Origin of the sequence: Rhodococcus sp. SB1D (assembly GCF_048573875.1) — a bacterium.
GTDB lineage: Bacteria > Actinomycetota > Actinomycetes > Mycobacteriales > Mycobacteriaceae > Rhodococcus_F > Rhodococcus_F qingshengii.
In genome coordinates, this window is the sequence record NZ_JBMAIQ010000021.1 from 1 (window position 1) to 56,001 (window position 56,001).

Genomic DNA, 56,001 nt, shown 5'->3' on the forward strand with positions numbered 1-56,001 from the left:
TTCAGGCGCCGTCGCGTAATTCCTGCTCTCGGGCCCGCTTGCGTTCGATTCGCTTACGTTCGTCGTGATCGCGCATACGCTGCGGATATCCCGTCTTGCGGACGTCGTAGACCGGGATCTTCAGGTCCTGTCCCAATTTGCGGGCACCACGTTCGCCGCCGACACGACGACGAGTCCACTCCCCGTCCTTCGCAACCAGGACGACGGTCACCTCGGTCACCGTCGTCTGCGGTTCCACATAGGCCTCGACGCCTTCGTGCGAGTGCGCCCAATTCGCCAGATGATCCGCATCACTTTGCGCTGCGGCCTGAGCCGCACTTGGCGGACGCTTGAAACGATCGAACAGTCCCACGGTCGTACCCTCCTCGGTACCGACGCCGCGGATGCACCCCGGCGATATGTCAAGTTTGCCAGGCGATGTCCGTTGTGCCTGCGCACGACATACCGTTTGGTCCGCTTACGCCGTTACAGCCGGACCCCCGACGCATACCTACTCGCCAGTAGCCGACACACCCGAAACGGACGGCATCCCCCTCATCGGACACGCCCGGCGTATCAATGGAAAGATGAACGACGGTGACGCCGCGCCCGCGCGTCGACATCGGCAAAATAGCTACAAGTAGCCGCACGTCGCGCGCCACTCGAGCACAATGCATTACGACCACAAGTCGACAAAATTCAACAACCCGAACACAACTGTCGAGGAGTCAAAAGACATGGCCTTCTCCGTCCAGATGCCAGCCCTAGGTGAGAGCGTCACCGAGGGAACTGTCACACGGTGGCTCAAGCAGGAAGGAGACACGGTCGAAGTCGACGAACCCTTGCTCGAAGTCTCCACGGACAAGGTCGACACCGAGATTCCGTCTCCCGTCGCCGGCGTCCTGACCAAGATCGTCGCGCAGGAAGACGACACCGTGGAAATCGGTGGCGAGCTCGCCCAGATCGGTGAAGCCGGCGAAGCCGCAGCACCCGCGGCAGAGGCACCCGCCCCCGCCGCCGAGGAAGCTCCCGCCGAGGAAGCGCCGGCTGCCGAAGCTCCCGCTGAAGAAGCTCCCGCTGCCGAGGTACCCGCTGCTTCCGGCGGTTCCGCTGAAGGTACCGCCGTGACGATGCCCGCCCTCGGCGAGTCCGTCACCGAAGGCACCGTCACCCGTTGGCTCAAGGCTGTCGGCGACGAGGTTGCCGTCGACGAGGCGCTGCTCGAAGTCTCGACCGACAAGGTCGACACAGAGATCCCGTCCCCCGTCGCAGGAATCCTGCTCGAGATCAATGCGCAGGAAGACGACACCGTCGAGATCGGTGGCCAGCTGGCCGTCGTCGGCTCCGGCGCACCCGCCGCGGCTCCGGCACCCAAGGCCGCTCCCGCAGCACCGGCAGCACCCCCTGCCCCCAAGGCCGAAGCTCCGAAGGCCGAAGCACCCAAGGCTGAAGCTCCCAAGCCTGCCGCCGCACCGGCCGCACCCGCTCCGAAGCCTGCTGCGGCTCCCGCACCGGCGGCTGCCCCCGCAGCTTCCGGTGACAGCAGCCCGTACGTCACCCCGCTCGTGCGCAAGCTCGCCACGGACAACGGCGTCGACCTCGCGACCGTCACCGGCACCGGCGTCGGCGGCCGCATCCGCAAGCAGGATGTGCTCGCCGCTGCGGAGGCCAAGAAGGCTCCCGCCGCCGCTCCTGCTGCTGCAGCACCCGCGGCCGCACCGGCCGCCACCGCAGCCGCAGGCGTCCGACCCGAACTGGCACACCTGCGTGGAACCACGCAGAAGGCCAACCGTATTCGGCAGATCACGGCCACCAAGACACGTGAGTCGCTGCAGAACACCGCTCAGCTCACGCAGACCTTCGAGGTGGACGTCACCAAGATCGTCGCCCTGCGGGCCCGTGCCAAGGCCGGCTTCATCGAGCGCGAAGGCGTCAACCTGACGTTCCTTCCGTTCTTCGCCAAGGCAGTCGTCGAGGCGCTGAAGTCGCACCCGAACATCAACGCCAGCTACGACGAGGCTGCCAAGCAGATCACCTACTACGACGCTGAGCACCTCGGCATCGCAGTGGACACCGATCAGGGCTTGCTCTCCCCCGTCATCCACAACGCCGGCGATCTCGGCCTGGCCGGCTTGGCCCGCGCCATCGCCGACATCGCCAAGCGTGCACGCTCGGGTGGCCTGAAGCCGGACGAGCTCTCGGGTGGCACCTTCACCATCACCAACATCGGCAGCCAGGGCGCGCTGTTCGACACCCCGATCCTGGTACCGCCGCAGGCGGCCATGCTCGGAACCGGCGCGATCGTCAAGCGCCCGATGGTGGTCACCGACGAGAACGGCAACGAGTCCATCGGCGTTCGCTCGATGATCTACTTGCCGCTGACCTACGATCACCGTCTGGTCGACGGCGCCGACGCCGGCCGATTCCTCACCACTGTGAAGCAGCGGTTGGAAGAAGCCTCGTTCGAAGCTGATCTGGGCCTGTAAGCAACTGCTCGGCCGGCCGGGGCGTCATCTCCATCAGGAGGTGGCGCCCCGGCTTTTTCAGTACGGTCGGAGATATACGTTCGGATATCGAAGCACGCTGAATCGAAGGAGGCTTTCCGAATGCGAGTAGTCATCGCCGGCTCGTCCGGTTTGATCGGAACGGCCTTGGTGTCATCGTTGCGCTCCGACAACCACGACGTGGTGCGTCTGGTGCGACGCTCGACCGCCGGCCCCGACGAATCGCGTTGGGACCCGGACCACGACCGTCTGGACCTCTCCGTCCTGCAGGGCGCCGACGCCGTCGTGAACCTCTGCGGCGTCGGCATCGGCGACAAACGGTGGTCGGGTTCCTACAAGCAAGCGATCCGTGACAGCCGCATCGTCGCGACCGACGTCTTGGCCGAAGCGGTCGCGAGTCAGAAGGTTCCCGTCCTCGCCAACGCGAGCGCCGTCGGCTATTACGGCGACACCGGCGACAAGATCGTCGACGAGGATTCGCCGGCAGGCACAGACTTTCTCGCCACGACGTGTCGCGATTGGGAACTTGCCACCGAACCGGCGCGTGCGGCGGGTGCCCGCGTCGTCAATCTGCGGTCCGGCGTCGTGATTTCACCTCATGGGGGCATGCTCGGTCGGCTTCGGCGCCTTTATTCGTTCGGCCTCGGCGGGCGACTGGGCAACGGTCGCCAGTACTTTCCGTGGATCTCACTCGAGGACGAGTGCGACGCGATCAAGTTCGCGCTCACGAATTCCGAACTCTCCGGTCCCGTCAACCTGACCGGTCCGGCCCCTGTCACCAATGCCCAGTTCAATGACGCCATGTCCCGTGCGGTCCACCGCCCGGCTCCCTGGATCGTTCCCGGGTTCGCACTCGAAGCGTTGATCGGAGAATTCGCCAAGAGCGGCATCCTCGGTGGCCAGCGCGCCATTCCCGCAGCTTTGGAAAAGGCGGGATTCTCTTTCCGCCACAACACGATCGGCGAAGCGCTGGCGGCCGCACTCGGTTGATTCCGAAGTCGGGCGTAATCTCTACGTCCATGAGCAGCGCTGCCGTTTCCGCCCGGTTCTCGAAACTGCCGATCGCCGTCGAGCAACTCGGTTCGATCGACTACAACGCCGCGTGGGACCGCCAGCGTGAGCTCGCGGCTGCGCGGGCGGACGACATCGGACCGGACACGCTACTGCTCCTCGAACACCCGCCGGTGTACACGGCAGGACGACGCACGGAACCCGAAGATCGTCCCGTCGACGGCACGCCTGTCATCGACGTCGACCGCGGCGGGAAGATCACCTGGCACGGCCCCGGCCAGCTGGTGGGATATCCGATCGTGAAACTGGCCGAGCCCATCGACGTGGTGCGGTATGTCCGACGCATCGAGGAAGCACTGATCACGGTGTGCACGGACCTCGGCCTGAACTGCGGGCGCATCGACGGCCGCTCCGGCGTCTGGCTGCCCGCCGAACTCGCAAACGGGCAATGGAAGCCCGAGCGCAAGGTTTCTGCCATCGGCGTGCGCGTCCAACGGGGCGTGGCACTGCACGGCTTCTCCCTGAACTGCAATTCGGTCCTGACCGGATTCGACAACATCATTCCCTGCGGCATCCGTGACGCCGGGGTCACGACGCTGTCGCATGAACTCGGTCGCGACGTCACCGTGGACGAAGTCACTCCCGCTGTGACCGAGGCAGTGATCGCTGCTCTCGACGGAACCATGCCCGTCACCGAACGGAACGTCGAGCGCGTCACCTTCGAAAGCGCCTCGCCTACTCCGACTTTTACTACCGTTCAGTACAGCTGACGGGCTCGCCCGAACCCCGTTGCAGTAATCACCGGGCGTAGGATCACTGTCGTGACTATCGCCCCAGAAGGACGTAAGCTGCTCCGTCTCGAGATCCGAAACGCGGAGACGCCCATCGAACGCAAACCCAACTGGATCAAGACCCGAGCAAAGATGGGCCCCGAGTACACGGAGCTCAAGGGCCTGGTCAAGCGTGAAGGTTTGCACACCGTCTGCGAGGAAGCGGGCTGCCCCAACATCTACGAGTGCTGGGAAGACCGCGAAGCCACGTTCCTGATCGGCGGCGAGCAGTGCACACGCCGCTGCGACTTCTGCCAGATCGACACCGGCAAGCCCGAAGCCCTCGACCGCGACGAGCCCCGTCGCGTCGCGGAAAGCGTTCAGGCCATGGGCCTTCGGTACTCCACGATCACCGGCGTCGCCCGCGACGACCTCCCCGACGGCGGCGCCTGGCTCTACGCCGAGACCGTCCGCAAGATCCACGAACTCAACCCGGGCACCGGCGTCGAGAACCTGGTTCCGGACTTCAACGGCAAGCCCGAACTGCTCGACGAGGTCTTCGCCTCACGCCCCGAGGTACTCGCACACAACCTCGAGACCGTCCCCCGCATCTTCAAGCGGATCCGTCCGGCATTCCGGTACCAGCGCAGCCTCGACGTCATCACCGCAGCACGCGACTACGGACTGGTCACCAAGTCCAACCTGATCCTCGGCATGGGCGAAACCCCTGAAGAGGTCACCGAGGCGATGGCAGATCTCCACGCCGCCGGTTGCGACATCCTCACCATCACCCAGTACCTGCGCCCCTCGCCCCGGCACCACCCCGTCGAGCGGTGGGTCAAGCCCGAGGAGTTCGTCGCACACTCGAAGGCTGCAGAAGAGATGGGCTTCGCCGGCGTCATGGCCGGTCCGTTGGTTCGCTCGTCGTACCGCGCCGGCCGCCTGTATGCGCAGGCCATGGCACATCACGGCCGCGAACTTCCCGAGGCGCAGCGTCATCTGACCGAGGGCGGCGACGCTTCCCAGGAAGCCAGCTCACTCATGGCGCGCCTGAATCGCTGATCCACTTTTTGCTGTGCGCCTTTATTAACCGCGGGCGGTTAGTAAAGGCGCACAGCAATGGACGTATCCTGGGTACATGGCGAACGGCAGCAAATCCGGTAAGGGCAAACCCACCAAAGAGGCAAAGGCTGCAGCGAAGGCTGCCCGCAAGCAGGCTTCCAAGGAACGTAGAACTCAGCTCTGGCAGGCATTCCAGATGCAGCGCAAGGACGACAAGCTCCTCCTGCCGCTGATGATCGGCACCCTCGTCGGTGCGGCTCTGGTCTTCTTCCTGGTCGGCCTCATCTGGGGCCTTCAGTGGTTCCTACTGCCGATCGGCATCGTTCTCGGTCTCCTCGGCGCCTTCATCATCTTCGGTCGTCGCGTCCAGAAATCGGTGTACAAGAAGGCTGAAGGTCAGGCCGGTGCCGCTGCGTGGGCGCTCGACAACATGCAGGGTGCGTGGCGCGTTACGAATGCCGTCGCCGGCACTACCCAACTCGATGCCGTTCACCGCGTCGTCGGACGGCCGGGTGTCATCCTCGTCGCCGAAGGTTCGCCGCAACGCGTCAAGGGCCTCCTCGCGCAGGAGAAGAAGAAGACCGCCCGCCTCATCGGCGACACCCCGATCTACGACATCATCATCGGCAACGACGAGGGCCAGGTTCCGCTCTCGCAGCTCCAGCGCTACTTGAACAAGTTGCCCCGCAACATCGACACCAAGCGCATGGACAACATCGAAGGTCGCCTCGCTGCACTGAGCGCACGCGGCGGCGGAGCAGCGCTTCCCAAGGGCCCGATGCCCGGAGGCGCGAAGATGAAGGGAATGCAGCGGACCATTCGTCGTCGCTGACACTCCCCCACAGCAAAACGAAAGACCCGGGCCCACACGGACCCGGGTCTTTCTTTACTTCGAGAAATTTGTGTCAGCGCGATTTCACGAGCAAAGTGCCGGTCGCGCGGTCCTGCATACCGCGACCGTCGATGTCGGTGATGGTCGCGGGAATCACGAACACAAGCAGTGCCTGACGTCCGAGCGCGCGCACGAAGCCCACTCGGATCGGGCCTTCGATACGCGCAACCTGAAGTCCGAGGACGAACTGCCCCGGGGTGAAGTTGAACAGAGCCACGGTGACGACACCGACGGCGAACCACACCATCAGCGTGACAGTCGAGGTCATACCGTCGAAGAAGTCGCCGGTGATGAGCGAGGCCACTCCCACAGCCATCACCCAATCCACCAACAGTGCCGCGATACGACGGCCCGAACCGACCAGCGAACCCGGACCCTCCTGAGGGAAACCGAGGAGCTCGCCACGGTACGACTGCTCACGGCCGTCCGCGCTCTTCGGCAAAGCTGCTTGCGGCCCAGAGAGCCAAGTTCCGGTGATACGTGCCATGCTGTCCAGGATAGGCGTCGCAGCACCGTAGTCCAGATTTGCCGGGTTTTAACTGTGTGGCCGGTCACATGGACTTCGGAAATCCCCAGGATGCTGCGACGCGTAACACTGCCGAAACAAAGGGTTGACGAGCGGGCAACACCAGCTCCCTACCGTCTGCCTCGACGGATTCAACCGACATCACTTGGCTGAAGCGACTTAAGGAGCACAAGCGTGGCGTTCACCACGGCCGAAGAGGTCATCAAGTACATCGCGGACGAGAACATCGAGTACGTCGACATTCGGTTCAGCGACCTGCCCGGCGTCCAGCAGCACTTCTCGATCCCGGCGTCTGCTTTCAACCAGGACGTGTTCGAGGACGGCCTCGCATTCGACGGATCTTCGGTCCGCGGATTCCAGTCGATCCACGAGTCCGACATGATGTTGCTTCCCGACGTCACCACGGCGCAGATCGACCCCTTCCGCAAGGCGAAGACCCTCAACATCAACTTCTTCGTGCACGACCCGTTCACCCGTGAGTCCTACAGCCGCGACCCGCGCAACGTTGCCCGCAAGGCCGAGGAGTACTTGGTCAGCACCGGCATCGCGGACACCGCATTCTTCGGCGCCGAGGCCGAGTTCTACATCTTCGACTCGGTTCGCTACGACTCCGGCATGAACTCCGCTTTCTACGAATTGGATTCCATCTCCGGTTCCTGGAACACCGGCGCAGAGACCAACGCCGACGGCTCCCCGAACCTCGGCTACAAGGTTCGCGCCAAGGGTGGCTACTTCCCCGTCGCTCCGTACGACCACTACGTGGACCTGCGCGACGAAATCTCCACCAACCTGACCAACGCAGGCTTCGAGCTCGAGCGCGGCCACCACGAGGTCGGCACCGGCGGACAGCAGGAGATCAACTACAAGTTCAACACGCTGCTCGCAGCTGCTGACGACCTGCAGCTGTTCAAGTACATCGTCAAGAACACCTGCTGGCAGCACGGCAAGTCAGCAACCTTCATGCCGAAGCCGCTCTTCGGTGACAACGGCTCGGGCATGCACGTCCACCAGTCCCTGTGGAAGGACGGCAAGCCCCTCTTCCACGACGAGTCCGGCTACGCAGGCCTCTCGGACATGGCGCGCCACTACATCGGCGGCATCCTGCACCACGCTCCGTCGCTGTTGGCCTTCACCAACCCGACGATCAACTCGTACCACCGTCTGGTGCCCGGCTACGAAGCCCCCATCAACCTCGTGTACAGCCAGCGCAACCGCTCGGCAGCTGTCCGTATCCCGATCACGGGCAACAACCCGAAGGCAAAGCGTCTCGAGTTCCGCGCACCCGACTCCTCGGGTAACCCGTACCTCAACTTCGCTGCACAGATGATGGCCGGCCTGGACGGCATCAAGAACAAGATCGAGCCGATGGCTCCGGTCGACAAGGACCTCTACGAGCTTCCCCCGGAGGAGGCTCGCAACATCCCGCAGGCTCCGACCAGCCTCGAGACGGTCATCAACCGCCTCGAAGCCGATCACGAGTACCTGACTGAGGGTGGCGTCTTCACCACCGACCTGATCGAGACCTGGATCTCGCTCAAGCGCGAGCAGGAAATCGCTCCGGTCAACCTGCGTCCGCACCCGTACGAGTTCGAGCTCTACTACGACGTGTGATCCGCATCCTGACGTAAGTCAGACCTGGAGTACCGAGTCCACCCGTCCCGCTGCTGCGGGGCGGGTGGACTTGTTTCGGTCCGAGGGAAACCCCTCGGACAGATGATGACCGGCCTTCATACCGGACGCGGTCGAATCGCGGATCAGCCGCGGGCACGTTGACCGGTGGCCGCATTGTTGACGATATGGGCGATTCGACCTGCCCGTGTTGCGTCTCGAGCGGCACTGACGATCCACCACAGCATCTGTTTGCGGGCGCTGGGCGGAAAACTGTCCCAGTTGCTTCGCGCTTGCGTGTCCAGGTCCAGCGCCGCCTGCAAGTCAGATGGTTCCTCGAGGTCTTCGACTTGGTCGAGAATCGTCCACCAACCAGTGGATTTCGCGGCAGCAATGGCACCACGACCAGCAGCGGTCATGAGGCCACGCGCCTCCATATCAGCTGCGCGTTCGCGGTTGAGTCGGGTCCAGGAACTCTTGCGTCTCCGCGGTGTGAACAGTTGCAAATTGCGCTCTTCGTCGAAGACGGTGTTGGTGGAATCGATCCACCCAAAGCAGATCGCTTCCTCAACGGCCTGAGGGTAGGGGCAGCGTGGTCGGCTGGTGGTGGTGCGCCAGGAGCACAACCACACTCCGCGGCCTGACGTGTGATTGTCCGTCAACCAAGTTCGCCACTGTTCGCGAGTCTCGGCGTGGATGATCGGGTAGTCGAACTTCCACGTCTGGGGGTGGACGGAAGCCGGCGGCGATGATTTCGAATCGGTCACTTACTCTCCAAGCCTAGAGGGAATCGGATACGTGTCTCGATAGACGAGGGGCCTGCGCAGGGAACACGTCCCCGCGGCAACTTGGACGTGAATGGTCTTGTCGCGCAATCCTCTTCTGACTGTCATGGTGGCGAGACCCCGAGGTGAAGGGCGAGCCGACTGACGGTGTCGGCAAGCTCGGTTGGTTCGATGACGACCACTGGGGCGGTGAGCGCAATGCGCGCAACCGTCATGGCGAGCCTGCCGAGATCTTCGCTGCGGATCTCGACAAGGCAGCGGTCCGCTGCCACCTCGATCGGTGTGTGGTCAATCCATCTGAGTACGCCCTCGAGGTCGGCGAACGTAGCTTCGATGGCGAGTTTTGCATCGTGGTGACGGGGTGGCGAGCCAACTGATCTCGCGACGAAGCCTGCCGCGTCACCGCCCGGGATCTCGCGTGGCGTGAAATGACTGCCTGCCAGCCAGGGCTCCGAGAGCCGGTCCAGTCGAAATGTTCGCCAATCCGAACGATGGTGGTCCCATGCTACGAGATACCAACGACGCCCCGCCGTGACAAGGCGGTGCGACTCGACGAGTCGTCTGCTGCTCTCGCCATCACCTCGCCGATAGTCGAAACGAACGTGCTCGTGGTCGCGACATGCCGCAGCGAGCACACTGAGTGCTTCGGGATCGACGATGTCGTCATTTGCCCGCCGCATGGAACTGACGCTCGAATGCAGTGCCGACACACGTCGGCGTAGTCGATGGGGCAGGAGTGTTTCGATCTTCGTCAGCGCGCGCAGCGCCGTTTCTTCGATGCCTCCGATGGCGGCCTCGGCGGCGTAGCGCAGTCCGACGGCTACCGCCACGGACTCGTCATCGTCGAGGATCAGGGGCGGCACGTGCGCCCCCGTTGCAAGTCGGTAGCCCCCGTATTTTCCGGACGTGGAATCGACCGGATAGCCGAGGTCGCGTAGGCGATCGATGTCGCGGCGCACCGTCCGCTGCGTGACATCGAGTCGTGCGGCAAGTTCGGCACAGTGCCAGAAGCGATGAGTCTGAAGGAGCGAGAGCAGTTGCAGTGCTCGGCCTGTGGGATCGTTCCGCATTTCTTCAGATTGCCAGCGATCTAGGACTTTATGTGTCCACGATGCTCCCTATCGTCGGAGCAACCGGTCGATCCAGACACGAGATCGGTACTCGACTCAAAGGAGCATCCGTGAATCCATCCGACTTACCCAGGCCCGTCCTCATCCCAGTGAACGGCGTGGAACTCGAAGTCTTCGAAGCAGGGCGACACAATGCCGGGAAACCCATCGTGTTGTGTCACGGATGGCCAGAGCACGCCTATTCCTGGCGATACCAGGTGCCCGCCCTTGTCGAGGCGGGCTACCACGTCATCGTCCCGAACCAACGCGGCTACGGCAATTCGTCACGTCCGACCGAAGTGACGGACTATGACATCGAACATTTGGCGGGTGATCTCATCGCACTTCTCGATCACTACGGCTACGACGATGCCACCTTTGTCGGTCACGATTGGGGTGCCTTTGTCGTGTGGGGCCTTACCCTGTTGCACCCGGACCGGGTAAACAAAGTGATCAACCTGAGCCTGCCCTACCAGGATCGCGGAGAGCAGCCGTGGATTGAGTTCATGGAAGCCGTGCTTGGCGGTGATTTCTACTTCGTCCATTTCAATCGACAGCCGGGCGTCGCGGACGCGGTGTTCGAAGACAACACCTTCCGGTTCCTCCGCAACCTGTACCGGAAGAACGAACCCCTCAGGGAACCTCAGCCGGGTATGGCGCTGATCGATCTCGCCAAAGCAGAGACACCACTCGGTGAGCCCCTGATGAGCGATAGAGAATTGGCCGTTTTCGTCTCCGCCTTCGAATCGACAGGATTCACGGGCAGTGTGAACTGGTACAGGAACCTTGACCGCAACTGGCATCTGCTGGCGGAGGTGGACCCGATCATCCAACAGCCCACACTCATGATCTACGGCGACCGTGACGCGATCGCGAGAGCTGAGAACCTGACAGAGTTCGTGCCCAATGTGGAAGTAGTCAATCTCGATTGCGGTCACTGGATCCAACAAGAAAGACCCGAAGAGACCAACCAAGCGATCTTGAACTGGCTGGAACGGCAGGATGCCACATAGTTTCAAGGCTAGGTGCGGTCTCAGTGAAAATGTCAGTCTCATTCAAGTCCAGTAGGGGGCTTGATCCGGACCGACCGTCTTCGAGATTTGGCGAGAGCGTCGGTAAACAAACCATGCACTCAACCCGACGATGGGCACAAGCCAAATCCCGACAGAGAAGGCGACAGCGCGCCACACACCGACTCGCCCGGACACAGAAACCACATCGGCCGTTCCGACAAGACACAGGGAAAGCCAAATCAAGGCGAGAATGAATCCGCCGCCGTACAGAAGAAAGAATGCTTCGAATCCGTCCATGCAGTCCATTCCACTGTCGGCGCAGTCCTGAAGCCCAGCCGCACCGAGTAGGGAAATGTTCACGGTGGCGATGCTACGGGCCAGGGCGTCCCGAACTGCCGAACAAGCGGGCGGATTCGGCGATGCGAACGCCGCTCAGCCCGAACAGAGTAGAAGCCCCACCCCCGTGGGGAGGGCGGGGCTTCCTCTGGTCCGGCGCTCACGCACAGTGGGAGGGTGGTGGACATGCCGGACCGACGACACGGCAGGGAGTCAAGCTGCCGCGCCCAAGCGCTGACCTGAAGGAATGCGCCTGAGATCGTGGTTACGAGAACCATCAAACCAGACAAACTGGACGCATGTTCAGGAATCGAGAGATTCGACCCCCGCACGTCAGAAAGATCTCACTGCACCCGATAGGTTTCACTGCGGACAGGATCCACCAACCGCCGCATGACCTCGTACGCGCGGTCCGGATCCGTGTACGGCGGAATCATCATCAAAACGAGTTGACGACCATAGATGTCGTCGAGATACATCAAATCGTGGGGCTGGCCAGGGTACGGACCCCGCACTTCCAGTCCGTCGACCTCGTCGATACGACGCTGCGCGCTGCTGATCGTGTTCCAGTCGAACGCAACCCGCGCGATCGGCCCCAACCTCAGCGAAAGTGCGGATATCAGATCGTGAAGCTCCGCCGTGACGTTCGTGGTCCACGGGAACCACGCGCCGTCAACCGATGCCTTGACGGCACCTTGCCCACGAAGCAGGAATCGCGGAGTCCGCGTCGGCGACGGGAAAGGTTGCCCGACATGGCGCTGCGGCACTTCCATCGCATAGTCGAGAGCGCTGATGTGCGCCATGACGAGGCTCCTTGACGGAGGATTCGTGGAACCGTCAGGCAGAGGTGCCCGGTCGTGGGTTCCATACCTTCAGACTACTCCGCTACGCAATCCCGACTACGCATCGACGGAAATGATCACGCCGGTGTCGCCGTACGGGAACGGACCATTACCGATGTGACCGAGGGTGTTGAAGAATTTCGAAATAGGCACCATCACACCGTATTTCGCTTTGACTTTGCTGCGGATCTCGTCGAATTCTGCTCCACCGCTCACCAACTGAGCGGTCCCGGTGACCGGCGACGCACCGTCGGCAACCTTTCCGCGGTGTTGCACGGCACTACGGTGACGCGTGGGTTGTTTCGCAGCCGCTTGGCCTTACCCGATTTCGAGGAAGTCCAGAAGCCGATACGTCCGTCAGGCAGAGGCACGACCCACGTCGGCGTGGCTACGCCGTCACCGCTCTTACGGAATGTGGTGACCGAGATCGTCTTCTCCTCGCCCAGGGACATGAAACGAGCGTATGCCTCCACAACCTCCACGACCATGCACGCGAATGAATTTTCTCTACCCCAGGAGTTTCAAAACGGACAATTATCCGGACGAAGGTGAACAACAGGTGCCGAGTGGTGGAAATGTCGCGGAACGACCACGTCTGAGGTCGATTTGAGGCCCGGAGGTGTTGGAACATGACTTCTCGTGAATGCGGAACTCATCGTTCTCCTCGTCGTCGTCGTAACCGCTCTGGGGTTCGACTTCACCAACGGTTTTCATGACACTGGCAACGCTATGGCCACGTCGATTGCAACCGGCGCCCTCAAGCCCAAGGTGGCAGTCGCTCTGTCTGCTTCCTTGAACCTGGTCGGAGCTTTCCTCTCGGTAGAGGTTGCTGCCACCGTGGCCAAGGGCGTGGTGAACCTCGGAAATGTGGGTGGCCAAGCGCTGCTCACCATCGTCTTCGCCGGCCTTGTCGGCGGCATCATCTGGAACCTGGCAACGTGGTTGCTCGGCATCCCCTCGAGTTCCTCACACGCACTGTTCGGCGGCCTGATCGGCGCCGCCATCGCGTCCCTCGGCATGAGCGGTGTCGCCTGGAGCGGCGTCCTCAGCAAGGTTGTCATCCCCGCAGTTCTCGCTCCCGTCGTGGCCGGCTTGGTTGCCGCGGCCGGCACCTGGCTCATCTACCGCATCACCTCCAACGTCGGAGAAGAAACCAAGGACAAAGGTTTCCGACTCGGCCAGATCGGTTCGGCTTCACTCGTTTCCCTCGCACACGGCACCAACGACGCTCAGAAGACCATGGGCGTCATCTTCCTCGCCCTGGTCGCCCACGGAACCATTTCCGCCGACGCGGACATGCCGTTCTGGGTCAAGCTCACCTGTGCGCTCGCGATCGCTGCCGGAACCTACCTCGGCGGTTGGCGAGTCATCCGCACTCTCGGCAAGGGACTTGTCGAGATTGCCGCACCACAAGGCATGGCAGCCGAAGCATCCTCTGCTGCAATCATTCTCACCTCCAGCCACCTCGGCCTTCCGCTCTCCACCACCCATGTGGCGACGGGTTCCATCATGGGAACCGGTCTGGGACGCAAGGGCGCCGAAGTTCGTTGGGGCGTAGCCGGACGTATGGCGGTCGCCTGGTTGATCACTCTTCCGTCCGCTGCAATCGTCGGCGCTCTGTGCTGGGGACTGGCCGACATCGTCGGCGGCCTGCCCGGTGTCCTGGTCGTCTTCGCCGTGCTCATCGCGTTGGCCGGCTGGATGTACCTGCGCTCCCGCAAGGAGCCCATCGATCCGAGCAACGTCAACGCCGAGTGGGACGGCGGCCTGGTGCCTGCAGAGGTCCCCGGTCCGGACGCCCGCGTCACCACCGACGCCAAAGCCTGAAAGAGGGAATCGACATGGATATCTTGAAAAACACCGTCGACTCGCTCTGGCAGGTCGTACTGGTCGGCCTCCTGCTGGGCGCCGGACTACCGGCGATCTTCGCAATCGGCCTGAAGTCGCTCGACGCCGGACAACGTGGCAGTGGCGGCGGGAGCACTGCCGTCGCGGCTCGCAGTCCGTTGGCCGTGGCAGGCGCAGTGGTGTGCTTCGCGGTCGTGCTCATCGCGATCGTCACCGGAATCCTCTTCATCATGCAGGGCTTCCTCAGCCACACATTCGGCATCGAGATCTTCTGATCCCGTGCGCCCTCACGAGCGGAAAGACATCACCGTGACTGCACCGACTCCATCCCTTCCTCAATCCATTCTTGACTGGCTTCGCGCCGGCTACCCCGAAGGCATACCGCCCAAGGACCGCATTCCGCTGGTCGCATTGCTACGACGCAAACTCTCGGACGCGCAAATTCGAGACATTGCCATCGGCGCTGCACTCGCAGAACTGAGCGACGTCAACAGCGACCAGGTGATCTCGAGCGACGAGATCAGCGCTCAGATCGCCGATCTGACGAGCCAGACTCCCTCGGACGAGGACATCGCGCGCGTTGCCTCCGTCCTTGCTGCCGCCGGGTGGCCCCTCGCTGATCTCGACAACCACTGAAGCTCGATTCGTTGAGTCTTCCACCACTTCTGGCTTCGATACTCGGCTGGCTGCGTGCCGGGTATCCGAACGGTGTGCCGGAGCAGGACTACGTCCCTTTGATGGCCCTGCTCCGGCGACAACTGTCCGACGACGAGATCGCCGTTCTTGCTGACGATCTCGTCGCCGGCTTTCCGCTTCCGGTCGATCCGATCGACTTTCCCGGTTCGGTCGATCCGATCGACATCGGCGTCCTCATCACCAAGGTCACCGACGATATTCCGCACGAATCGGACGTCGCTCGGGTACGTGAACACCTGATTCGTGGAGGTTGGCAAATCGTGGCACAACCTCCGGTCGACGACGCCTGACGGCATTACGGTAAATCGGACCAGTTTGATAACGAACCGGTAACGGTGCCGTCGAGGTCAATACAGACCACTTAGTGTCATAAGGAATTCCGCGCCTCGGGGGGCTCGGTCGGATTTCGGTGTGCAAGCACCTTTGGGGCGGGAGTGATACATGCACGAGGCTCACACAGATTTGGCGAAGAACCCAGATATTTCGAACCCGGATCTTTCGAGAAACCGTATTTCGAAACGAATCAAGCGTCGGATCCTGGGCCTCGCAGCGACAGCACTCGCACTCCCCCTGACCGCAGGCCTGATCAGCGGATCGGTAGCGACCGCAGCGCCCGCGCGTACCGCCCCGGCCGGTGGCTACGAGGAAGTGTTCGTAGACTCGTCGATGGGACCGATCAAGGTTCAGATCCAGTGGGCTTCGCGCGGCGGCAACGCGGCGCTCTATCTTCTCGATGGCCTACGAGCACGCGACGACCGAAACGCATGGAGTTTCGAGACCAACGCTCTCGAGCAGTATCGCGGCGACAACGTCACCCTGGTCATGCCGGTCGGCGGGCAGTCCAGCTTTTACTCCGACTGGTATGCGAACAGCAATTTGAATCGCCAGCCGGTCACGTACAAATGGGAAACCTTCCTCACCCAGGAACTTCCCGCCTATCTGGAATCGCGCGGCGTCTCCCGAACCAACAACGGCGTGCTCGGACTGTCCATGGGTGGCAGCGCGGCACTGACGCTAGCCGCCTACCACCGCGATCAGTTCAAGTTCGCCGGTTCGCTCTCGGGATACCTCAACATCTCAGCTCCAGGCATGCGTGAGGCGATCCGGGTGGCCATGGTCAGCGCCGGGTCCTTCAATGTCGATGCAATGTGGGGACCGCCGTGGAACCCCGCTTGGCTCCGCAACGATCCCTTCGTGTTTGCACCCGAACTGGCTGGGCTCTCGCTGTACATCTCCGCTGCGAGCGGCCTGCCCGGGCAGTTCGATCAACCGCGTCGGCCCGTCGACTTCGTGAATACCGGTAGTGCCATCGGGCTCGAGGCCCTTGCCTTGATGAACTCACGGGCATTCCAACTGCGCATGAACTCCCTGGGAATTCCGGCAACGTACAGCTTCCCGGCCAACGGCACTCATTCGTGGCCGTACTGGGGTGCAGAACTGTGGAAGGCCCGAGGCCAGATCCTCGACACCCTGAACGCTTGGTGAACTGACAACGACTCGATCACCGACAACCGCAGGCCCCGACCGATATTCGTTCGGGGCCTGCGTCGTTCGAATTCAGAGCGCGGCAAAGAGATCCACGGTATTGCCGTCGGGATCGAGAAGAACGGCGTAACGCTGCCCCCATACGGCGTCGAAGGGCGCCTTGTGCCCGGGGAAGTCGGCTGTCATGCGCTGATACGCCTCGTCTACTGCGGCGGGAGTCCCGAAATCGAAGGCCAAAGCGACGGGGTGTCGACCTTCCCCGACAGCGAAGTCCGGATCGAAGCTCGCGATGGTGGACAGCGCGTCCCAGGCCAGCCGAAGCCCACCGTCGAAAGTGAACTCCACATGCGGAGCGTCAGCGGGTGTTTCCGGAATGTCGAGCCCGAGGGTTCGGTAGAACGCGAGGGAACGCGCGAGATCGTTGGTGACGATTCCGACGAGATCGAGTCTCGGAGAGACGGACACGGTATTTCTCCTGTTTCGGGTCGAGAAGTGATCGGCGAGTGTGTGACGATGATCTGATGACCGGCACTGACACCCTCGCTCTCGACGGTAGTCGGACGGTAGCGTCGAGTCTTGAACAAAACGGCCACACCTATGTCGAGACTCGGATCACCGGTTCGGCCGGCCTCTTCAGTTGCACGTGGAAAAGCACCAGCGAAGCCCATACGCCCACGGAAGCAAAGCGGATTCTTCCCGATCTCTGCGCCGACTTCATCGTCGACAGCACCGGAAAGTCGTGGCTCGTCGGACCTGCCACCGGTGCCGATCTGGTTTCGGTCGCCGCCGGTACAACCATGTGGGGCATCCGGATCAATCCACCGGCTCTGCGGAGCCTGCTCGGCACAGCTGCCGACGCGGTGCAGGATTCGAAGATCGCCTTCGACGACATCCTCACTTCCAGACAAGCGCGGGTACTTGCCGACGCCCTGAGCCACGAGGCAGTCGACGCTCACCTACTGGGCCAGTTGTGGCGCGGACTGGAACCCGACCACGGAATCGAGCGTGGTTACTCCGCGCTCATCTCCTCCCCTTCCACGCCGATACGAGAGATTGCTGCAGACCTCGGTGTTTCCGAACGTCATTTCAGACGATCGATCACGTCAGCGGTCGGGCTGTCCCCCAAACTGATTCAGAAGGTGCAACGAATGCAGGACGTGTTGACTCTCAGCCGCGGCGCAAAACTCACGCTGTCGTCGCTGGCCGGTCGCGCCGGCTACGCCGACCAAGCCCACCTCGCACGCGATACGCGTGCACTGGCAGGTCTGACACCGACTCAGCTACTGCGTGAGCACCGGTAACGATGAGCGAAGAACTGTTCGCCGCCCTCGATCACCTGGCTGCCACGTCAGCTGTCGTGATCGATCGCCCCCGAGGGTCGGCACACCCGCGGTACCCCGATGCGATCTATCCGCTCGACTACGGCTATCTCGACGGCACGGTCAGCGCGGACGGCGACGGGATCGATCTGTTCCGAGGCTCGGCCGTCGGCAACGGTGTTGTCGCCGTGGCCGTTGTTGCCGACATCGTCAAGAAGGACGTGGAAGTCAAGATCCTTCTCGAATGTACTGCGCCTGAAATCGACACTGCCACACTATTTCTCCGTGACGTTCTAGGTCTCGGTGCCACTGTCTTGCGGCGCGCCGTCAGCTGAGTTCGTCGAATCGCGGAACAAGATGCTCCGCAACCCACTTCGCTTCCTCGATCAGCGGCCAACCTGCCAGGATCAGTGCAGTCAAACCGGTTCGGCTGCGAAGCGTGCGTACCGAGTCCGTGATCGAATCCGGATCGCCGACGTAATACACCGCCGATGACCCGGTGCCGAAGATGTCGAGGGGTGACCACGCCGTGATACCCGCGTACAGCCCGTCACCGACGTACAACTCCTCCGGTTCCGGAAGTCGGCCGGAGGCAATCTTGTCCGCCCAACCCTGCCGCTGAGCGTCGCGGGCGGTGAAGGTCTTGAGGTCTTGCTTCCCCTGAGTACGACGACGCACTGCGTTGTCCAAGACATGAGCGATCTGCTCGACGCCCGTCTTCTCGAACAACGAACGGAACCGGTCGTGCGCCTGCGCCTTGGTGGGGCGAACGATCACACCGGTGAGCGCACCGAAGTCGGTGAACTCGCGCCCGGCTGCCTCCGCCGCCGCCCGTGCGGCAGAGAATTTGTCTTCGATGAACGAAGTCTCGCGCAGCATCGCCAAGTAGGTGTCGAGCACCTTGCCTGAATTCGCCAGGCCTGCAGGCGAATCACCGGTACCCCACAGCGGAACCTGATGCCCAGCGGGCGCATCGATACGCAGTGGTGTGTTGGGAAAGTTCGACTCCGTGCCTTCGGCGTAGATGCGGCGGAAGTCCGCCCAGTACTGCTCCCCCAACTCGTAACGCTCGTCGTGGGGCACGTTCATGTCGTACTTGGTCAGGATGTTCTCGCGTCCGTTGACCGAGTTGATCAACAGTCGGCCGCCGCTGAAGGCGTCGAAAGTCAATGCCTTCTCCGCCAGCAGTCGCGCCGGCGTCATGTTCGCGTAGACGGCGACGAGGAACTTCATGCGCGTGGTGTGCGCTGCCGCCCACGTCGCCGAGATGAACGGATCGTTCGGCCAGGTGGCAACAAGCGCACCTTCGAATCCGCCGTCGTCGATGGTCTTCGCGAGCTCGATCTGCCTGGCCCCGTCCACGGGGAACAGCCCACCGGGGCTCCACGGGTAGTCCCCGTCTGCCTGGGTGAGATACCAGAATGTCTTGATGCCCATCAGTTCTGCACTCCAGCCGGCAGGTCGAACGATTCAATTCGGGCACGCGAACGGATGGTGTCCGCATTCACGCTGCAGAGCGCGTCGAGGTATGCGACCGCGAAAGAACCGGGGCCCGAGGCATTTTCCTCGGCGATCTCCGATGCCACGGCAACATGCGTGTGCGCGGCAACCAATCCGTCCAGCGCGGTCGACGTGACGGCGAGGTAGGCGGCGACAAGACCGCCCAGAGAGCAACCGGTACTGGTCACGCGCGGCAACAGCGCGCTGCCACCGGAGACTCGGATGCCCTGGGTGTCACCGCCCGCATCGCGGCCGACGATGTAGTCGACCGGTCCGGATGCCGACACGGCATCCGCATGCTTCAAGAGTGACAGAGCGGCGGGCACCGCGTCGGCGGAATCGGAGGCACTGTCGACGCCGCGGGTGTCACCGCCGAGTCCGGCCAGAGCGATGATCTCCGATGCGTTCCCGCGGATGGCGCTGGGGTGAAAGCGCAGCAGATCCACAGCGATACCGCTCCGCCAGGGTAGTCCGCCGACACCGACGGGATCCAAAACCCATGGCGTACCGGCAGTTCGGGCCGCTTCTGCTGCTATCAGGAAAGCTTCGGCTGTCCCGTCGTCCGGCGTTCCGAGGTTGACGAGCACTCCCCCGGCGACGGCAGCGAACCCACCCGCTTCGTGGACGTTGTCGATGTGAGCGTTGCTTGCGCCGGCGGCGAGCAGAACATTGGTCAAGAAGTTCGCAGAAACGATGTTGGTCAGCGACTGGACGAGCGGTACCTGATCGCGGAGTGCGTCGATCGCCGACGCGACGGTTTCGACAGAGACAGTGTCAGACATGAGAATTCCTTCAGAACGGGAGGTAATTGAGGACTGCGGCGATTCAGGACCGCGGACATCGAACATCCGCAAGCGCGCCGCCGGGCTCACCGCCGACAACCATCGGCAAAGTCGGATCTGCAGTCCATTCCTCCAACGAACCGTCGTAGACCTTGACGTCCTCATAGCCGCCGCGGATCAGTGCGAGTGCTGTCAGGCACGCCGAAACTCCACCGCCGCAATAGATCACGACAGGTTCAGCGACGGGTGGTAGAACGTCAGCAGATTTCGACCGAACATCGTCCGCCGGAAGCATCCGGGCATCGGCGTCGAGAAGACCCTTCGCAGACAGATTCACACTTGACGGAATATGTCCGCGTCGCGAATATCGCGTCTTCTCCGTCCCCTCGTACTGCTCAGGCGCCAGCGCGCACACCAGCGTTCCGGCTTCTTCTCCTGCGGACAGTGAGGCAACGCGAGGTAGATCGACCCACAGGCCAAGGTCCGTCACACTCCAACGCTTCGACGCCGACGTGTGGGTGACGTCGTCGCCGCTCGCGAGGGCGAAGCCGCATCGAGTCCATTCGGCGAGGCCACCGTCGAGGACCCTTGCTTCGATGCCGGCGTTGCGAAACACCCACCAGAGCCGTGATGCCCAAGTGGTCGAACCCTGGTCGTAGATCACGATTGTCGCACCCGGTTCGATACCACTGGATTGGAGATCGGACATCAACTGCTCCGTTGACGGGCGTGTGAAATGCAGCGCCGCTTCCCTTTCGGAAAAGACGTCCATGAGGTCGACGTGTCGGGAACCCGGGATGTGCGAGGAAACCCAGCCGTCGTACCCGGACTCCGGGCGATAGTCGCCGTCGAATCGCGCGGGAGGAAAATGAACCGTCGCGTCGAGCACAGCGACGCCTCCCTCGCGCAGCATCGCGTCGAGTTCAGCAGCACTCACCAGCGGCGACGCGGTCTCTCCAGCCACTTCGGACCCTCTCCCTCGGAAACGAACAAGCACGAACCTAAATGAGCACTAGCGTATACGCAAGTACTCACTCGTCGCCGATGGCATAATCGAACGCGCTCTACTTGCATGCACAGGAATGAGGACACATGGATCTCGACGCCGATACGAGCACCACCGATCTGCTGGTGCCGGAGGCTGCGCTGGGCCGGTCCGATCAGACCTCGCGGCAGTACCTGCGCCTGCGAGCCGACATCCTGGCCGGCAAGTTCCCCCAGGGCTCTCCGCTGCACGAGACTCAATTGTGCGAATCGTACGGCGCATCGCGTACCCCGATCCGCGAGGCACTCAACTGGCTCGCGCACGACGGTCTACTCGAACGAGCCGCCCGCGGTTTTCGTGTCCGTTCCGGCACACCCGAGGACGTCATCGAAATCTACGCAGCGCGGGTTGCCCTCGAATCGGAAGCCGCCGGCGCCGCCGCACTCCGCCACAGCGATCTCGACCTTGCCCGCCTGGACGGATTGCACGAGTTCTGCTGCACTGCAACAGAAGGCACCGAGGTTCGTGCCGGAAACTTCAAGTTTCACGAGGCCCTCTGGCAGGCCGCCCACAATTCCACGATCACCTCATTGCTGATCCGCCTCACCACCCAATTGCGAATCTACGACAGCGGCCCGCCGTCGAACTACGGCGAACCTGACCTGCTCAATTCGGAGCATCAAGAGATCCTGAACGCCATCCGCGCCCGGGACGAATCGTCCGCACGTGGTCACATGCGCAACCATCTCGAGCGCAGCCGCGACCAACGAATAAGGATGTTCGCCAGCCGCTGACTTCAGACAGCCCCGAGTTCTGCACACTGACGCCTGCGCCGCCGTCGCTCAGACGGGGAGCGTGCCGGTGTCGACGTCGTACACGCTCTCGGCCGGGCTCGACATCACTCGATCCGCCATCTCCTGCTTGAGCTCTGTCAGCCGTGACTCGTCTTCGGCCGTCCGGTCGGACTTACGGGACAGAGTAATGAACTCGTCGACGACGAACCCCTCCCGAACAGTCAGCGTGACGCTCGCGCCGCGATAGGTGATCCGAAATACATACAGCGCGAGCGTATTTCCACGTTCACGCCTGGCCAAGGAACTGTCAACGGTGTACCGCCCTTCGGTCACCGCGCGCGTGACCAACTCGAACGCATCGCGCACTCCTGGTCCGCCGTGTGCGGTGGTGACGACCAGCTCGCGACGCTCGACGGAGCCTTCCCCGCCGAGCACACCGAGAGCGCGCTCGAGAACCTTGTAGGCATGCGCCACGCCGCCCGGGGCCTGCGGACCGTGATAGCGGAGGGCGTCCTCGTACGTGAAGTCGAGCATCGTCCCGTGATCGGTCACGGTGAGCGTGGTGGCCATGATGGGCGTCCTTGCCGGTCAGTGCTGGCGGTCGATCGGATTGATCCGCGAGACGATGAGCGGATCGATCGGAGTGAAAGGGAAGTGCGGCAGCTCCCGCTCCGGAACGCCGAACGAGGCCGAGAGAACGCTGCGCGAGAACGCGGAAGCCGTTGCACGGTAGCCTATGTCGCCCGGTGTCGGCTGGTCGAAGAAGATGAGGAAATTGATGTCCTCGTCGCCTAGAACCTCGATATGATGGGGATAGGCACGCGGAACGAAATACACCTGACCGGGCTCCAGCAGGTAGGTGTCGAGCGAACCGTCCGGATCGAGGACCGTCATCCGCCCGTGACCACGATGCACGTATCCCATTTCGGCAGTGACGGGATGCCAGTGTGGCTCACGCATTCCACTCTCGCGAATAGTCAACGAGTACATCGAAAGATCCTCCAGCGCCGCCCAATACTGCTTTCGCGCCACTTTCGCCTGTCCGTACGGATATGCGAGAGGCGCGATCTGGCCTTCGAGATCGAAGAGATGCGCGTTGGGAAGGCCGGCGGTATCGGGAACGACGGCGGCGCCGTCCCGCCGAACTATCTGGGACGCATCGGCTCTACCGAAGACGTCGAAGGCCGATGCGGCGAGATCGTACGTATTGCCGAGCACCGCGTTCGACATTGCGCTGACGCTACTCTGCAACGAAAAGTGCTGCGGCAGAGAAGTACGCAGGGCGGCGATGATCTCCGCCTCCTCCTCTCCGACATTCTCGATGTGATAAATCGCGCCGGATTCGACGTGATACATCTGCCCCGCTCGCACCACGAAACTGGCGAACTCGTCAGCATTGCCCAACATCGAGACGAGCACGGTTCCGCTGGTGACGTAGGCGATCTGGTTCGCGTTGACGTTCCATTGTGGTTCACGGATCGCGCCGGGACCGAGAACAATTCGTTTGATCGACAGACCGGACAGGATCGGCAACGAACTCGTGTCGAGCTGCGAGATCGACCCGAGTTCGTTCTCGAAGACACTGGGGCCATTGCGTAGTGAGGCAACGTGTGTAGACATGGCAATTTTATCCTTCCCACTCTGGTCCTTTCGACTCCGCTCCCTTCCGCCTCGCTGACGTCAGTCCTCGATGAACGCGAGAATGTCCTGGTCCAGTGTCTTCTGATATGAGCCGTAGATACCGTGAGGTGCGCCCGGATACACCTTCAGCGTGCCCTTCTTCACCAGCTTGATCGCCTTCTCGGCCGCTGCGCCGATCGGCACGATCTGATCGTCGTCGCCCTGAGCGATGAGGAACGGAACGTCGATGGCTTCGAGATCGGAGGTCTGGTCCGTCTCCGAGAATGCCTTGACGCAGTCGTAGGCCGCGGCGAGGTTGACCAACATACCTTGCCGCCAGAAGTCGTCCTTCGCCCCTTGCGAGACGTCGGCACCTTCGCGGTTCGCGCCGTAAAAGCTCTCGCTGAGATCCTTGTAGAACTGCGATCGGTCTCGCAGAACTCCCTCACGGATGCCGTCGAAGACCTCGATCGGTGTGCCTTCGGGGTTGCCGTCCGACTTGACCATGATCGGCGGTACGGCGCCGGCGGTGATCACCTTGGCCACGCGCCCTTTGCCGTGCTGCGCCGCGTACCGGACCACTTCCCCGCCGCCGGTCGAATGGCCAACCAGGACCAGGTCTTTCAGGTCGAGTGTGTCGATCAGCTCAGCCAGGTCCTTGGCATATGTATCCATGTCGTTGCCGGTGTACGTCTTCGACGAGCGACCGTGTCCTCGACGATCGTGCGCGATAGTCCGGTACCCGGCGTCGGCGAACAACTTCATCTCGACCTGCCACGCGTCAGAACTCAGCGGCCACCCGTGGCTGAGGACGATCGGCCGGCCGACGCCGTGCTCGGTGTAGTAGATCTCGGTTCCGTCTGAGGTGGTGATGTAGGGCATGCTCTGCTCTTCTCTGTCGAGTCGTGGACTGAGATCCGGACACGGTGCCCGGTTTCCTCACTCTGCGAGTGCCCACTACGGGGGCAGTCGACTCATCGATCGACAGAAATGTGCGTGGGGGCAGAAGACTCCGGCCCGACACCACGAAGCGTCGTGCCGGGCCGGAGCCTTCAGTCAAAGGGAAACGATCAGTAATCGTCCTCCGTGTAGACGATCATCCCGCGCAGATTCTTTCCTTCGAGCATGTCGGCGTACCCCTCGTTGATCTCCTCGAGCTTGTAAGTCTTGGTCACCAACTCGTCGAGTTTGAGTGCGCCGCTTCGGTAGTGATCGAGCAACTTGGGAATCTGGGACCGTGGCCCTACCCCGCCGAAGATGGCTCCCTGCAAACGCTTCTGCAGAAGGGTCAGCTCGAAGAGGCTGAGCGTCACCTGCGAATCTGCGTAATGCCCCATTCCGACGACCACGACCTGGCCACCCTTGCCCGTCGCGCTGAGCGCGGGCTGAATGATGTCGCCGTGAATCTCGCCCACGGTGATCACGGTGACGTCGGCCATCTTGCCCCAGGTGATCTCGCCGATCACCGGTAGCGCTTCCTCGAGGGAGGCAAAAGTGTGTGTGGCGCCGAATTCCTTTGCCTTGTCGCGCTTGAACTCGACGGGATCGATCGCGATCACAAATCGTGCTCCGGCGGACGCCGCACCCTGCACCGAGTTGATTCCGACGCCGCCGACGCCGACGACCACCACCGTGTCGCCGACCTTGGCTCCACCGATCGCGGTGGCCGATCCCCAACCGGTGGCAACACCGCAGCCGAGCAAGGCCGCCTTGTCGAGCGGGATGTCCTTCTCGATCTTGATCACCGACGCCTCGTTGACGGTCACGTACGGCGAAAATGTTCCGAGCAGGCACATCTGGATGACCGGCTCGTCGTCGAGGGTGACGCGGTACGTCTTGTCGGAGATCGCCTGCCCGGTCAACAGGCCGGCTCCCTCGTCGCAGATGTTCTGCAGACCCTTCGCGCAAGACGGACAACGTCCGCACGCCGGGATGAAGGCGAGAACCACGTGGTCGCCTTCTTCGACGCTCGCGACACCCGGTCCGACCTTCGTCACCACTCCGGCGCCTTCGTGCCCGCCCAGGGCCGGGTAGAAGGGCAGCGGGCTGGCGCCCGTACGCAAATGTTCGTCCGAATGGCACAGCCCCGATGCGGCGAGTCGGACCTGCACCTCACCCGAGACCGGGTCCCCCAGCTCGACCTCTTCGATCTCCCACGCCTGACCTGGCGCCTTGACTACCGCTGCCTTGACCTTCACCTGCACTCCTCGAAATTCTTCGTGATGCACGGACGACGAAAGAACGCGCCGGCATTTGTGTCGCCGATCACACTCCATGTACGAGTGTGCCTGAAGTAGCCCGAGAATACCGTCGGTCCGTGTGCCTTTTTGGTAGTGGGCACTACCAAAAAGGCGCACGGCTAACATGGACACAGTGGCCAAGGGAACTCGCAAGACCAGAACTCGCAGCAGTACTCCCGAGCGAGGCGAGTCCGGTCCCGTCGCCGGCACTTTTCCGATCGATACCGGGACGTGCGAACTAGTCCGCGATCAGTACTCCGACGACAGCTGGATCATCCAGATCAACGGAGTGCCCAGTTCCCACGTGAACGTCGCGGATCCCACGGTGCTCGATTTCGAGTACATGCGGTGGATCGCTCATCTGGTCGATTCCGAACGTGACAAGGCCGAGCGCCTGCGGGTGCTTCATCTCGGCGGTGGCGCCTGCTCCATGGCCAGATACTTCGCCGCCACGTACCCTGACGCGCGTCAGGTGGTGGTCGAAATCGACGGTGCTCTGGCGGAACTCGTACGCGATTGGTTCGACCTCCCGCGCGCGCCTCTTCTGCGCATCCGCGTCGGAGAAGCCCGCGCCGTCACCGAAACTCTCACCGAGTCCACCCGGGACATCGTGATTCGAGATGTCTTCGCCGGCAGCACAACTCCGACACCACTGACGACGGCGCAATTCACCACCCACGTACGACGCGTGCTCGCACCGGGCGGCATCTACATCGTCAACTGCGGCGACACCCCGGATCTCCAGGGCGCGCGCAGCGAGGCCGCAACCATCGGCGCACAGTTCGAACGCATGGCGATCATCGCCGATCCCGCGATGCTCAAGGGCCGCCGCTACGGCAACATGATCATCGCGGGCAGCGACGTACCGATCGGCGGGCAACCCGCGCTCGCGCGCGAGCTACTCGGCGGCGGAGTTCCCGCCCACGTGTGGCAGGACGCCGAAGTCCGCAAGTTCGCCGCGAATGCGCCGGTTCGCCAAGACTGAGCAAAAACGCTACTCCCCGCCGAAGACCCTCTCCACCACTGCTTTTGCCCGACGCGTGATGCGCAGGTAATTGTCGAGGAATTCCCCTGCGTCGTCGCCGTATCCAGCGACCTGCGCCACCGCCGCGAGAACACGGCCCGGGCCGGGAAGCTGATCGGTCGGCTTCCCCCGCACCAGAACGAGGCAGTTGCGTGCCTTCGTCGCGGTGATCCAGGCGTCACGCAGCAGTTCGACGTCACCTTCGCTGAGCAGTTCCGCGGCGCCGATGGCGTCGAGAGTCTCCAGCGTCGACGTGTTGTGCAGCGACTCGATCTTGTCGGCGTGGCGCAGCTGCAGCAATTGCACAGTCCACTCGATGTCGGCCAAGCCGCCGCGACCCAGTTTGGTGTGCGTCGCCGGATCGGCTCCGCGAGGAAGCCTTTCGGAATCGACTCGCGCCTTGATGCGCCGGATCTCGCGCACCGCCGCGTCACTGACGCCGCCTTCGGGGTAGCGGGTCTTGTCGATCATGTGCAGGAACCGCAGTCCCAATTCAGGATCACCGGCCACCGGGTGCGCACGAAGGAGTGCTTGAATCTCCCACGCCTGAGCCCACTTCGCGTAGTACGCGTCGTAAGACTCCAGGGTTCGTACCATCGGTCCGTTGCGACCTTCCGGGCGCAGTCCGGTGTCGACCTCGAGCGGTGGATCTGTACTCGGTGCCCCGAGAAGCTTGCGCACCTTGTCGGCAATGCTGTTGGCCCACTTGACCGCAACGGTCTCGTCGACGCCCTCGCGGGGTTCGCACACGAACAGAACGTCCGCATCGGATCCGTAGCCGAGTTCGCCGCCGCCGAGTCGGCCCATGCCGATGACGGAGAAACTGGCCGGCGCCTCGGTCCCGAGTTCGGTGACGCTGGCCTTGATCACCGCGGAGAGCGATGCATTGAGCACCGCGGCCCACACCGAGGACAGCGCCTTGCAGACTGCAGGAACATCGAGCATGCCGAGGATGTCGGCCGACGCGATTCGCGCAAGTTCGTGTCGCCGCAGCGAGCGGGCCGCAGCAACAGCACGATTGGGATCACTGTGTCGGCCGGAGGCGGTGAGGATTCCGCGAGCGACGTCCTCGGGCTTCGGCTCGACCAGGCGCGGTCCACTCGGCGAATCCGCGAACAAGCGAATCACGTCGGGAGCCTTGATGAGCAGGTCGGGTAGGTACGCCGACGAGCCCAGCACGGTCATCAGACGCTCGGCCACCGCAGCCTCGTCGCGGAGCAGGCGCAGGAACCACGTCTGGTCGACGAGCGCGTCCGAGAGCCTGCGGTAAGCGAGCAGACCGGCATCGGGATCCGGTGTGTCCGCGAGTGATTCGAGCAGAGTCGGCAACAGGAGCGCTTGAATGCGACCCTTGCGTGAAGCGCCACTCGTCAGTGCAGTCAGATGCCCGAGAGCATGCTCGGGTGCCGTGTAACCGAGAGCGGCCAACTGGCGAACCGCGGCTTCTGGCCCCAGGACCAGTGCTTCCTTGTCCATCCGCGCCACCGATTCGAGAAGCGGGCGGTAGAACAACTTGGCGTGCAGGCGGCGAATCCGATGCGAATTCCGCTTGATCTCGGCGCGCAGGACTCCCAGGGAATCCAGACGACCGTCGGGTCGCATGTGCGCGGCGCGGGCCAGCCAACGCAGCGCTTCCTCGTCGTCCGGCGGCGGCAGGGTGTGTGTGCGCTTGAGCTTCTGTAACTGCAGACGGTGCTCGAGCAGACGCAGGAATTCGTACGACGCAGTCAGGTTGGCGGCGTCGTCGCGGCCGACGTATCCACCCGCCGCCAATGCAGTCAGTGCATCGACGGTGCTCTGGACATGCAACGAACTGTCAGCGCGCCCGTGCACCAATTGCAGGAGTTGGACGGCGAATTCGACGTCGCGCAAACTTCCGCGGCCGAGTTTGAGTTCGCGCTCACGCAGTTCGGGGGGAACCATTTCCTCGACGCGTCGACGCATGGCCTGGACTTCGGGGACGAAGTCCTCGCGCTCGGAGGCGATCCACACCATCGGGCTCATCGCCTCGGAGTACTGGCGACCGAGCTCCATGTCGCCGGTCATCGGACGAGCCTTGAGCAGTGCCTGGAACTCCCAGGTCTTGGCCCAGCGCTTGTAGTACGTGATGTGGGATTCGAGGGAGCGAACCAATTCTCCGCGCTTGCCTTCGGGCCGCAGCGCAGCATCGACCTCGAAGAATGCGGAGGTACCGATACGCATCATCTCACCGGCAACGCGACTGGCCGTCGCATCGGCCGGTTCGGCGACGAACACCACGTCGACGTCGGAGACGTAGTTCAGCTCGCGCGCACCACATTTGCCCATGGCGATCACGGCGAGCCGGATCGGACAGCTGCCCTCGGGACACACCGTTGCGATGGCCACCGCAAGTGCAGCGGTCAGCGCGGCGTCGGCCAGATCGGAAAGCTGGTGCCCCACAGTCTGATACGGAACTACGGGTTCGTTCTCGACGGTCGCCGCAAGATCAGCCGCAGCCAGCAGCATCAACTGGTCCTTGTAGCTCTTACGCAGAGCAACAACAGCTTCCGGCCCGGTTACCGTGGCGCGGTAGGTCAATGAACCTTCGGTGGCACCCTCGTCGACAGTTGCACCCACGACCTCGAGCAACGCTGCAGTCGCCTCGTCCTTGGTCGGCAGAGCGGTGCCGTCGAGCAGTTTCCAGCCGATCGGATCCGCGGCCAGGTGGTCGCCGAAGGCCGACGACGCACCCACCAGTGCGAACAAACGGCCGCGCAGGCTCTTGTCCTTGCGCAGGACCTGATCGAGTTCGCGCCACCCGTCGCCGAGCCCGTCCTTGATCCGCACAAGGGTGCGCAGAGCGAGGTCGGCGTTCGCGGCACGCGACAGCGACCACAAGAGTTCGATGCTCTCGGCGTCGACCCAACCGAGCTGACGCAACTCGTCGGCAGCGGTGGGCTCGACCAGCCCGAGTCGACCCGGTCCTGGAACTGCTGATCTCGCAGCGGGCGGTTTCACCGTCACAGACCGAGGTAGGTCTTGAGCTCGAACGGCGTCACGTGGCTGCGGTATTCCTCCCACTCACGACGCTTGTTGCGCAGGAAGAAATCGAAGACGTGCTCGCCGAGTGCTTCGGCCACGAGCTCCGACTTCTCCATCTCGCGCAGAGCGCTGTCCAAGTTGCTCGGCAGTTCCTTGTAACCCATGGCGCGGCGCTCGGCGGAGGTCAACGACCACACGTCGTCTTCTGCCTCGGGCGGCAAGGTGTAGCCCTTCTCGATGCCGCGAAGACCGGCAGCAAGCAGGACCGCGAAAGTCAGGTACGGGTTGCAGGCCGAGTCTGGGCTACGGATCTCGACGCGGCGCGAGGACGCCTTGTTGGGCGTGTACATCGGGACGCGAATGAGAGCCGATCGGTTGGACGGGCCCCACGACGCAGCAGTGGGTGCCTCTCCCCCGTGGACGAGTCGCTTGTACGAGTTGACCCACTGGTTCGTGACCGCACTGATCTCGTTGGCGTGCTCGAGGATGCCGGCGATGAACGCCTTGCCGGTCTCGGAGAGCTGCATCGGATCGTCCGGATTGTGGAAGGCGTTGGTGTCGCCCTCGAACAGGCTCATGTGGGTGTGCATCGCGGAGCCGGCCTGATCGCTGAACGGCTTGGGCATGAAGCTCGCCCGGACGCCTTCACCGATCGCGACCTCCTTGACGACGTACCGAAACGTCATCACGTTGTCGGCCATCGAGAGTGCGTCGGCGTAGCGCAGATCGATCTCCTGCTGACCCGGCGCGGCCTCGTGGTGGCTGAACTCGACCGAGATGCCCATCGACTCGAGTGCGTCGATGGCGTGGCGGCGGAAATTCGGAGCCGAATCGTGCACGGCCTGGTCGAAGTATCCGCCCGAGTCGGCCGGGATCGGTGGAGTGCCGTCGATCGGGCCGTTCTCCAGAAGGAAGAACTCGATTTCCGGGTGGACGTAGCAGCTGAAGCCCAAGTCGCTGGCCTTGCTCAGCTGGCGACGCAGTACGTGGCGCGGATCGGCCCACGACGGCGAACCGTCGGGCATCGTGATGTCGCAGAACATGCGAGCGGAATGCTGCGCACCGTCCTTGTGCGCCCACGGCAGGATCTGGAATGTCGAGGCGTCGGGCCGAGCGACGGTGTCGGCTTCGGAGACTCGTGAGAATCCCTCGATGGCGGAACCGTCGAATCCGATTCCCTCCTCGAAGGCGCCTTCGAGTTCGGCGGGGGCGATCGCCACCGATTTGAGGTACCCGAGAACATCGGTGAACCACAAGCGGACAAACCGAATGTCGCGCTCTTCCAGGGTACGAAGCACGAATTCTTTTTGGCGATCCATGCACGCGAGACTAAGCAAGCCACGTTAAATCTGTGTTACATCAGTGGTCCCGGTTAACAGAGTGATTGGTCACCATCGAATAGGCGCAGCGTACGGCGCCGCGCCGGCTAACATGTCAGACCCTCTTCCGGAGCCTTCAAGTAAACGAAGTAGTCGACGACGGCATCGTCGACGCAGGAGTTTCCGTCCAGAACCACCGTGTGTTGGGTTCCGTCGAACGTGATCAGAGCAGCGCCCAACTGCTTCGCGAGATCCACTCCCGCCTGATACGGGGTCGCCGGATCCTGCGTCGTGGACACGACGACCAGCTGCGGCAGACCGGCGTCAGCGAGTGCCTGGGGGTCGAGCGCGTGAGGGCTGCCGGTAGCCGGAACGGGCCAGAACGCGCACAGGTCGAGCGGCGCTTGACCCGTCCCGCGGCCGTCGTCGAGGAACGGCGCCGCCTCGCGGTACCGAGTGTCGGATTCGCCGGCCTCGGCGCGGTCGGTGGTTGCCGGATCGTCCACGCAGCGAATGGCGTTGAACGCGTCGTTGATGTTGGAGTAGCTGCCGTCATCCTCACGGCCTTCGTACATGTCGGCGAGATTGAGCAGCGAGTCGCCGCGTCCGTCGGCCAGACTCGACAGACCCCCACGCAGCGGCGTCCACAACTGTGGCGAGTACAGAGCTTGCTGCACGCCCGTGATCGCGTCGGAATAACTCAGCCCGCGCGGATCGGTGGTCTGTGCCGGCTTCTCGATCAACGGATCGACGAGTGCCTGAAAGCGTGCCTGCGCCTGCGCCGGATCATCACCCAGCGGGCAATCCGTTCGCGAGACACAGTCGGCGACAAAGGCGTCGAACGCGCCTTGGAAGCCCTGCCCCTGCAAGACCACTTCGTCGACCGGATCCTGCTCGGGGTCGAGCGCGCCGTCGAGGACCATCGCTCGGACGTTCTGCGGAAAGGTTTCCGCGTACGTGGATCCGAGCCGGGTCCCGTACGAGAACCCGAGGTAGTTCATCTTCGGATCGCCGAGAACGCCCCGAATGACGTCCATATCTCGCACCACCTCGTAGGTACCGACATGAGCGAGGAACTCCGTACCGGTCCGCTCAGCGCACTTGGCGGCGTAGTCCTTGCTGTCCGCCTCGGCGAGAGCGATGCCCTCCGGCGTCATGTCGACGTTGACCTCCGCACGCTCCGCGTCGGTCTCCTCCGGCGTCAAACACCGAACCTGCGGGGTCGACGCCCCGATCCCCCGCGGATCGAAGCCGATCATGTCGAAACGTTCCTGCAATTCGGTGCCCGAACCCGAGGTCGCCATCGACAGCCCGGACCCACCCGGCCCGCCGGGGTTCAGCAACAGTGAGCCGATGCGGTCGCCGGTTGCCTTCGAACGCGAGATCACCACCTTCGCGGTGTCGCCGTTCGGATTCGCGTAGTCGACGGGAACGCTCACCTCGGCGCAGTCGATCCCACGCCCCAGCGGCGCAGTTCCTTCTTCGACAAATTGGTCGCACGAACCCCAGTCGAGCGTCTGCTCGTAGAATTTCTCGAGGCCGGACGGCACCGCGGACGCGGCAGAACCAGCAGGTTCCACTGATTCGGGCGTGCCTTCCGAACTGGTGCAACCGACAACCAACACGAGCACTGCTGCGCTTCCGGCGAGGGCACCGGAGAGGCGAACGAACTTCGACATGCCATCGATGGTGCCAGGAAACCGCGATAGCCAGCGGTTCGCCTCGTCTCGGCACCTACCTGATACGCGCGCGGTGATGTGACCCATTGCACCCCGTCAACTATTCGTGTCGGCGATGTCCGGTGGCAGACTGAACACGTCATCACCCACACCCGGGGACCCGAAGGCGATCAACGCTCAGGGCCTCGAGGCCAGAAAGGGACAACGATGTCCGAAACACCTCTCTACGGTTCTGTACCCAGTGCAGTTTCTGTACCCACTGCAAGCTCTACCGATGCACCGAAGCGTAAGACGCGCATTCACCACCTCGCCGAGATGAAGCAGAACGGCGAACGCTGGTCGATGCTCACCGCTTACGACTACTCCACGGCACGCATCTTCGAAGACGCAGGCATCCCGGTGCTGCTCGTCGGCGACTCTGCCGCCAACGTCGTCTACGGCTACGACACCACCGTGCCGATCACCGTCGACGAACTGCTCCCGCTCGTGCGTGGCGTGGTTCGCGGCGCGCCGCACGCACTCGTCGTCGCCGACCTCCCCTTCGGCACCTACGAGGGTTCCGCCGAGCAGGCCCTTGCGACTGCGACACGGTTCATGAAGGAAGGCCTCGCGCACGCCGTCAAACTCGAGGGCGGTGAGCGGATGAGTAAGCAGATCGCGGCTATCACCTCGGCCGGCATCCCCGTCATGGCTCACGTCGGATTCACCCCGCAGAGCGTGAACTCGCTCGGCGGATTCCGCGTCCAGGGTCGTGGCGACGCGGCCGAGCAACTTGTGGCGGACGCCATTGCAGTCCAGGAAGCCGGGGCGTTCTCCGTCGTCATGGAAATGGTTCCGGCCGAGATTGCGGGCCAGGTCAGCCGCAAACTCACCATCCCCACCGTCGGCATCGGGGCCGGTTCCGAATGCGACGCTCAGGTACTCGTCTGGCAGGACATGGCGGGTTACACGAGTGGTAAGACAGCCAAGTTCGTCAAGCGTTTCGGTAACGTCGGTGACGAACTGCGTTCCGCAGCCGCAGCCTATGCATCAGAAGTTCGCACTGGCGCTTTCCCGGCCGCAGAACACAGTTTCTGATCCGAGACCGGCGAACGCCGCCTGTCTCTCAACCAGCCAGGGGTGCGTTCAATGATCGGTAACCGTCGAAGTTCTACTGCCGCAGCTGTAGTCGGCGCGGCAGCTCTCGTCACGGTGCTGAGCGGATGCGCGGGAGGGTCCACCAACTCTCCCGCGCCCAGCAGCACTACGCCCGCGAGTTCCACCACGACGGCGCCGGCAACAACCGCGTCCGGTTCGACGTTCACCGACGCTCAAGTCCAGCAGTTGTGCTCGGATATGGAAGGGCAGCTGCAGAACTGGCGGACCGTCACCCCGACGCTCGGCAAGGGCGGACTGAACACGATCGTCATCACGTGGGCGACGCAGAACGGCATCAACCTGCTCGATCTCGCTCAGAACCGCGAAAGCATCGACGCGGCAACCTCAGCCGCGTGCCCCGACGTCCGGAGCGGCGCGATTTCCGCACTCGAGATCCCCGATCTCGCCTCCGGCCTGGTGGGCTTCTGATGACCGACACTTCCGCGCAGCCGTCGACTCTCCGGAGTCTGTATCCCCCGATCGAGCCTTTCGTCACCGGCTTCCTCGATGTCGGTGACGGCCAGAGCATGTACTGGGAAGTCAGCGGAAATCCGGACGGCAAGCCGGTGGTGTTCCTGCACGGTGGCCCCGGCGGTGGTGCGCAACCGGCGGTACGCCAGTTCTTCGATCCGGCCGCATACCGCATCGTTCTACTCGACCAGCGCGGCTGCGGGCGGTCCACCCCTCACGTTGCCGACGGCGCCGACCTGTCGGTGAACACGACGGACAAGCTGCTGGCCGACATCGAAGCCCTGCGCGGACATCTTTCGATCGACAAGTGGATGGTTTTCGGCGGGTCCTGGGGTTCCACGCTGTCCATCGCCTACGCCGAAACGTTTCCTACGCGCGTCACTGAGCTGGTCCTGCGCGGGATCTTCCTCCTGCGTCGTAGCGAGATCGACTGGTACTACAATGGCGGCGCGGGAAACATCTTCCCGGAGCGCTGGGACAAATTCCTCGAACCGGTACCCGAGGCGCAGCGCGGCGAAGACCTCGTCGCGGTCTATCACCAACTGCTCCATTCCGAAGACCCCGACGTCGCAGCCCGGGCAGCGATCGCCTGGTCGGCCTGGGAAGGATCGACGAGCTACCTGTACCCACAGGCGGACAAGATCGAACAGAACTCCGAGACCCGATTCGCCTTGGCTTTCGCCCGTATCGAGAACCACTACTTCGTCAACGGCGGATTCTTCGACGAGGGTCAGCTCCTACGCAAAAGCTCCGCACTGCACGGCATTCCGGGGACGATCGTCCAGGGCCGCTACGACGTCGTCTGCCCCGCCACCAGCGCGTGGGCGCTGCACAAGGCGTGGCCCGAATCCAAGCTCGTGATCGTCGACGACGCCGGACACTCCGCGATGGAGCCCGGCATCGCACATCACTTGGTGGAAGCCACCGATTCTTACCGGTAGCTCGCTACGCCGGGAACGTGAACTCCACCGTCCGTTTGACGGTGTCGACGGCGGTGAGTCGCACCTTTGCGCGCTCACCGTCGTCGGGCGTTCCGACGCATTTCGCAATCACGACGACCGACGGGACAAACACTTCCGCCGAGCGCTTTCCGTCCTTGGCGCGCATCACCACTGCGTCGAAGACCTCGCCGACCCGGCCGTCGAGCAGCGTGGACTCGGTCAGATCGATGCACGCACGGTCGACCTTGTTCGCCAGCGAGTCGGACCCACTCATGATGTCGGGCAGCTCGGGAAGTGCAGTGCGCGCCCATTCCGGTACCGGCGTACCAGCTGTGATCGCCAGACACACCTCGGTGCTGAAACGATCGGACAGCCGGCGCAGCGGAGCAGTCACGTGAGCGTAGGGCGCTCCGATCCCCGCATGCACCGTCAACTCCGGTAGTCGGCCGTCGAAGGCCGCGTAGTCTGCCCCGCGCAGCAACGACGGCGCAACCGACATCAGCGCCATAGTCGACGGCTCGTTGGAATCGAGTCCGGCAAGAATCTGCCCGACGCTTTGCCCCTCCGGCCACGTGATACCCAGCGCCACTGCAGTTCTCCGCAAGGTCCGAACCGCGGACTCCTCGGCCGGTGGCAGCGTGCGAAGCAACCCGATACCTGCGTCGATCATCATGCGGCCGGCACACATCCCGGTCAGCAGCGACACTTCTGCGTTCCAGTCGTCCGCTTCGGTGCGTGGCTCCAGTTCGATCCGCCAGCGAGCCGAGGACTCGTCCTCCGGCTGATCCCGAACCACTGACTGCTCGGGCAGTTTCAGCTCGATGGCACCCCTGGCAACCGCCGAGACACTGCGCAATCGTCCGAACTCCGGTAGTGCGGCGATGGACGGATGCAAGGTTCCCGCGTCGGCATCGCGCTGCACGGTCGAATAGTCCAGACGTGCCACCGATTTCACCAGAGCGCGTCTCACCTGCCACGACGTCGGCTCGGCCTGCGCGTCGAGTTCGATCCGCCACAGCGCGGCGGGACGAACCACGTCCGGCAGCAGACTCGCCGATCCCTCCGACAACGCTCGGGGATGCAGCGGGACGGAACCGTCCGGGAGATAGAAGGTTTGGCCCCGCTTGCGGGTTTCGATGTCGAGAGCGCCACCCGGCGTCACCACCGCCGCGACGTCGGCGATCGCGTAGTGCACGACGTACCCGGTCGAGATCTTCTCGATGTGCACTGCCTGGTCGAGGTCCATCGATCCGGGAGGGTCGATGGTCACGAAGGCGATACCCGTTTCGTCGACACGCCCGGCACCGAAACGATCCACGGCATTCTCGGCCTCGGCCTGCGCCGCAGCCGAGAATGCTCCTGGCAAGTCGAACTCCGCCCGAACCACTCCGAAGTCGATTCCCTGCACCATCATTCGACTTGCGGGCACGCATCCTCCATGATCGGTTCGGGCCGGTGTAGCAGCAGTACCGGTCCCAGTTGTTCGAGTCCCGACTGTTCCAAGGCTCAGTTATTCCAAGGCTCAGTTGTTCCAGTCTTCGTCTGCCCGATCGGCGGCTTTGTTGCGTTCGGCAGCGATCTTCAATGCATGCTCGGCAGAGTCCCGATCAGGGTACGGCCCCATCCTCGTCAGCGAGGACGCACCCTTTCCCTGCGTGACGGAACCGTCGGACACGTCGAAGTACCAGAGTCGATCTTCATCAGTCATATCCACAGTGTGACATCAGAGTGAGATAGAAGCTTGTAGATCGCTGTGAGACTGATATTCTTTCTACTTGGCCTGGCAGGTGAGAACCGGACATTCGAACGGTGAGTTCTGCTTGAATGCCCAACACAAGCTACGAACAGAAAATGGAGTGCGCATGTCCGCAATTCTTTACGATTACCTCCTCCCGCTCATGGGCCATGACGCGGCAACGTACTGGGCTACGCTGCTGGTCATCAAGCCTGTCTGACAGCTTTTCGAACAAAGAAGACCCCCACCGATCCGGTGGGGGTCTTCTTTTTCTCACTGTGCAGATCGCGGGCGGACGAGTCGGCGTGTAAGCCGGATCCTGTCCTGCGGCACCGAAGTGCCGAGTGGCGACCATCCATCTGGGCACACCGTCGCCGGGTGCCTCGAGCGGTTCACCCGCAGGCTCGGGCGAGCAGCCCTCGAACACCTGCGCAGCCGCACCGCGAGCGATGCGACCTTCAACCTTGCTCCGGGCGGGGTTTACCTAGCCACCCCGGTCACCCGAGGTGCTGGTGCGCTCTTACCGCACCGTTTCACCCTTACCTGCCTCGAAAGGCAGGCGGTCTGTTTTCTGTGGCACTGTCCCGCGAGTTGCCTCGGGTTGCCGTTAACAACCGCCCTGCTCTGTGGAGTCCGGACTTTCCTCGGCCCCAGGCCTGTGCGCGATACGCGCTGGTTCCAGAAGCCGCGGCCGCCCGGCCAACTCGTCCGCCCCCGTATGCTACCGGGCGCCTGTCGGTGGCCGGCACTATGGTCACCGTATGACTCGGTACGTGGCCCTGCTACGCGGTATCAACGTGGGCGGCATCAACATCAAGATGGCGGACCTGGCGAGAGTCTTCGGTGACCTCGGATTCCAAGGGGTGAAAACCGTGTTGGCCTCAGGCAACGTTCTGTTCGACAGTCCGAGCACCGACATCCCGACGCTGAAGAAACAGATCGAATCCGCCCTTGCCCGCGAGTTCGGCTACGAGGCTTGGGTGTTCGTCCTCGACCTTCCGACACTGCAGGCGATCGTGGACAACTACCCGTTCGAGCGCGAACGCGAGGGTTGGCATGCTTATGCGATGGTTGCCTCCGAGCCGGAAATCCTGGAGGAATTGAGCACTGCAGCAGCGCAACTCGATGCCTCGGTCGAGCGTGTGGCGGCAGGCGACGGAGTCCTGTACTGGGAGGTCGAGAAGGGGCAGACCGTCAAGAGCGCGTTCGGCAGGAACACCGGAAAACCGAAGTTCAAGGCGTTCACCACAACCCGAAACCTGAACACGCTCTACAAACTGCTCAAATGACGCTCGCCCCGACACGGAGCACCATCGCGTGACTCTTCTACCGATCCTGCTCGTCGCCCTCGTCCTCGTCTTCGCGATAGTGCGTCCACGCGGGCTTCCCGAGATCGTCATCGCCGGGCCGGCAGCTGTCGTCGTTCTCCTGACCGGCGTCGTAACTCTCGACGAAGCCCGCGACGAACTGGCGAGCATGGCACCCACCGTCGTCTTCCTGGTTGCCGTGCTGGTTCTCGCTCATGCCGCCGATGCTCTCGGCGTCTTTCGCTGGGTCAGCCAGATCCTGCAGCAAAAATCCCTCGCCGATCCACACCGGTTGCTGATCTATGTGTTCGGCGCCGCCGCCCTGACCACGGCGGTCCTGAGCCTCGACGCCACCGTCGTGCTGCTGACACCCGCGGTGATCGCGGCCGCACGATCCATCGGAGCAAGTCCCCGGCCGCATTCCTATGCCAGTGCGCACCTGTCGAATTCGGCGTCGACCCTGCTGCCGGTGTCCAATCTGACCAACCTCATCGCGTTTGCTGCAACAGGTTTGACGTTCTTGCACTTCACCGCGTTGATGGCGTTGCCGTGGGTTGTGACGATCGCTGTCGAGTACCTGATTTTTCGACTGTTCTTCCGTTCGGAACTCGCGCGGGGCGACAGCGCCGAACCGCCGGTGGCAGCCAGATCTGCGCCTGCGCCGATTCTGCCGCTGACGGTGATCGGAATGACGCTGCTCGGTTTCGCGGTTTCGGGTTTCTTCGGGATCGAGCCCGCCTGGATCGCGGTGGTGGGTGCGAGTGTCCTGGGAGCGATCGCTCTGGCTCGGCACCGTACGACCGCCGCCAAGATGCTCTACGCTGCCGACCTCTGGTTCTGCGCGTTCGTCCTGGTTCTCGGAATCATCGTCGCCGGAGTCGCGAACGGGCCGGTGGGCGAATGGATTGCGCAGATCCTGCCAGGCGACACCAGCTACGGCTCACTGCTCTTTGTCGCCGCGGTAGCGGCGGTTGCGTCCAATCTCGTCAACAACCTGCCGGCAACCTTGCTGATGATCGCAGCGCTCGGAACGGCGGCACCTCCAGCGCTGGTGCTTGCGATGTTGATCGGCGTCAACCTCGGCCCCAACCTCACCTACGTGGGCTCACTGGCAACGATGCTCTGGCGACGAGTCGCCACCAGCGCGGGCGCACCGCCCACGCTGGCGACATTCACTCTGCTCGGGGTCATCACGACGCCACTGACATTGCTCGCCGCCGTGAGTGCCCTGTGGTTGGTGATCTGATCAGAGGCTGATCAGCCGTCGGGGCTCTTTCAGCGAAGGTGTGACGTGTCGTTGACCAACCGGACCGAGGCTCCCCCGTCGGGATAGAACTCGGTGATACTCAGCGACGCCAGATCCAGATGCAACCGGTACAGCAACGACGGCCCGGCATCGAGGGCCAGCTGCACCAAAGTCTTGATCGGGGTGACGTGAGAGACGACCAACAGCGTCGCGCCGCCGTAGGTCGAGATCAGGTCGTCACGCGCGGCGACGACTCGTTCGCGTACCTCGTCGAAACTCTCGCCGCCCGGTGGACGCACCGAAGTGTCCGAGAGCCATTCGCGATGCAGGTCCGGGTCACGCTCGGCTGCCTCGCGGAACGTGAGTCCGTCCCAGTCGCCGAAATCGGTTTCGATCAAACCCTTGTGCTCGACGACGGGTAAGCCGAGCACGCGGGCCGATGCCTCTGCCGTCTCACGGGTTCTGCCGAGGGGTGAGCAGACGATGGCGTCGATACCGCCTCGGTTCCCGAAGCGTCCGGCTGCGCCGGCAGCCTGCGCGCGGCCCAGTTCCGTGAGCTCCGGATTCCCACGTCCGGAGTACCGGCGATCGACCGACATCGCTGTCTGTCCGTGACGTAGCAACAACATTCGTGTCGGCTTGCCGGTGGTGGCGATCCATCCCGGAGAGCCGGCGATCTGCGGCTCCGACGTCTCTTCGGACGGCGCGGCGGGTGCGGGGGCTGCGGTTTCGATGCCGGCAGCCGCGTCCATCGCCTCGTTGGCAAGACGATCGGCATGAGAGTTCTCGCCGCGAGGAATCCACGTGTAGGTCACTCGCGAGAACTGCGTCGCCAGCTCGGCAGCGCGCCGCTGCAGCGGAATCATGTCCGGGTGCTTGACCTTCCAGCGCCCGGACATCTGCTCGACGACCAACTTGGAATCCATGCGGACGTCGACCGTCGACGCGCCGAGTTCACCGGCAGCGGTCAACCCGGCGATCAGTCCGCGGTACTCGGCGACGTTGTTGGTCGCGATACCGATGCTTTCCTTGCGTTCGGCCAACACCGAGCGCGAGGCGTCGAACACCACCGCTCCGTAGCCGGCCGGACCGGGATTGCCCCGCGATCCACCGTCGGCCTCGACGATGACCTGCGAGAGAGTCACAGACCGGACTCCTTGGTACGCACCATGATTGCATTGCACTCTGGGCAACGAACTACGACGTCGGCCGGCGACGCGGCGATTCGGGAGATCTCGCCGCGGTCGATCTCGATCCGGCAAGCGCCGCATCGGCGTGCCTGCAGAAGCGCCGCGCCCGGTCCGCCCAGGCTGCGCTGCTTCTCGTAGACAGCAAGGAAATCGGCGGGGAATTCACCGACGAGTCGTTCACGATCGGCGGCGCAACGCTCCTGCGCCTTGTCCAGATCAGCGACGGCATCGTCGCGGCGACGCTTGGCGTCGATCAGCTCTTCTTCGGCCTGGGACAGCTGGGCACCGGCGTGATCGTGATCGGCCTGCAACGCCTCACGCTGCTCCATCACTTCGAGCAACTCGTCTTCGAGGAGCCCCTGACGCCGGACCAGGCTGCCGAGTTCGTGTTCGAGTTCGGTGAGCTGCTTCGCCCCGACCGACCCGCTCTGCAAGAGTGTGCGGTCACGATCCTCGCGCTGACGAACCGCGTCGACCTCGCCTTCGAGCTTGCGAATGTCGCGATCGATGTCGTCGATCTGGATTTCGACGGCTACGGACGCGTCTTTACGGCTGATTCGCTCGGCCTCGAGACGTTCGACTTCCTGCTGCTCGGGAAGCGCTCCGCGTCGGTGGGTGATCCGAGTGAGCTCAGCATCCACCCCGGCGAGGTCGAGAAGCTTGGATTGCACCTGTGGTTCGACGTTCACGCTGTATAACTCCTGCTGTAAGTCCGATGTCGGCAGTGCTCGCGAAGGACGGCTCTCGAAGAACTGCTCTTGAATTGTTCGTGCAACCGTACCTTGCAGAGCGCTGCACTAATGCGCACTCAAACACCACGGATCGGTGCGAATTGTCGAAACCCGGCTTTCCCACTCCGGATTGTCGGCAAACGCGGCGTCGAGCACCGATTTCGCCTGTGCGCACCACGGGTATTCACTCGCCCAGTGCGCGACGTCGACCAGAGCCGGGCCACCGGCGCGTAGATGCTCGTCCGCGGGATGATGCCGCAGGTCCGCAGTGACGTAGACGTCGGCGCCCAGTGCCGCCACCACGTCGAGATACGAGTCGCCGGAACCGCCGCACACCGCCACGGTACGAACGGTCGCTTCTGGATCTCCGGCCGCGCGAACACCCCACTCGGTCGAGGGCAGTGAGCGCGCCACTCGCGCGGTGAATTCCCGCAAGGTTTCGGGGTGGTCGAGCTCACCCAACCGCCCCAGTCCGAGTGAACTGGGGAACGCTGCGAGTTCGAAGACATCGAAGGCCGGTTCCTCGTACGGATGGGAGGCACGCAATGCGCCCAGCACTGCGCTTCGCTTTCCGCGAGGGGCAATCACTTCCACACGATTCTCGCGAACCTGCTCCACAGCGCCGACGGTCCCGATCGTCGGATTCGCTCCGTCGGCGGGCAGGAACTGACCCGTACCGGTGACGGTCCAACTGCACTGGCTGTAGTCACCGATCCGCCCAGCCCCGGCCTCGAAAAGTGCATCCTGCACGGCCGATGCATTCTCCACCGGAACCATGACGACCCACTTGTCGAGCGGCTGCGTCGGCTTGGGTTCGATCGGGCGCAGCACGGTCAGGCCCAGAGCCTGCGCCAACGCGTCGGACACTCCGGGGTCGGCCGAGTCCGCATTGGTGTGCGCCGAGAACAGCGCGCACCCCGCCTTGATGAGCTTGTGAACCAACGCACCTTTGGGTGTGTGAGCACCGACGGTGTCCACCCCACGCAGCAGAAGTGGATGGTGAACGACCAGAAGGTCGGCACCGGAGGCGATGGCGTCGTCGACCACTGCCTCGGTCGGATCCACCGCGAAAACCACTCTCGTCACAGCGTCGGCCGGATCGCCGCAGACCAGGCCGACCGAGTCCCACGATTCCGCCAGGGCCGGCGGATAAGCGGATTCCAGCACGGCTATGACGTCCGCAAGGGTTGGGCCACTCACAAGATCTCCTTCATCGCTTCGATCAGTACCGCAACCTGCTCGGCTGGACGGACGGCCACGCGCAGCCGATCCGGGCCGAGTCCGGGAAAGGTGTCGCACCTGCGGACGGCGATTCCGCGGGCACGCAGGTGCTCTCGCATCGTGGCGCCGTCACGGACATCGATGAGCACGAACGGCCCCGCAGCGGGTTCGTGCACGGCAATCCCGATCTCGGTCAGTCGCCGCGACATGTCTCGGCGGTCCACGGAAATCACGTCGGCTTTGATCCTCGACTGCTCGACGGCAAACGGTTCGCAGCACGCCGTGATGGCCTCGATCTGCAGACTGCCCAATGGCCAGTGGGCTCGGCCGTGACTGAGTCGAGCCAGAAGATCGGGAGAGCCGATCGCGTATCCACACCGCAATCCGGCGAGCGCCCACGTCTTGGTCAGGCTCCGAAGGACCAGTACATCCGCCGACTCGACACCGGCGATGCTCTCCGTTTCGCCGGGGACCGCGTCGCCGAAGGCCTCGTCCACCACCAGGATCCGGCCCGGCTGACGCAATGCCAACACATCGGCCTTGGGGTGAAGCACGGACGTCGGGTTGGTCGGATTGCCCAGAACGACAAGGTCCGCGGATTCGGGTACCTGCGCGGTCCGAAGCTCGAAAGGCGGCTCCAGAATCACTTGAGTCACCGGCACACCGGCCTCTCGCAGTGCCAGTTCCGGCTCGGTGAACGACGGATGGATCAGCGCTGCCGAACGAGCGCCCAGGCGCGGCAGCATCGCGAATCCCTCGGCACCGCCCGAGAGCAACAACACCTCTTCGGGCCGGCGCCCGTGCCGCTGCGCGACCGTTTCGCGAGCCTTCAGTTCCGCTGCGGCCGACGGGTACGAACCAAGCGTCGCCAGCCCTGCGGCCAGCCGATCCCGCAACCACTTCGGCGGGCCGGAGCCTTGAACGTTGACGGCAAAATCGAGTAACCCGGGCTCCGCTTCGACATCGCCGTGATGTCGCAAGCTCTCCAGGTCAACCGTTCCGGTACTCACCCGGTCAGCCTACGGTCGAGCACCGTGCGCGGACATCACCCCTGCCGTCCGGGACAATGAGTGCCGTGACGACACCACCGCTCGACCGTTTTCCGGTAGTTCTTTTCGATCTGGACGGAACCATCACCGATTCCGCTCCCGGCATTCACGGCGGCTTCCGACACGCGTTGGCAACTGTCGGCCATCCGGAGCCGACGGAAGCGATGTTGGCATCGGTGATCGGCCCGCCGATGGTCGACACCTTCAGGTCACTCGGTATGGCCCCGGCGGACGTGGATCGGGCGATCGCCGCGTACATCGAGCGTTACGACGCGACCGGGTGGCAGGAGAACTCGGTGTACGAAGGCATGGACGTCGTCCTGGGTAAGGCTCGCGCGAGCGGCACCCGACTGGCCGTCGCCACCTCCAAGTCGGAGCGATTCGCCATTCGAATCCTCGAGCATTTCGGCCTGGCCGAGCACTTCGAGTTCATCGGCGGCGCGAGTGACGACGGAACTCGTCGGGCTAAACCCGATGTGATCGCGCATTCGCTGACCTCGCTCGGGATCACTCCCGTCCTCGCATCCGACGGCGGAACCCCCGACGTTCTCATGATCGGCGACCGTGATCACGACGTGCTCGGCGCCGCGAAGTACGGCATCCCCACCGTCGTCGTCGAATGGGGCTACGGTTCCGCCGAGGAAGCGCGGCAAGCGTTTCGCTCCGTATCGTCGGCATCCGAACTGGGAGGACTTCTCGATGGCCGCCACTGAACCACTCCACGTGACTGAACCACTCCATGTGACGTTTGTGTGCACCGGCAATATCTGCCGGTCACCGATGGCCGAAAAGATCTTGCTCGCGCATCTGGACCGTGAAGGCCTCGCCGACCGAGTCCGTGTCAGCAGTGCAGGTACCGAGGGGTTTCACACCGGTAGCGAGGCCGACGAGCGGACCAACGTCGTGCTCCGAGCGGCCGGATATCCGACGGGCCACAGCGCCGCGCAGGTCAATGCAGATCATCTCGCCGCCGATCTTGTCGTCGCCCTCGACACCGGGCACGAACGTGAGCTTGCTCATCTCGGCGTGCCCACCGAGCGTCGGCGCCTACTGCGATCGTTCGACCCCGAGGCGGACGGAGAATCGGTTCCGGACCCGTACTACGGGGACCAGGAGGACTTCGAACTGGTGCGAGACCAGATCGAAGCAGCCATTCCCGACATACTCGACTGGATCCGCGAGCGAGCCTGAACCCGGAGCAAAATTCACTCCCGTTCGGGCAACGGATACCGTGGACGTGTGCGAAGACTGAAATTCCTGTTGCGGCCCGGTTGGTTGGTACTGGCAGCTGTGGTCGGGCTCTTCGCCTACCTGTGCTTCACCGTGCTCGCTCCATGGCAACTCGGCAAGAACACCAAGACCGAGCACCGCAATGATCTGATCTCGAACTCGATCAACGCGGAGACCGTGCCGATCGGTGACGTCATCACCGATTCGACGATCGCACCGGACGACGAATGGCGAAACATCACCGCGGCAGGCACCTATCTGCCCGACGCCGATATCCTCGTCCGACTGCAGTCCATCGAGGGCGCGCCGTCCTACGAGATCCTGACGCCTTTCCGCCTGGACGACGGCCGAACGATCCTCGTCAATCGCGGATACGTTCGGCCGATCAACGGCGCCGAGGCACCGCCCATCGCCGCGCCGCCGACCGATCCGGTCACTCTCAACGGTCGCGTGCGTCTGTCGGAAGGCACCGCGCCCGGCCGAGTTCCGATGTTCGAGGACGGCGCGAAACAGGTCTACTCCATCGACCCACAACCTATCGGCGAGTTCATCGGAACGGACCTGATCGACGCGTACATCCAACTCGAACCCGACCAGCCCGGCGGCCTGGGGACGATCCCTCTCCCCCAACTCGATGCAGGCCCCTACCTCTCGTACGGGTTCCAGTGGCTGGCGTTCGGCATCATGGCGCCGCTCGGACTGGCCTACTTCATTCGCGCGGAGTGGCGCGAACGTCGCAAGGAGAAGGCAGCTCAAGCAGCTGTCGACGGTTTCGCAGCGGACGACGCCGCTACCGAGACGACCCCGGAAGCGCCGGTGTCCGCGCCTGCCTCATCCCCCGCCGAACCGGCTCGTGCCTTCAGCCGTCGCAAGAAGCCGGAGCCGGAATCAGTGCCGCTGACGGCGCAGGAAGCCAAACTTGCCGATCGATACGGCAATACCCGCTGAAATACCCGCTGACACCACAACTGCAATGATCTGCACCGCCGACGAAAGCCTCGACGCGCGGCGCAGATCGTTCGGCGTCGGCACAGTCCCGCGGCCGAGGACGGGACGCATCTCCACCCCGTGCGCGTACTCGGTCCGACCACCCAACGAAATGCCCAACGCCCCTGCCGCCGACGCTTCCGCGACGCCCGCATTGGGGCTTGGATGAGCCGCTGCGTCGCGTTTCCACGCTGCCAGTGATTCCTGAACCGAGCCGCCTACCACCGGTGCACACGCAGCCGTCAGCGCACCTGTCAGCCGAGCGGGGACGATGTTGACCAGGTCGTCGAACCTCGCCGCAGCCCACCCGAATCTGCGGTATTTCTCGGAGCGGTAGCCGATCATCGCGTCGAGGGTGTTGGCGGCGCGGTAGACGAACAGACCCGGCACGCCCGCAATTGCACCCCAGAACATTGCACCGACGCTTGCATCCGAGGTGTTTTCGGCGACCGACTCCAGCGCTGCACGCGTGAGGCCCTCCTCGCTCAGTACCGATGGATCGCGTCCACACAGTGAAGGGAGAAGCTCGCGCGCTTTCGTCAGGTCGCGATCGACCTGTGACGCCTCCAATCGAGCGGCCATGTCGATGCCGGTGCGTGCAAGCGACGTCCCGCCGAGCACAGCCCAGGTAGCCATCGCTGTCGTACCCGTGACGGCCACCCAACCGGCCCGGCGCGACACTTTTTCGGCTGCGAGCCCAAGTCCTGCGGTGCCGGCCAAGAGCACGGCAACATGAAGTGTTCCGGCCGCGCGCGAGTCCCGGTAGGACATCTTCTGCAGCGCGATAGCCGCGGTTCCGAAGCCGGCAACCGGATGGAACCGCCCCGGATCGGCGAAGACCCGATCCGCGACGAAGCCGAGGAGAAGCCCGGCAGCTCGCGCATTGAATCGAGACTGGGACGAACGAACCGAAATCTGCACGAGCGTAGTTGTAGCAGCGACGCTCGTTCTCTGGCCAACCGTCACGTGTCTGCACGAGCCGATCTCTACCCGTCCCAGTCGATCGTCAGGTAGATCAAGCGGTGCATTCGGTTGATTTCCCAGACACGGGCAATCCCGGTCGCCAGTGCGTCGCTTTGGGAACGAACCCGGATCGTCTGCCCCGGGAACAACGCAACACTGAGACTGGGCATCTCGGCGATGTGTATGTGCGGACGGGTGGGATGCACGCGCGTCGGGTCGACGGCTACTTCGATCACAGAACTGGACATGCGTCCAGAATGGCGTATTGCGGACAATTCGTTGCCGAAAATGAAAAAACCCCGATCTGCGTCGACGCAGATCGGGGCTTGAATTCTTCGGTGGGCGCGGAGGGTTTCGAACCCCCGACCGCTGGTGTGTAAAACCAGAGCTCTACCACTGAGCTACACGCCCGAACTCCCGGTGAGACCCTCACCGGGAGTGCTCTAAGACTCTAGCGCGGCAAGCGCGTTTGCCCAAAGTCCGTGGTCACGGGCTTCTCCGGGGCCGTTCATCTCGGCAAAACGAATGATTCCGTCTTTGTCGATGACAAAGGTGCCACGATTCGCGAAGCCCAACTTGTCGTTGAACACCTCGTACTTCTGAGCGACCTCACCGTGCGGCCAGAAGTCCGACAGCAAGGGAAATGTGTATCCCTGCTCGGCCGACCAGATCTTGTGAGTCGGCGAAGCACCGACAGAAATCGCGAGAATGGCGGTGTCGTCGTTCTCGAACTTCGGAAGCTCGTCACGGACCTTACAGAGCTCCCCCTGACAAGTCCCGGTGAAGGCCAACGGATAGAAGACCAGCAGAACGTTCTTCTTACCGCGGAAATCTGCGAGCGAAACTTCCTGGTTGTTCTGGTCCTTCAAGGTGAAATCCGGTGCCTGGGCACCAACTTCGAGAGGCATGTGCGATTCCTTGGGAAAGTGCGGAAAGGACCGGGTCAGCGCTTGTTGGCCGGACGAGCCTTCGGCTGAACCAGTCGACTTCCCGACCAGTCACCGAGGTTGGCTGCCGATGTCTGCGTCAGGCCGGCAGTCGGCGCCGATTCGGCGATCTCGCTGGGCTCGACGTGTCCGTCGAGACCGGTCTTGGGAGTGAGAACCCACACGAAGCCTTCGTCGGCGAGGGGCCCGATGGCATCCATCAAGGCATCTACCAGGTCACCGTCCTCGTCGCGCCACCACAGCAGCACGACGTCGATGACCTCGTCGGAATCCTCGTCGAGCATTTCCCCGCCGATGGTTTCCTCAACCGCGGCACGAATGCCGTCGTCGGTATCCTCATCCCAGCCCAGTTCCTGCACCACCATGTCAGTGGTAATCCCGAGTTTCTGAGCGTAGTTCTGGGCATCCGCCGCGGCGACCACGGTGGGGTCCTCCTTTTGTTGATGGTGTGTGGCGACCCCGCACACCTACCGTTTGACGATCAATTAGGGAAAGCGAACATGGTCTGAGGCGTTAGCGCAAGCCGACCACGCCGAAAACTTTCACCAAAGATCGTCTTCTGACACACGGCGAACCTTACGCCTGCGGATTACCGCAGGTCACAGGGATCCACATTCATCGAAGATCGACTTGCGAATCGAATTGCTCGTATCGCTGATCGAATTGATTTCATCCGCCGAATGATCACTCTCGATCACGACTGCAGATGAACGTAGGTTCGCGGCCAATTCGTCGAACAGTCCGGAAAGTTGCGTCGGAAGTTCACTCGCGACCGAGTCGAACCACGAGGCGGTGTCCCTGGCCGACGAAGCAGCAGCGCTTGCTTCGGCTCTCAGGTCGGTCTCACCATGATTTCCGGCGTCGACGTAGGCATTGAACGCAACCACGTCGTTTTTCGATCGAGAGACCGCTTCCTCACAGATCGCGAAAGCTGCCTCTGCCGCATCTGCCGCCGCTTTCGACGAGGACGCGGCGGCCATCGAAATACTCACCTCGGATTGGTATGCAGCCACGTGCGCTTCATTGGGTACTGCCGATCCGGTCACCGCCGCCGAACATCCCACGATCACCGACAGTCCCACTGCGATCGATCCGACCGAGACCCACGCCCCGACCCTGCCGTAATTGATTTCTTTGTTTATTTTTTCCCACCCCTTCATACGTTCCGATCGATCCCCCAAGCCTGTGACTACGGGGAACCATCACACCCCTGCGTCACGCCGAAAAACGCTACCCGAGAGTAACCAGAGGCGAGGTATGCCGGACCGACCGGGATGGTGAAAGATGAGGTACGCGCCATATTCACGATGGAAGTGCGTCGGACCTAACAAGGCCTCGATCACCTATGTAAGGACGCCCCACCACGCGTCCCCAAACCAATGAGGAGCACACGTTGTCTGACCTGATCCAGGGTCCCGCGTCCGGGCAGAACGCCGATTCCGGCGCCGCCGGCGAGTCGGGTTCGCCCGCGTCGAATACGCCGGGGGGAACCGACGGTCGCGTTCGCGTCATTCGCGAAGGTGTTGCGTCGTACCTGCCGGACATCGATCCGGACGAGACCACCGAATGGCTCGAATCATTCGACGGACTTCTGGATCGATCCGGACCCACGCGTGCCCGCTACCTCATGCTCCGCATGCTCGAACGCGCCGGCGAGAAGCACGTCGCACTCCCCGCGCTCACTTCGACCGACTACGTCAACACGATTCCGACCGAAAACGAGCCGTGGTTCCCCGGCGACGAAGAGGTCGAGCGCCGCTATCGCGCCTGGATCCGTTGGAACGCCGCGATCATGGTCCACCGCGCTCAGCGACCGGGCGTCGGCGTCGGCGGTCACATCTCCACCTACGCATCCTCGGCAGCGTTGTACGAGGTCGGCTTCAACCACTTCTTCCGCGGCAAGGACCACCCGGGCGGTGGCGACCACATCTTCATCCAGGGTCACGCCTCCCCCGGCATCTACGCACGCGCCTTCCTCGAGGGCCGCATCCCCGCGGAACAGCTCGACGGATTCCGCCAGGAGAAGTCCCACGCCGACTTCGGCGGCGCACTGCCGTCCTACCCGCACCCGCGGCTGCTTCCCGACTTCTGGGAGTTCCCGACGGTCTCGATGGGCCTCGGCCCGATGAACGCCATCTACCAGGCCCGGTTCAACCACTACCTCAACGACCGCGGCATCAAGGACACCACCGATCAGCACGTGTGGGCGTTCCTCGGCGACGGCGAAATGGACGAGCCCGAGTCACGCGGCCTCGCTCACGTCGCGGCAACCGAAGGCCTCGACAACCTCACGTTCGTGGTGAACTGCAACCTCCAACGCCTCGACGGCCCGGTCCGCGGCAACGGAAAGATCATCCAGGAACTGGAATCGTTCTTCCGCGGTGCCGGCTGGAACGTCATCAAGGTCGTCTGGGGTCGCGAGTGGGATGCGCTGCTGCACGCCGATCGCGACGGCGCACTGGTCAACCTGATGAACGTGACGCCGGACGGTGACTACCAGACGTACAAGGCCAACGACGGCGCGTTCGTACGCGATCACTTCTTCGGACGTGACCCCCGCACCAAGGAACTGGTCAAGGACCTCACAGACCAGGAAATCTGGAACCTCAAGCGCGGTGGCCACGACTACCGCAAGGTCCACGCCGCCTACGCAGCGGCCATGGCACACAAGGGCCAGCCGACGGTCATCCTGGCGCACACCATCAAGGGCTACACCCTCGGTAAGCACTTCGAGGGCCGCAACGCCACGCACCAGATGAAGAAGCTGACGCTGGACGATCTCAAGGCGTTCCGCGACATGCAGCACATCCCGATCTCGGACGCCGAGCTCGAGAAGGATCCGTACCTGCCTCCGTACTACCACCCGGGCGCGGACGCTCCCGAGATCAAGTACATGCTCGACCGTCGTAAAGCACTGGGCGGGTTCCTGCCTTCCCGCAACACCGACGCTGCTCCGCTCAAGCTCCCCGAGGACAAGACGTACGACGTCATCCGCAAGGGTTCGGGCAAGCAGGAAGTCGCCACCACCATGGCGATCGTGCGCATCCTCAAGGAACTGTTGCGCGACAAGGAAATCGGCAAGCGCATCGTGCCGATCATCCCGGACGAGGCTCGCACGTTCGGTATGGACTCGTGGTTCCCGTCGCTGAAGATCTACAACCGCAACGGGCAGCTCTACACGTCCGTCGACGCCGAACTCATGCTCGCCTACAAGGAGAGCCCGATCGGCCAGATCCTGCACGAGGGCATCAACGAGGCCGGTTCGACGGCTTCGTTCACCGCAGTCGGCACGTCGTACGCCACCCACGGTGAACCGATGATTCCGCTGTACATCTTCTACTCGATGTTCGGTTTCCAGCGCACCGGCGACGGCCTGTGGGCGGCTGCCGACCAGATGGCTCGGGGATTCGTTCTCGGCGCCACCGCCGGTCGTACAACTCTGACCGGTGAAGGTCTTCAGCACGCCGACGGACACTCGCTGCTCCTGGCATCCACCAACCCCGCAGCTGTCACGTACGACGCCGCGTTCTCGTACGAGTTGGCGCACATCGTCAAGGACGGCTTGCGCCGCATGTACGGCGGCACCGAGGGCGTCGACGGTTTCGGTGGCGAGAACATCTTCTACTACCTGACCATCTACAACGAGCCGTACGTTCAGCCGGCCGAGCCCGAAGGTCTCGACGTCGAGGGCTTGCTCAAGGGCATCTACCTCTACAAGACGTCCGAAGCAGCCGGCCCGAAGGCACAGATCCTCGTCTCCGGTGTCGCGATGCCCGAGGGGCTGCGCGCGCAGAAGCTGCTTGCCGACGAATGGGGCGTCTCGGCCGACGTCTGGTCGGTCACGTCCTGGGGTGAGCTGCGCCGCGAAGGCGTCGAGTGCGAACGTCAGGCGCTGCTCAATCCGTCCGAGGATGCTCCGGTTCCCTTCGTCACCACGGCGTTGTCGTCGGCCCAAGGCCCTGTCGTCGCGGCTTCGGACTGGATGCGGGCGGTCTCGGACCAGATCCGTCAGTGGGTTCCCGGCGACTACACCACGCTCGGTACGGACGGGTTCGGGTTCTCCGACACACGCACTGCAGCGCGTCGCTACTTCAACGTCGATGCCGAGTCCATCGTCGTTGCCGTGTTGATCGGTTTGGCGAAGGAAGGATCGATCGAGCGGTCGAAGGCCGTCGAAGCAGCGAGCCGATACCGCATCGACGACGTGAATGCTGCTCCCGAGCAGACCGGGGACACCGGTAGCGCCTAAGTCGTAGGGCAACAGTCCCAGCGATCGAAAACAGACCTACGCCCATCGCCGCGGGTGTCATCTCGACATCCGCTGCGGCGATGGGCGTAGGTTTTTCTCATGCCCGAACCTGATCCCGAGAAACCCGAAGAGGGCGTACGCCGCACTCGACCACAGTCGTCCGGGTTGCAGGCTGTACTCGCCCGCCGTCGTCAGGTTCGCGATCCACTTCCAGAAGCCTTGCTCCGCCGCGTCAAACAGTTCTCCGGCCGGCTCTCCACCGAGGCCGTGACCGTGATGGAGGAGCAGCTTCCGTTCTTCGACAGTCTCGACGCTTCGCAACGCGCCGACGTTCAACTGTTGGTGCAGACGTCGGTGGTGAATTTCCTGGAATGGCTGCGGCAACTCGACTCGGAGATCAGCTTCGGATACGAGTCGTTTCCGGTCATCCCTCAGGATCTTGCTCGACAGCTCACGCTGCGCCAGACCGTCGACATGGTCCGGGTGGCGATGGAGTTCTTCGAGAAATGGCTGCCGGCTCTCGCCCGCAACGATCAGCAGCTGATCGCGCTGACAGAAGCCGTCCTGCGCTACGGGCGTGAACTCGGTTTCGCAGCAGCGACGGTGTACGCAAGCGCTGCCGAGTCGCGGGGTGCCCTGGACACGCGACTGGAAGCGCTCGTCGTCGACGCCGTCGTGCAGGGAGACACCGGCTCGGACATGCTCTCTCGCGCCGCCACCTTGAACTGGGATGCCACGGCTCCGGCCACCGTCATCGTCGGGTCTCCCCCGCCGGACGAGCGGGTCTCGGTTGCCGGCACCGTCCACGCGACTGCCGCCGCGCACGGGCGCGCTGTTCTCGCCGTGGTGCAGGGTCCGCGACTGGTGATGATCGTCAGCGGGGAACTGAGTAGCAAGACGGAAGGCAGCCAATTCCTTCAAGACCTGCTCATGAGTTTCGCCGACGAGCCGGTGGTGATCGGCCCGACGACACCCTCGTTGAGCGCAGCGCACTTCAGTGCGTCCGAAGCGCTGGCGGGAATCAAGGCTGTTGCCGGGTGGCGCGGCGCACCTCGTCCCGTTTTCGCGACTGAACTGCTCCCGGAACGGGCACTACTGGGAGACGCCGCTGCCGTGAAGGCTCTTCGCGATTTCCTTGTCGCGCCTTTAGCTGAATCCGGCACAGTCTTGACCGATACTTTAGACAGTTATCTCGACTGTGGAGGTGCGGTTGAGACTTGTGCACGTCTTCTGTTTGTTCATCCAAATACCGTTCGGTACCGCTTGAAGCGAATCGCGGAAGTTACCGGCCGGGATCCAACGAATCCACGCGACGCGTATGTACTACGGATCGCCGCTACCGTGGGCCGATTGACACAAATCGATCTCAAATCGAACAATTCGGTTACTTCAGTCACATCTTTAACATCCGGACAAACAAACCTGTAACCCCTGAGCGTCCAATTTCGATGGCCGAGCGCGACGTGGGATTTTGTGGGAACCCTACAAAACACTTCGCCAGAGTTCATCGCGACCGACATCTCGCAGGTCGCTCGCGGCGGTGTTCTCTTAATAAGTGATTTCGTTGCTCGCCCCGGGACAGGGCTCTCAGACACCCGGCATGCTCAGCCCCTGGCTGGCACTGCCCGGAGCACAAGACCGCCTCGAAGTGTGGTCGAAGGCAGCCGGCCTGGACCTCGTCCGACTCGGCACGACCGCGACCGCCGAAGAAATCACCGACACCTCGGTAACCCAGCCCCTCGTCGTTGCCGCTGCTCTGCTGGCATACGAGGAAATCGAATCACGTGGGCTCCTCGGCGCCGACGTCATCGCTGCCGGCCATTCGGTGGGTGAACTTGCCGCTGCTGCGGTCGCCGGTGTTATCTCCGCTGACGACGCGGTCGCGCTTGCCGCCCTCCGTGGCGCCGAGATGGCCAAGGCTTGTGCGCTCGAGCCCACGGGCATGTCAGCCGTTCTCGGTGGAGACGAAGCCGAAGTGCTCGCACGAATCGAAGAACTCGGGCTGGAAGCAGCCAACCGCAATGCGGCCGGCCAGATCGTGGCGGCCGGACTGCTCACCGCGCTCGAAGAACTCGCAGCAAACGCACCCGAAAAGGCCCGAGTCCGCGCACTACCCGTCGCCGGAGCTTTCCACACCCGCTTCATGGCGCCGGCGCAGGACGCCGTCGCAGCTGCTGCCGCCAAGATCACCCCTTCCGATCCGACGCGCACACTGCTTTCCAACTCGGATGGCGCACCCGTCTCCTCGGGCGCCGACGCCCTCACCAAGCTTGCCGCGCAGGTAACCCGCCCCGTTCGTTGGGACCTCTGCTCCGCGTCGTTGCGGACAGCAGAAGTCAGCGCGATCGTGGAACTCCCGCCGGCCGGAACCCTCGTCGGAATTGCCAAGCGTGAAATGCGTGGCACACCGACGGTGGCCCTCAAGAACCCGGAGGATATCTCCGCACTGTCCGAGCTGACCTAGCTCGGACGCCCACCCGGCCGATCAGCCCGAACGGCGGCCGGACGTTTCACCCCACCTCAATCGATCAAGAAGGGAGCCACACCAGTGGCCCACACTCAGGAAGAAATCATCGCGGAACTCGGCCAGATCGTGGAGGAGGTCACCGGTATCGAGCCTTCCGAGGTCACCGTCGACAAGTCCTTCGTGGACGACCTCGATATCGACTCCCTGTCCATGGTCGAGATCGCCGTTCAGACCGAAGACAAGTACGGCGTGAAGGTCCCCGACGAGGATCTTGCAGGTCTGCGCACCGTCGGCGACATCGTCGCGTACATCCAGAAGCTCGAAGCCGAAGGCGCCGAAGCCAAGAACGCAGAGTGAGCCGACCGTGACTTCCGCTTCTACCCGCAAAGGGAAATTCCCCGACATCGTCGTCACGAGCCTCGCGACGTCGACCTCGGTGGCTGGTGATGTGGATGGCACGTGGAAGGCGCTACTCGCCGGCGAAAGCGGCATCGGAATCCTCGATGACCCGTTCATCGACGAGTTCGACCTTCCCATTCGCATCGGCGGGCACCTGAAGGTTTCACCGGACGAGGGCTTGTCCCGCGTCGAAATTCGACGGATGAGCTGGGTGGAACGCCTTGCCCTCACGTTGAGTCGCACGGTCTGGAGCAACGCCGGCAGCCCTGAAGTCGATCAGGACCGCCTGGCCGTTGTCATCGGCACCGGACTCGGCGGCGGCGACACGCTCATCGACGCCGTCGACAAGCTCCGTGGCGGCGGATACCGCAAGGTGTCCCCGTTCTCGGTGCAGATGGTCATGCCCAACGGACCGGCCGCAACGGTCGGACTCGAACTCGGGGCCCGCGGTGGCGTCATCACTCCGGTGTCGGCATGTTCATCAGGTTCCGAGGCAATTGCTCACGCTCACCGCATGCTTGTCATGGGTGACGCGGACATGGTTGTGGCTGGTGGAGTCGAGAGCTTCATCGACGCCGTTCCGATCGCGAGCTTCGCCATGATGCGTGCGATGAGCACCAACAACGACAATCCGGCCGCAGCTTCACGTCCTTTCGACAAGGACCGCGACGGATTTGTCTTCGGCGAAGCCGGCGCCTTGATGATCCTCGAAACCGAGGAGCACGCAAAGGCACGCGGGGCAACGATTCACGCCCGCCTGCTTGGTTCCGGAATCACTTCGGACGGGTACCACATCGTGGCACCGCATCCGGAAGGCCTGGGCGCGGCGCGAGCCATGACCCGAGCAATCGAGATGGCCGGACTGACGAAGTCCGACATCAAGCACATCAACGCCCACGCCACTGCGACGCCGATCGGTGACATCGCAGAGGCAAAGGCAATCAACGCAGCGGTCGGCAATCACGCTGCGGTGTACGGCCCGAAATCCGCGCTGGGACAC

General features: G+C 63.2%; 58 protein-coding genes, 1 tRNA gene and 1 other RNA gene (1 of these 60 only partly in view). 29 read left to right on the top strand and 31 right to left on the bottom strand.

Annotation, left to right across the window (positions count from 1 at the left end; all coding sequences use genetic code 11):
* Nucleotide 1 precedes the first annotated feature (1 nt).
* Nucleotides 2-352, bottom strand: a complete 351-nt coding sequence (locus tag ACN50D_RS29570; RefSeq protein ID WP_003941713.1) for a hypothetical protein — start codon at nucleotides 350-352, stop codon at nucleotides 2-4.
* A gap of 364 nt (nucleotides 353-716) precedes the next feature.
* Here ACN50D_RS29570 and sucB point away from each other — a divergent pair, with 364 nt between their 5' ends.
* The 5 genes from sucB (at nucleotide 717) to ACN50D_RS29595 (ending at nucleotide 6,158) form a co-directional block, all read left to right on the top strand.
* Nucleotides 717-2,465 carry a 2-oxoglutarate dehydrogenase, E2 component, dihydrolipoamide succinyltransferase gene (gene sucB, locus ACN50D_RS29575; protein WP_081558827.1) on the top strand — a complete coding sequence of 583 codons (1,749 nt, stop codon included), beginning with the start codon at nucleotides 717-719 and terminating at the stop codon, nucleotides 2,463-2,465.
* A gap of 120 nt (nucleotides 2,466-2,585) precedes the next feature.
* Nucleotides 2,586-3,473 carry a TIGR01777 family oxidoreductase gene (locus tag ACN50D_RS29580; protein ID WP_003941584.1) on the top strand — a complete coding sequence of 296 codons (888 nt, stop codon included), beginning with the start codon at nucleotides 2,586-2,588 and terminating at the stop codon, nucleotides 3,471-3,473.
* Nucleotides 3,474-3,502: 29 nt separating this feature from the next.
* Nucleotides 3,503-4,264 carry a lipoyl(octanoyl) transferase LipB gene (lipB, locus tag ACN50D_RS29585; protein WP_003941602.1) on the top strand — a complete coding sequence of 254 codons (762 nt, stop codon included), beginning with the start codon at nucleotides 3,503-3,505 and terminating at the stop codon, nucleotides 4,262-4,264.
* Between the two features lie 51 nt (nucleotides 4,265-4,315).
* Nucleotides 4,316-5,326 carry a lipoyl synthase gene (gene lipA, locus ACN50D_RS29590; protein WP_003941610.1) on the top strand — a complete coding sequence of 337 codons (1,011 nt, stop codon included), beginning with the start codon at nucleotides 4,316-4,318 and terminating at the stop codon, nucleotides 5,324-5,326.
* A gap of 76 nt (nucleotides 5,327-5,402) precedes the next feature.
* Nucleotides 5,403-6,158, top strand: a complete 756-nt coding sequence (locus tag ACN50D_RS29595) for a DUF4191 domain-containing protein (RefSeq protein WP_003941625.1) — start codon at nucleotides 5,403-5,405, stop codon at nucleotides 6,156-6,158.
* Between the two features lie 73 nt (nucleotides 6,159-6,231).
* Here the strand turns inward: ACN50D_RS29595 and ACN50D_RS29600 are convergent, their stop codons facing one another.
* A complete protein-coding gene (locus ACN50D_RS29600; RefSeq protein ID WP_003941579.1) occupies nucleotides 6,232-6,705 on the bottom strand; it encodes an RDD family protein in 474 nt (157 codons plus the stop codon).
* Between the two features lie 213 nt (nucleotides 6,706-6,918).
* On the opposite strand from ACN50D_RS29600, the gene glnA reads away from it, so the two are divergent.
* A complete protein-coding gene (glnA, locus tag ACN50D_RS29605) occupies nucleotides 6,919-8,355 on the top strand; it encodes a type I glutamate--ammonia ligase (RefSeq protein WP_003941609.1) in 1,437 nt (478 codons plus the stop codon).
* Nucleotides 8,356-8,498: 143 nt separating this feature from the next.
* On the opposite strand, the gene ACN50D_RS29610 is transcribed toward glnA, so the two are convergent.
* Nucleotides 8,499-9,119 carry a YdeI/OmpD-associated family protein gene (locus ACN50D_RS29610; protein WP_211921193.1) on the bottom strand — a complete coding sequence of 207 codons (621 nt, stop codon included), beginning with the start codon at nucleotides 9,117-9,119 and terminating at the stop codon, nucleotides 8,499-8,501.
* Nucleotides 9,120-9,241: 122 nt separating this feature from the next.
* A complete protein-coding gene (locus ACN50D_RS29615) occupies nucleotides 9,242-10,207 on the bottom strand; it encodes a helix-turn-helix transcriptional regulator (protein WP_211921195.1) in 966 nt (321 codons plus the stop codon).
* A gap of 110 nt (nucleotides 10,208-10,317) precedes the next feature.
* Between ACN50D_RS29615 and ACN50D_RS29620 the strand changes: the two genes are divergently transcribed.
* Complete coding sequence (locus ACN50D_RS29620) at nucleotides 10,318-11,259, top strand: alpha/beta fold hydrolase (protein ID WP_165638818.1); 942 nt, start codon at nucleotides 10,318-10,320, stop codon at nucleotides 11,257-11,259.
* Nucleotides 11,260-11,301: 42 nt separating this feature from the next.
* Here the strand turns inward: ACN50D_RS29620 and ACN50D_RS29625 are convergent, their stop codons facing one another.
* From ACN50D_RS29625 to ACN50D_RS29635, 3 genes are all read right to left on the bottom strand, one after another.
* Entirely contained in the window at nucleotides 11,302-11,619 is a 318-nt protein-coding gene (locus ACN50D_RS29625; RefSeq protein ID WP_228232664.1) for a hypothetical protein, read from the bottom strand.
* Nucleotides 11,620-11,939: 320 nt separating this feature from the next.
* Nucleotides 11,940-12,398: a DUF5994 family protein gene (locus ACN50D_RS29630; RefSeq protein WP_211921198.1), complete on the bottom strand. Its 459-nt coding sequence runs from the start codon at nucleotides 12,396-12,398 to the stop codon at nucleotides 11,940-11,942.
* Between the two features lie 251 nt (nucleotides 12,399-12,649).
* A complete protein-coding gene (locus tag ACN50D_RS29635) occupies nucleotides 12,650-12,889 on the bottom strand; it encodes a pyridoxamine 5'-phosphate oxidase family protein (protein ID WP_249342906.1) in 240 nt (79 codons plus the stop codon).
* Between the two features lie 187 nt (nucleotides 12,890-13,076).
* Between ACN50D_RS29635 and ACN50D_RS29640 the strand changes: the two genes are divergently transcribed.
* From ACN50D_RS29640 to ACN50D_RS29660, 5 genes are all read left to right on the top strand, one after another.
* Entirely contained in the window at nucleotides 13,077-14,264 is a 1,188-nt protein-coding gene (locus tag ACN50D_RS29640; protein ID WP_007735433.1) for an inorganic phosphate transporter, read from the top strand.
* Between the two features lie 14 nt (nucleotides 14,265-14,278).
* Entirely contained in the window at nucleotides 14,279-14,560 is a 282-nt protein-coding gene (locus ACN50D_RS29645) for a hypothetical protein (protein ID WP_003941641.1), read from the top strand.
* A 34-nt stretch (nucleotides 14,561-14,594) separates the two neighbouring features.
* A complete protein-coding gene (locus ACN50D_RS29650; protein WP_003941653.1) occupies nucleotides 14,595-14,921 on the top strand; it encodes a DUF3349 domain-containing protein in 327 nt (108 codons plus the stop codon).
* An 11-nt stretch (nucleotides 14,922-14,932) separates the two neighbouring features.
* Nucleotides 14,933-15,271, top strand: coding sequence for a DUF3349 domain-containing protein (locus tag ACN50D_RS29655; RefSeq protein ID WP_007735437.1), 339 nt, complete (start codon nucleotides 14,933-14,935; stop codon nucleotides 15,269-15,271).
* Between the two features lie 151 nt (nucleotides 15,272-15,422).
* Nucleotides 15,423-16,466: an alpha/beta hydrolase gene (locus ACN50D_RS29660; RefSeq protein ID WP_172827113.1), complete on the top strand. Its 1,044-nt coding sequence runs from the start codon at nucleotides 15,423-15,425 to the stop codon at nucleotides 16,464-16,466.
* 72 nt (nucleotides 16,467-16,538) lie between these two features.
* On the opposite strand, the gene ACN50D_RS29665 is transcribed toward ACN50D_RS29660, so the two are convergent.
* The gene (locus ACN50D_RS29665; protein ID WP_003941628.1) at nucleotides 16,539-16,931 is read right to left on the bottom strand and encodes a VOC family protein; all 393 of its coding nucleotides are present in this window, start codon (nucleotides 16,929-16,931) and stop codon (nucleotides 16,539-16,541) included.
* A gap of 56 nt (nucleotides 16,932-16,987) precedes the next feature.
* On the opposite strand from ACN50D_RS29665, the gene ACN50D_RS29670 reads away from it, so the two are divergent.
* Together ACN50D_RS29670 and ACN50D_RS29675 are read left to right on the top strand one after the other, a co-directional pair.
* Complete coding sequence (locus ACN50D_RS29670; RefSeq protein WP_223304497.1) at nucleotides 16,988-17,767, top strand: helix-turn-helix domain-containing protein; 780 nt, start codon at nucleotides 16,988-16,990, stop codon at nucleotides 17,765-17,767.
* A 2-nt stretch (nucleotides 17,768-17,769) separates the two neighbouring features.
* Nucleotides 17,770-18,120 (top strand): inorganic pyrophosphatase, encoded by a 351-nt coding sequence (locus ACN50D_RS29675; protein WP_125051378.1) that lies wholly within the window; start codon nucleotides 17,770-17,772, stop codon nucleotides 18,118-18,120.
* On the opposite strand, the gene ACN50D_RS29680 is transcribed toward ACN50D_RS29675, so the two are convergent.
* Genes ACN50D_RS29680 through ACN50D_RS29690 form a run of 3 tightly spaced genes read right to left on the bottom strand, consistent with a single transcriptional unit; the run spans nucleotide 18,113 to nucleotide 21,031 of the window.
* Nucleotides 18,113-19,222, bottom strand: a complete 1,110-nt coding sequence (locus tag ACN50D_RS29680; protein ID WP_007735443.1) for an LLM class flavin-dependent oxidoreductase — start codon at nucleotides 19,220-19,222, stop codon at nucleotides 18,113-18,115. The two genes, ACN50D_RS29675 and ACN50D_RS29680, sit on opposite strands and share 8 nt — an antisense overlap.
* Nucleotides 19,222-20,067 (bottom strand): hydroxyethylthiazole kinase, encoded by an 846-nt coding sequence (thiM, locus tag ACN50D_RS29685; protein WP_125051380.1) that lies wholly within the window; start codon nucleotides 20,065-20,067, stop codon nucleotides 19,222-19,224. The genes ACN50D_RS29680 and thiM overlap by 1 nt, the downstream gene beginning before the upstream one ends.
* A gap of 43 nt (nucleotides 20,068-20,110) precedes the next feature.
* Complete coding sequence (locus ACN50D_RS29690) at nucleotides 20,111-21,031, bottom strand: sulfurtransferase (RefSeq protein WP_073512201.1); 921 nt, start codon at nucleotides 21,029-21,031, stop codon at nucleotides 20,111-20,113.
* A gap of 128 nt (nucleotides 21,032-21,159) precedes the next feature.
* Between ACN50D_RS29690 and ACN50D_RS29695 the strand changes: the two genes are divergently transcribed.
* A complete protein-coding gene (locus ACN50D_RS29695) occupies nucleotides 21,160-21,846 on the top strand; it encodes a GntR family transcriptional regulator (RefSeq protein WP_003941581.1) in 687 nt (228 codons plus the stop codon).
* 48 nt (nucleotides 21,847-21,894) lie between these two features.
* Here the strand turns inward: ACN50D_RS29695 and ACN50D_RS29700 are convergent, their stop codons facing one another.
* From ACN50D_RS29700 to ACN50D_RS29715, 4 genes are all read right to left on the bottom strand, one after another.
* The gene (locus tag ACN50D_RS29700; RefSeq protein ID WP_042445775.1) at nucleotides 21,895-22,416 is read right to left on the bottom strand and encodes a hypothetical protein; all 522 of its coding nucleotides are present in this window, start codon (nucleotides 22,414-22,416) and stop codon (nucleotides 21,895-21,897) included.
* Between the two features lie 18 nt (nucleotides 22,417-22,434).
* Nucleotides 22,435-23,466 (bottom strand): cupin domain-containing protein, encoded by a 1,032-nt coding sequence (locus ACN50D_RS29705; RefSeq protein WP_007735448.1) that lies wholly within the window; start codon nucleotides 23,464-23,466, stop codon nucleotides 22,435-22,437.
* Between the two features lie 60 nt (nucleotides 23,467-23,526).
* The gene (locus ACN50D_RS29710) at nucleotides 23,527-24,348 is read right to left on the bottom strand and encodes an alpha/beta fold hydrolase (RefSeq protein WP_003941629.1); all 822 of its coding nucleotides are present in this window, start codon (nucleotides 24,346-24,348) and stop codon (nucleotides 23,527-23,529) included.
* A gap of 188 nt (nucleotides 24,349-24,536) precedes the next feature.
* Nucleotides 24,537-25,664 carry an NDMA-dependent alcohol dehydrogenase gene (locus ACN50D_RS29715; protein WP_003941634.1) on the bottom strand — a complete coding sequence of 376 codons (1,128 nt, stop codon included), beginning with the start codon at nucleotides 25,662-25,664 and terminating at the stop codon, nucleotides 24,537-24,539.
* Nucleotides 25,665-25,830: 166 nt separating this feature from the next.
* Between ACN50D_RS29715 and ACN50D_RS29720 the strand changes: the two genes are divergently transcribed.
* On the top strand, nucleotides 25,831-26,691 hold the full coding sequence (locus ACN50D_RS29720; protein WP_065352609.1) for a spermidine synthase: 861 nt from the start codon (nucleotides 25,831-25,833) through the stop codon (nucleotides 26,689-26,691).
* A gap of 9 nt (nucleotides 26,692-26,700) precedes the next feature.
* Here the strand turns inward: ACN50D_RS29720 and ACN50D_RS29725 are convergent, their stop codons facing one another.
* From ACN50D_RS29725 to ACN50D_RS29735, 3 genes are all read right to left on the bottom strand, one after another.
* A complete protein-coding gene (locus tag ACN50D_RS29725) occupies nucleotides 26,701-29,715 on the bottom strand; it encodes a bifunctional [glutamine synthetase] adenylyltransferase/[glutamine synthetase]-adenylyl-L-tyrosine phosphorylase (RefSeq protein WP_030537556.1) in 3,015 nt (1,004 codons plus the stop codon).
* Nucleotides 29,712-31,052: a glutamine synthetase family protein gene (locus ACN50D_RS29730; protein WP_003941637.1), complete on the bottom strand. Its 1,341-nt coding sequence runs from the start codon at nucleotides 31,050-31,052 to the stop codon at nucleotides 29,712-29,714. Before ACN50D_RS29730 ends, ACN50D_RS29725 begins: the two co-directional genes overlap by 4 nt.
* Before the next feature lie 107 nt (nucleotides 31,053-31,159).
* Nucleotides 31,160-32,731 (bottom strand): alpha/beta hydrolase, encoded by a 1,572-nt coding sequence (locus ACN50D_RS29735; RefSeq protein ID WP_007735453.1) that lies wholly within the window; start codon nucleotides 32,729-32,731, stop codon nucleotides 31,160-31,162.
* Between the two features lie 207 nt (nucleotides 32,732-32,938).
* Here ACN50D_RS29735 and panB point away from each other — a divergent pair, with 207 nt between their 5' ends.
* Genes panB through pip form a run of 3 tightly spaced genes read left to right on the top strand, consistent with a single transcriptional unit; the run spans nucleotide 32,939 to nucleotide 35,280 of the window.
* Nucleotides 32,939-33,808 (top strand): 3-methyl-2-oxobutanoate hydroxymethyltransferase, encoded by an 870-nt coding sequence (gene panB / locus ACN50D_RS29740; protein ID WP_007735454.1) that lies wholly within the window; start codon nucleotides 32,939-32,941, stop codon nucleotides 33,806-33,808.
* Between the two features lie 51 nt (nucleotides 33,809-33,859).
* Complete coding sequence (locus ACN50D_RS29745; protein WP_007735455.1) at nucleotides 33,860-34,297, top strand: hypothetical protein; 438 nt, start codon at nucleotides 33,860-33,862, stop codon at nucleotides 34,295-34,297.
* Nucleotides 34,297-35,280: a prolyl aminopeptidase gene (gene pip, locus ACN50D_RS29750; protein WP_209908935.1), complete on the top strand. Its 984-nt coding sequence runs from the start codon at nucleotides 34,297-34,299 to the stop codon at nucleotides 35,278-35,280. The genes ACN50D_RS29745 and pip overlap by 1 nt, the downstream gene beginning before the upstream one ends.
* A 4-nt stretch (nucleotides 35,281-35,284) precedes the next feature.
* Here pip and ACN50D_RS29755 read toward each other — a convergent pair whose 3' ends face one another.
* The 3 genes from ACN50D_RS29755 to rnpB form a co-directional block, all read right to left on the bottom strand.
* Entirely contained in the window at nucleotides 35,285-36,694 is a 1,410-nt protein-coding gene (locus ACN50D_RS29755; protein WP_211921336.1) for an RNB domain-containing ribonuclease, read from the bottom strand.
* A gap of 108 nt (nucleotides 36,695-36,802) precedes the next feature.
* Entirely contained in the window at nucleotides 36,803-36,988 is a 186-nt protein-coding gene (locus tag ACN50D_RS29760) for a hypothetical protein (RefSeq protein WP_007735457.1), read from the bottom strand.
* A 319-nt stretch (nucleotides 36,989-37,307) separates the two neighbouring features.
* Nucleotides 37,308-37,722, bottom strand: an RNA gene (gene rnpB / locus ACN50D_RS29765) — RNase P RNA component class A.
* 54 nt (nucleotides 37,723-37,776) lie between these two features.
* Between rnpB and ACN50D_RS29770 the strand changes: the two genes are divergently transcribed.
* Together ACN50D_RS29770 and ACN50D_RS29775 are read left to right on the top strand one after the other, a co-directional pair.
* Nucleotides 37,777-38,304: a DUF1697 domain-containing protein gene (locus ACN50D_RS29770; protein ID WP_007735458.1), complete on the top strand. Its 528-nt coding sequence runs from the start codon at nucleotides 37,777-37,779 to the stop codon at nucleotides 38,302-38,304.
* Nucleotides 38,305-38,332: 28 nt separating this feature from the next.
* A complete protein-coding gene (locus tag ACN50D_RS29775) occupies nucleotides 38,333-39,568 on the top strand; it encodes an SLC13 family permease (protein ID WP_007735459.1) in 1,236 nt (411 codons plus the stop codon).
* Between the two features lie 29 nt (nucleotides 39,569-39,597).
* Here ACN50D_RS29775 and ACN50D_RS29780 read toward each other — a convergent pair whose 3' ends face one another.
* From ACN50D_RS29780 to cobC, 4 genes are all read right to left on the bottom strand, one after another.
* On the bottom strand, nucleotides 39,598-40,713 hold the full coding sequence (locus ACN50D_RS29780) for a bifunctional RNase H/acid phosphatase (protein ID WP_007735460.1): 1,116 nt from the start codon (nucleotides 40,711-40,713) through the stop codon (nucleotides 39,598-39,600).
* Nucleotides 40,710-41,447 (bottom strand): zinc ribbon domain-containing protein, encoded by a 738-nt coding sequence (locus ACN50D_RS29785; RefSeq protein ID WP_007735462.1) that lies wholly within the window; start codon nucleotides 41,445-41,447, stop codon nucleotides 40,710-40,712. The genes ACN50D_RS29780 and ACN50D_RS29785 overlap by 4 nt, the downstream gene beginning before the upstream one ends.
* 108 nt (nucleotides 41,448-41,555) lie before the next feature.
* The gene (locus ACN50D_RS29790; RefSeq protein WP_007735465.1) at nucleotides 41,556-42,689 is read right to left on the bottom strand and encodes a Nif3-like dinuclear metal center hexameric protein; all 1,134 of its coding nucleotides are present in this window, start codon (nucleotides 42,687-42,689) and stop codon (nucleotides 41,556-41,558) included.
* Nucleotides 42,686-43,720, bottom strand: coding sequence for an Rv2231c family pyridoxal phosphate-dependent protein CobC (cobC, locus tag ACN50D_RS29795; protein ID WP_007735466.1), 1,035 nt, complete (start codon nucleotides 43,718-43,720; stop codon nucleotides 42,686-42,688). The genes ACN50D_RS29790 and cobC overlap by 4 nt, the downstream gene beginning before the upstream one ends.
* A 56-nt stretch (nucleotides 43,721-43,776) precedes the next feature.
* Here cobC and ACN50D_RS29800 point away from each other — a divergent pair, with 56 nt between their 5' ends.
* From ACN50D_RS29800 to ACN50D_RS29810, 3 genes are read left to right on the top strand one after another with little or no spacing between them, the layout of a single operon-like run.
* Nucleotides 43,777-44,472 (top strand): HAD hydrolase-like protein, encoded by a 696-nt coding sequence (locus ACN50D_RS29800; protein ID WP_042445748.1) that lies wholly within the window; start codon nucleotides 43,777-43,779, stop codon nucleotides 44,470-44,472.
* The gene (locus ACN50D_RS29805) at nucleotides 44,459-44,950 is read left to right on the top strand and encodes a low molecular weight protein-tyrosine-phosphatase (RefSeq protein ID WP_007735468.1); all 492 of its coding nucleotides are present in this window, start codon (nucleotides 44,459-44,461) and stop codon (nucleotides 44,948-44,950) included. The genes ACN50D_RS29800 and ACN50D_RS29805 overlap by 14 nt, the downstream gene beginning before the upstream one ends.
* 48 nt (nucleotides 44,951-44,998) lie before the next feature.
* The gene (locus ACN50D_RS29810; RefSeq protein ID WP_007735469.1) at nucleotides 44,999-45,937 is read left to right on the top strand and encodes an SURF1 family protein; all 939 of its coding nucleotides are present in this window, start codon (nucleotides 44,999-45,001) and stop codon (nucleotides 45,935-45,937) included.
* Here ACN50D_RS29810 and ACN50D_RS29815 read toward each other — a convergent pair.
* From ACN50D_RS29815 to ACN50D_RS29840, 6 genes are all read right to left on the bottom strand, one after another.
* Nucleotides 45,878-46,897, bottom strand: coding sequence for a cobalamin biosynthesis protein (locus tag ACN50D_RS29815; RefSeq protein ID WP_007735472.1), 1,020 nt, complete (start codon nucleotides 46,895-46,897; stop codon nucleotides 45,878-45,880). The two genes, ACN50D_RS29810 and ACN50D_RS29815, sit on opposite strands and share 60 nt — an antisense overlap.
* Before the next feature lie 65 nt (nucleotides 46,898-46,962).
* Nucleotides 46,963-47,187, bottom strand: a complete 225-nt coding sequence (locus ACN50D_RS29820) for a hypothetical protein (RefSeq protein WP_003941648.1) — start codon at nucleotides 47,185-47,187, stop codon at nucleotides 46,963-46,965.
* Between the two features lie 91 nt (nucleotides 47,188-47,278).
* A tRNA-Val gene (locus ACN50D_RS29825) sits at nucleotides 47,279-47,350 on the bottom strand.
* A 32-nt stretch (nucleotides 47,351-47,382) separates the two neighbouring features.
* Nucleotides 47,383-47,847 (bottom strand): peroxiredoxin, encoded by a 465-nt coding sequence (locus tag ACN50D_RS29830; protein ID WP_003941619.1) that lies wholly within the window; start codon nucleotides 47,845-47,847, stop codon nucleotides 47,383-47,385.
* A gap of 35 nt (nucleotides 47,848-47,882) precedes the next feature.
* On the bottom strand, nucleotides 47,883-48,308 hold the full coding sequence (locus ACN50D_RS29835; protein WP_003941575.1) for a DUF3052 domain-containing protein: 426 nt from the start codon (nucleotides 48,306-48,308) through the stop codon (nucleotides 47,883-47,885).
* 177 nt (nucleotides 48,309-48,485) lie between these two features.
* A complete protein-coding gene (locus ACN50D_RS29840; protein ID WP_007735475.1) occupies nucleotides 48,486-49,046 on the bottom strand; it encodes a hypothetical protein in 561 nt (186 codons plus the stop codon).
* Nucleotides 49,047-49,279: 233 nt separating this feature from the next.
* On the opposite strand from ACN50D_RS29840, the gene aceE reads away from it, so the two are divergent.
* The 5 genes from aceE to ACN50D_RS29865 all read left to right on the top strand — a co-directional run.
* Nucleotides 49,280-52,135 carry a pyruvate dehydrogenase (acetyl-transferring), homodimeric type gene (aceE, locus tag ACN50D_RS29845; RefSeq protein WP_007735476.1) on the top strand — a complete coding sequence of 952 codons (2,856 nt, stop codon included), beginning with the start codon at nucleotides 49,280-49,282 and terminating at the stop codon, nucleotides 52,133-52,135.
* A gap of 99 nt (nucleotides 52,136-52,234) precedes the next feature.
* Complete coding sequence (locus ACN50D_RS29850; RefSeq protein WP_003941635.1) at nucleotides 52,235-53,563, top strand: PucR family transcriptional regulator; 1,329 nt, start codon at nucleotides 52,235-52,237, stop codon at nucleotides 53,561-53,563.
* A gap of 127 nt (nucleotides 53,564-53,690) precedes the next feature.
* The gene (locus ACN50D_RS29855; protein ID WP_064689135.1) at nucleotides 53,691-54,599 is read left to right on the top strand and encodes an ACP S-malonyltransferase; all 909 of its coding nucleotides are present in this window, start codon (nucleotides 53,691-53,693) and stop codon (nucleotides 54,597-54,599) included.
* Between the two features lie 84 nt (nucleotides 54,600-54,683).
* Nucleotides 54,684-54,959 carry a meromycolate extension acyl carrier protein AcpM gene (gene acpM / locus ACN50D_RS29860; protein ID WP_003941649.1) on the top strand — a complete coding sequence of 92 codons (276 nt, stop codon included), beginning with the start codon at nucleotides 54,684-54,686 and terminating at the stop codon, nucleotides 54,957-54,959.
* A 7-nt stretch (nucleotides 54,960-54,966) separates the two neighbouring features.
* Nucleotides 54,967-56,001, top strand: partial view of a KasA/KasB family beta-ketoacyl-ACP synthase gene (locus ACN50D_RS29865; protein ID WP_003941591.1) — the 5' portion only. It continues 216 nt past the right edge of the window; 1,035 of the gene's 1,251 nt are visible here — the first part of the coding sequence; the start codon lies at nucleotides 54,967-54,969; its stop codon lies off the right edge, out of view.

What these genes read in the sequence shown, in the direction of transcription:
- ACN50D_RS29830 (WP_003941619.1), bottom strand. Translation starts at nt 47,847, where the DNA reads ATGCCTCTCGAAGTTGGTGCCCAGGCACCGGATTTCACCTTGAAGGAC.
- ACN50D_RS29850 (WP_003941635.1), top strand. Translation starts at nt 52,235, where the DNA reads ATGCCCGAACCTGATCCCGAGAAACCCGAAGAGGGCGTACGCCGCACT.
- ACN50D_RS29615 (WP_211921195.1), bottom strand. Translation starts at nt 10,207, where the DNA reads ATGCGGAACGATCCCACAGGCCGAGCACTGCAACTGCTCTCGCTCCTT.
- panB (WP_007735454.1), top strand. Translation starts at nt 32,939, where the DNA reads ATGTCCGAAACACCTCTCTACGGTTCTGTACCCAGTGCAGTTTCTGTA.
- ACN50D_RS29695 (WP_003941581.1), top strand. Translation starts at nt 21,160, where the DNA reads ATGGATCTCGACGCCGATACGAGCACCACCGATCTGCTGGTGCCGGAG.
- ACN50D_RS29645 (WP_003941641.1), top strand. Translation starts at nt 14,279, where the DNA reads ATGGATATCTTGAAAAACACCGTCGACTCGCTCTGGCAGGTCGTACTG.
- ACN50D_RS29675 (WP_125051378.1), top strand. Translation starts at nt 17,770, where the DNA reads ATGAGCGAAGAACTGTTCGCCGCCCTCGATCACCTGGCTGCCACGTCA.
- ACN50D_RS29840 (WP_007735475.1), bottom strand. Translation starts at nt 49,046, where the DNA reads ATGAAGGGGTGGGAAAAAATAAACAAAGAAATCAATTACGGCAGGGTC.
- ACN50D_RS29820 (WP_003941648.1), bottom strand. Translation starts at nt 47,187, where the DNA reads ATGTCCAGTTCTGTGATCGAAGTAGCCGTCGACCCGACGCGCGTGCAT.
- thiM (WP_125051380.1), bottom strand. Translation starts at nt 20,067, where the DNA reads ATGTCTGACACTGTCTCTGTCGAAACCGTCGCGTCGGCGATCGACGCA.
- lipB (WP_003941602.1), top strand. Translation starts at nt 3,503, where the DNA reads ATGAGCAGCGCTGCCGTTTCCGCCCGGTTCTCGAAACTGCCGATCGCC.
- ACN50D_RS29580 (WP_003941584.1), top strand. Translation starts at nt 2,586, where the DNA reads ATGCGAGTAGTCATCGCCGGCTCGTCCGGTTTGATCGGAACGGCCTTG.
- ACN50D_RS29755 (WP_211921336.1), bottom strand. Translation starts at nt 36,694, where the DNA reads ATGATGGTGCAGGGAATCGACTTCGGAGTGGTTCGGGCGGAGTTCGAC.
- ACN50D_RS29710 (WP_003941629.1), bottom strand. Translation starts at nt 24,348, where the DNA reads ATGCCCTACATCACCACCTCAGACGGAACCGAGATCTACTACACCGAG.
- ACN50D_RS29635 (WP_249342906.1), bottom strand. Translation starts at nt 12,889, where the DNA reads ATGTCCCTGGGCGAGGAGAAGACGATCTCGGTCACCACATTCCGTAAG.
- ACN50D_RS29600 (WP_003941579.1), bottom strand. Translation starts at nt 6,705, where the DNA reads ATGGCACGTATCACCGGAACTTGGCTCTCTGGGCCGCAAGCAGCTTTG.
- pip (WP_209908935.1), top strand. Translation starts at nt 34,297, where the DNA reads ATGACCGACACTTCCGCGCAGCCGTCGACTCTCCGGAGTCTGTATCCC.
- ACN50D_RS29595 (WP_003941625.1), top strand. Translation starts at nt 5,403, where the DNA reads ATGGCGAACGGCAGCAAATCCGGTAAGGGCAAACCCACCAAAGAGGCA.
- ACN50D_RS29660 (WP_172827113.1), top strand. Translation starts at nt 15,423, where the DNA reads ATGCACGAGGCTCACACAGATTTGGCGAAGAACCCAGATATTTCGAAC.
- ACN50D_RS29630 (WP_211921198.1), bottom strand. Translation starts at nt 12,398, where the DNA reads ATGGCGCACATCAGCGCTCTCGACTATGCGATGGAAGTGCCGCAGCGC.
- ACN50D_RS29670 (WP_223304497.1), top strand. Translation starts at nt 16,988, where the DNA reads ATGACCGGCACTGACACCCTCGCTCTCGACGGTAGTCGGACGGTAGCG.
- ACN50D_RS29805 (WP_007735468.1), top strand. Translation starts at nt 44,459, where the DNA reads ATGGCCGCCACTGAACCACTCCACGTGACTGAACCACTCCATGTGACG.
- ACN50D_RS29730 (WP_003941637.1), bottom strand. Translation starts at nt 31,052, where the DNA reads ATGGATCGCCAAAAAGAATTCGTGCTTCGTACCCTGGAAGAGCGCGAC.
- ACN50D_RS29705 (WP_007735448.1), bottom strand. Translation starts at nt 23,466, where the DNA reads ATGTCTACACACGTTGCCTCACTACGCAATGGCCCCAGTGTCTTCGAG.
- ACN50D_RS29770 (WP_007735458.1), top strand. Translation starts at nt 37,777, where the DNA reads ATGACTCGGTACGTGGCCCTGCTACGCGGTATCAACGTGGGCGGCATC.
- ACN50D_RS29735 (WP_007735453.1), bottom strand. Translation starts at nt 32,731, where the DNA reads ATGTCGAAGTTCGTTCGCCTCTCCGGTGCCCTCGCCGGAAGCGCAGCA.
- ACN50D_RS29760 (WP_007735457.1), bottom strand. Translation starts at nt 36,988, where the DNA reads ATGACTGATGAAGATCGACTCTGGTACTTCGACGTGTCCGACGGTTCC.
- ACN50D_RS29680 (WP_007735443.1), bottom strand. Translation starts at nt 19,222, where the DNA reads ATGGGCATCAAGACATTCTGGTATCTCACCCAGGCAGACGGGGACTAC.
- ACN50D_RS29745 (WP_007735455.1), top strand. Translation starts at nt 33,860, where the DNA reads ATGATCGGTAACCGTCGAAGTTCTACTGCCGCAGCTGTAGTCGGCGCG.
- ACN50D_RS29800 (WP_042445748.1), top strand. Translation starts at nt 43,777, where the DNA reads ATGAGTGCCGTGACGACACCACCGCTCGACCGTTTTCCGGTAGTTCTT.
- ACN50D_RS29720 (WP_065352609.1), top strand. Translation starts at nt 25,831, where the DNA reads ATGGACACAGTGGCCAAGGGAACTCGCAAGACCAGAACTCGCAGCAGT.
- ACN50D_RS29700 (WP_042445775.1), bottom strand. Translation starts at nt 22,416, where the DNA reads ATGGCCACCACGCTCACCGTGACCGATCACGGGACGATGCTCGACTTC.
- sucB (WP_081558827.1), top strand. Translation starts at nt 717, where the DNA reads ATGGCCTTCTCCGTCCAGATGCCAGCCCTAGGTGAGAGCGTCACCGAG.